Raw genomic sequence first — 57,671 nt, 5'->3', positions numbered from 1 at the left:
CGACGAACTGGTATCGCTGTTCGCCCGAACCGAGCAACTCCAGGAGCTCGCTGCGGAATGGTTCGAGCGCGGCGAGTGGGAGAAGGTCGCACCCCTGTGGGTCAGCGGCATCGATGTCGCCTGGAACTCGTACTACGGCGCGCAGGTGCCGGGACGGGTGAGCCTGCCGACGTACCCGTTCGACACGAAGCCGTTCTGGCCGACCGCGGCAGCGGAACCGGTGGGGCAGCCCGCGCAAGCGGTGAAGTCGGCCGCGTCCCACGGGAGCGTGCCGGTCGACGCTGATGCTTTGCTCGGGGCCGGAGACGGTGGAGTCGAACGGTTCCTGGCGCGGCACCAGCAGAGCACGGCCGAGATGAACGGGATCCTGCGGCAGCTGATGCTCGCGCAGCTGTCGACGATCGGGCTCTTCCGCGAGCCCGCGCGGTACGAGCGGGCCGGGGCGGGCGTGATCGCGCCCGGCTTCGCGAAATGGCTCGACCACAGCGTGAACGTGCTGGTGGACGGCGGCGAGCTCGTCCGGGAGGGCGACTTCCTGCGGACGCGGGACGGCGCGCCGGACACCGATCAGGCGTGGCGAACCTGGCGTGCGTGGAAGGAGGGGCGCGGCAGCGATCCGGAGCTGGCAGCCAAGACCGCGCTGGTCGAGCGCATGATCGAGGCCATGCCGGCGATCCTGACGGGAGAGCTGCCGGCCACGAGCGTCATGTTCCCCGGTGGGACGCTGGAACTCGTCGAGGCGGTCTACCGGCGGAATGCGACCGCCGACTACTTCAACGCGATCACGGCCGGCGCGGTGCGTTCCGAGGTGGCGGAGCTCCTTCGCGGAGCGCGATCCGAGATCCGGGTGCTGGAGATCGGCGCCGGTACCGGGAGCGCCAGTGATTGCGTGTTCGAGCAGTTGGAGGGCTTCGAGCGCGATATCGCGGAGTACTGCTACACCGACATTTCCAAGGCGTTCCTGATCGAAGCGGAAAAGCGGTTCTCGCCGCGCGTTCCGTACCTGACGTGCAAGACGTTCAACGTGGAATTGCCTCCCGGCGAGCAGGGGTTCGCGACGGGGCACTACGACATCGTCATCGCCAACAACGTGCTGCACGCGACCAAGGACGTCGTGGAATCCGTCGAGCACGCCCGGGCGCTGCTTCGCCCCGGCGGTGTCCTCCTGCTCAACGAGCTCGCCGAGAACGAGCTGTGGTCGCACCTGACCTTCGGGTTCCTCGATGGCTGGTGGCGCTTCACGGACAGCTGGCGCATCGATGGCGGCCCAGCGCTGTCGTCGGCCTCGTGGCGAGACGTGCTCCGCGACAAGGGATTCGACGCGGTGCACTTCCCGGCCGAGCGTGCCCGGTCGTTGGGGCTGCAGACCGTGGTGGCGCGGGTTGGTGCGCCGGCGTCGCTTTCCGCCCCGAGGAATGCCGATCGGGAAGTCTCGCTCGAAACGCACGTCGAAGAGGCCCTCACCCGGAGTCTGATGGCTTCGTTGAAGCTCCGCAGGGAAGAACTGGAAGACGACAAGCCGTTCGCCGACTACGGGCTGGACTCGCTCACGGGCGTCAACCTGGTGCAGCAGCTCAACGAATCGCTGGGCACCGATCTGGATCCCAGCGTCCTGTTCGACAACCCCTCCATCCGGCGGCTGGTGAGATTCGTTCTGGCGGAGCACGGCGACGCGATCACAGCCGACGAGGAACCGGAGACGAGCCCGCTCCCCGCTCCGGCCGAACCTGCGCGCGTCGAGGCGCCACGGACCGTCGAGGCGCCACGCGTCATCGAAGCGCCACGGACCGTCGAGGCGCCACGCACCACCGAGGCGCCAAGGACCACCGAAGCGCCTCGGGGCAGCGACCCCATTGCCATCATCGGCATGAGCGGCCGGTTCCCGGGTGCGCGGAACGTCGATGAGTTCTGGCGCCAGCTGGTCGAGGGCCGCGATCCGGTGACCGCGGCATCCCGCTGGGACCTGTCGTCGCTCCGAAGCCGGTGCGCGGACGGCGGATTCATGGACGGCATCTACGAGTTCGATCCGCTGTTCTTCGGGATTTCCGGGGTGGAAGCCTCCTACATGGAGCCGCAGCAGCGGTTGTTCCTCCAGGAGGCGTGGAAGGCGCTCGAGGACGCGGGCCATGCGGGCGAGTCGCTCGACCGCGAGCGGTGCGGGATCTACGTCGGTTGCGGCGCCGGTGACTACTTCGACCTGACGACGTCGTCCGAGTACCCGGCGCAGGCGTTCTGGGGAAACATGAGCTCGCTGGTGCCGTCCAGGATGGCGTACTACCTGGACCTGCACGGACCGGCGATGGCCGTCGACACCGCGTGCTCCAGTTCGCTGGTGTCCATGTACCTGGCGTGCCAGGGATTGTGGGCGGGGGAGGCAGATCTGGCGATCGCCGGCGGTGTCTTCGTCCAGTGCTCGCCCCGGCTCTACATCGCGGGATCGCGCGCCGGGATGCTGTCCCCGACCGGAAGGTGCCACACGTTCGACCAGGCCGCCGACGGATTCGTCCCGGCCGAAGGCGTCGGAGCGCTGGTCCTGAAGCGGCTTTCGGATGCCGAGGCCGACGGGGACCACATCTACGGCGTGGTCCGCGGGATCGGCATCAACCAGGACGGCACGACCAACGGGATCACCGCGCCGAACGGTAATTCCCAGGAGAAGTTGATCGGGCAGATCTACCGGGACTTCGAGATCGACCCCGAGGGGATACAACTGGTCGAGGCGCACGGCACCGGGACGAAGCTCGGCGACCCGGTGGAGTTCAACGCGCTCGTCCGGGCGTTCCGGGCCCACACGAGCGAGGAGCACTTCTGCTCGCTGGGGTCGAGCAAGGCCAACATCGGCCACGCCCAAGCCGCCGCCGGCGTGATCGGGATCATCAAGACGCTCCTGGCCATGAAGCACGAGACGATGCCCGGTCTCCTGCACTACCGGACGACCAACCCCGGCATCGCGCTGGAGGGCAGCCCGTTCTACGTGCACGCGGAGCCGAGGGAGTGGGTCGTCCCGCAGGGCGGCAAGCGGCGCGCTGCGATCACGTCGCTCGGTGCTAGCGGGACGAACGCCCACGTCGTCATCGAGGAGGCACCGGCATCGCCCCGGCGGAGCAGGTCGGGAGGCGCCCGGCTGATCGCGCTGTCGGCGCGAACGGGGGAGGCCCTGCGCCAGCAGGTGGCCGATCTCGCGCGTGCATGCCGGGAGCGCCAGGATCTGGATCTCGCTGATGTGAGCTACACGCTCCTGCTCGGGCGGACGCACTTCCAGCACCGGTGGGCCCGCGTGGTCGACGATGTGGCCGAGCTGGAACGTGCGCTCACCGCTTGGCTTTCCGGCGATTCCGCGGAGACCGCGGTCGGGACGGCCGGACGGCCGCACGTCCTCGCCGCGGAGTACCTCGACGGGCGGACACCCGATTTCGGCGAGTTGTTCCGGGACGGGCGCTACGGGCGCGTGTCGTTGCCGGTCTATCCCTTCGACCGGAACCAGTACGAATTGCCGGGCGATGTATCGCCCAATGGCGTGCTGCTGAGCGGCATATCGCCGAGCCGCGACCGCCAGCCGGACAGCACGACGCTCACCGGTGACGAGTTCTACCTGCGCGAGCACCGGGTGCAGGGAACCGCCATCGTGCCGGGAGCGATGTACTTGCAATGGGCCTACGCGGCTGCCCGGCAAAACGCCGGTGCCTCGGACGGGGACGCCGTTTGCTTGCACGACATCGCCTTCCTGCGCCCCCTCGGCGTGGCGGAGGGGCCACGCGCGCTGCAGGTGGAGCTTCGCCCGGAGGGCGGCGGGACCCGCTTCGAGGTGCATTCCGCGGCAGCGGGTGCCGCGAACGCCGGCGGTGAGTCGGTGATCCATTGCCAGGGCGGGATTTCGCACCCCGATCAGTCGGCGCAGCCGGTGATCGACCTGTCCGCGATGCTCCGGGACTTCCGGCGCACCGCGACTGGACCCGAACGCTTCTACGCGGAGTACCGGGAGCTCGGGATCGAGTACGGTCCGGCGTTCCAGGGCCGCGGCGCGGTGTACGAGGCCGAAGGGGCGGTGCTCGCGGAGCTGAACCTGCCGGACGTGGTGATGGACACCGCGCGCAGCTTCGCGCTGCACCCGGCGCTGGTGGATTCGGCGATGCAGTGCATGAGGCTGCTCGTCGGATCCGGCGACGAGGACCGCGACGTCGGGTTGGTCTTCTCCATCAAGAAGGCGGAGATCTTCGCGCCGTGCTCCGAGAAGATGTGGGCCTGGGTTCGCTGGAGCGACGACGCCCGGGACGCCGGACGAATCGACATCGACCTGGCCGACGATCGCGGCAAGGTGTGCCTCGCCCTCCGGGGGATCACGGGCCGCCGCACCGCGCGCACGGCCGCCCCTGACGAGGGGGGCAAGTCGGAGGCTGTCGCACTGCTCCCCACGTGGTCCCCGGCCCGCGAGGTCGAGACCGAGGCCTGGCCGCGGACTGCCGAATCGGTCGGCATCATCGCGGCGACGCAGGACGCGCGCGACGTCCTGGCCGCGAGGTACCCGTCGGCGCACGTGCTGGCAGTCCCACCGCACGGTTCGCAGCACGACATCGAAACCGCCATTCGGTCCGCTCCCGCGCTCGACCACCTGATCTGGGCGGCACCCGAGTACTCGGAGGCGGCATCCGGTGAGGGCATCGTCGACGGCCAAACCGCCGGCACGCTGCAAGTCTTCCGCACGGTGAAAGCGCTGCTCGGGGCCGGCTACGGCAACCGCTCCCTGGGGTGGACCGTGATCACGAACCGCGCGCACCAGGTGCACGAGGCCGAGCCGATCGATCCGACCAACGCCGGCGTTGCGGGCCTGGCCGGCTCGGTGGCGAAGGAGTACCCGAACTGGAAGATGCGGGTGGTGGACGTGGACGCGTACGACACCGCGTCGTTGTCCGCCGTGCTGAGCCTGCCCGCCGATCCGGACGGCAACATGCGGATTCGTCGGAGCGGCACGTGGTTCCGGCAGCACCTGACGACCGTTCGCCCCAGTTCGCCGACGTCATCTCGGCTGCGGGAAGGCGGGACCTACGTCATCGTCGGCGGAGCTGGTGGATTGGGAACGGCCATCAGCGAGCACTTGATCCGCCAGTACGGCGCGCAGGTGGTGTGGCTCGGGCGAAGCCCGCGGGACGCGCGCATCGACGCCGCCATCGCCGCAGCAGCGGGCTCCGGCGGACCCGCACCGCTCTACCTGCAGGCCGACGCCACCAGCACCGAGTCCCTCCGGCGGGCGCGGGACGAGATCGAACGGCGTTTCGGGAGCGTGCACGGCGTCATCCACTCCGGACTGGTCTTCTCGGGTGCGAGCCTGGCCAAGATGACCGAGGCGGAATTCCACGACGTGCTTCGGGGCAAGGTCGACGCGAGCGTGCGGCTGCTGGAGGTGTTCGGCGGCGACTCGCTGGAGATCGCGCTCTTCCTCTCGTCCATCAACTCGTACCTCAAGGCCATCAAGCAGGCGAACTACGCCGCCGCCTGCACGTTCGTGGATTCCTTCGCGCACGCGGTGGAACGCCGCTACGGATGCGCCGCCAAGGTGATCAACCTCGGTTACTGCTTCAACAACGCGGTGGCGGAGAACGACCGCGCGGCGGTGGTGGGCGCCGGCGTTCCGCTCATCCAGGCGAGCGAGCTCATGGCGGCGATCGAGCTGCTGTGCGCGGGACCGGTGGACCAGCTGACCCTGATGAAGTTCGGCCCCGCCTTGAACACCCGGGGGATCACCGTGGGAGATGACGAAGTCGTCCTCCGCTGGGACGAGCCTTCGTCGTCGTTGGCCGCGGTCCACTCCGACCACCGGGAGCTGCGAGATGCGTTCGCCGATCTCGAGCGGCTGCGTGCACGAACCAAGGAACTGAACGCGCTCGTGATCTGATCGCGCAATTTCGGAGGGACCGATCATGAAACGGCTGCTGTGCGACTTCCTGTGGTCTCACCTGCGTGTTCTCGGGGCGTTCAGCCGATCCGAGCAGACGTTGGGTGCGGCGCGGGAAGCGGCCGGTCTGCTGCCGGTGTACGACTTGTGGTTCGCCGAGTGCGTTCGCGTCCTCGAGATCGAGGGCTACCTCGAGCGCCGGGACGACAGCATCCTGGTCGGCGAAGCCCGGGGGCACCGGCCGCTCGATGAGCTGTGGCGCGAGTGGGAGGCGGAAAAGCCGCACTGGCAGGGGAATCCCGACCTGGCCGCCACCCATCTGCTGGTGGAGACGACGCTCCGGGTCCTGCCCGACGTCCTCACCGGGAAGCGGCGCGCCACGGAGGTCATGTTCCCGGGTGGGTCGGTGGAGCTGGTCGAGAACGCGTACAAGTCCAACCCGGCATCGATCTACTTCAGCACGGCACTGGCCGCCAAGCTGGTCGCCCACCTGCGGCGCCGGGCCGATGCCGAGCCCGGTTTCGAGCCGCGGATCCTGGAGATCGGCGCAGGAACCGGAGCGACGAGCGCCATCGTCCTGGACGCCATCCGTGCCGAGGGCCTGGCGGTGCGGGAGTACCGCTACACGGATCTCTCCCGGGCGTTCCTGGAACACGCCGAGCGGTCCTACGGGCCGACCAGCCCGTTCCTGGCCTACGGCATTCTGGACATCGAGAACGCGGTGGCCGAGCAGGGAATCCCCGTCGGCGAGTACGACGTGGTCATCGCCGCCAACGTGCTGCACGCCACCCGGAACATCCGGAACACGCTGCGCAACGCCAAGGCGCCCCTGAAGAGGGGCGGGATCCTGCTGCTCAACGAAGTGACGGCGAACAACTTCCTCAACGCGTTCACCTTCGGCCTGCTTGAAGGGTGGTGGCTCTACGACGACGCGGAGTCGCGCATTCCGGGCAGCCCCCTCCTGTCGGTCGAAGGCTGGCAGCGCGTCCTCGCCGAGGAGGGGTACGGGCCGGTCACATTCCCGCTGCGGGAAGCCACGGATCTCGGTCAGCAGATCATCGTGGCCGAGAGCGACGGAGTCGTGCGGCAGGCGAGCACAGCTCCGCGCGAATCCGTGCCGGAGAACGCGCCGGAGCCGGTTGAGAGGGCGCCGGTACGCGAAAGCCCGGCCGCGGTCAGCGAGTCCGCGCCCGCGGATCGCCTGCTCGACCACGTGGCGGGAACAGTGCTCGACGTGCTGGCGGAATCGCTGCGCATCGATCGTTCCCGCATCGCGCGTGACGAGCCGTTCTCGAACTACGGTCTCGATTCCATCTTCGCGGTGAACGTGGCCCGTGCCGTCGGTGAGCAGCTCGACATCGACCTGGACATCACGGTGCTCTTCGAGCACGGGACCGTAGCGGATCTCAGCGAGTTCATCGTCACCGAGTACGCCTCCGAGATCCAAGCCCCGCTCGCGCCCGAAGCCCCCGGCCCCGTCGGAGGCGCTCCTCCGGAAGTGAGCGCACCTGCTGCCGCGGTGCCGATCGGGGAGGAGGCCGAGCCCGAGGGAATGGCCATCGTGGGGATGTCCGCGCGCTTCCCCCAGGCCGACGACATCGAGGAGTTCTGGCGAGTCGTCGAGCAGGGCGAACGCTGCATCACCAGCCCGCCGATGCGGCGTGCTGACTGGGCGCTCCAGGGCGACGGCGTGGACGCGGCCGCGATCCGGGGCGGGTTCATGGACGAGATCCACGAATTCGACCCGCTCTTCTTCGGCATGTCGATGACCGAGGCGCGGCAGGTGACTCCCGAGCTCCGCTTGATGTTGATGGCGGCGTGGAACGCCATCGAGGACGCGGGTTATCAGCCCGCGGAGCTGCGGACGCGGCCCACGGGGGTCTTCGTCGCCGCCACCGCCAGCGAGTACGAGCCCGCAGCGCCGGACGCCGACGGCGGGCCGAGCCTGATGAGCTCACCGGCGCCCGCGCTGATCCCCAATCGCATTTCCTACCTGTTCGACCTGCACGGTCCGAGCGAGCAGTGCGACACGACGTGCTCGTCGTCGCTCGTGGCCCTGCACCGCGCCATCCGGTCCATCCGCGACGGGGAGTGCGACCAGGCCCTCGTCGGCGGCGTGAACCTGATCATGTCACCGACCCGCTTCGCCGGAATGCGGGCGGCGGGGATGCTCAGCCCCAGCGGGGACGTGCGCCCGTTCCAGCAGGACGCCGACGGCACCGTGCGCAGCGAGGGTGCCGGCGCCGTGCTGATCAAGCCGCTCGGCAGGGCGATCGACGACGGGGACACCATCTACGGCGTTGTGCGCGGCACCGGCGTCGCCCACGGCGGCAAGGGTGTGTCGTTCACGGCGCCGAACGTCCGCGGCATGAAGTCCGCCATCGCACGCGCCTACGCCGACGCGGGTGTCGACCCCGGCACCGTCTCCTACGTCGAAGCCCACGGCATGAGCTCGATGCTGGCGGACAGCGCGGAGATCGCGGCGCTCCGCGCGAGCCTGGGAGGCGACACCGCGGCGCCGGACGACGAAGACTCCGCCATCTACCTCGGCAGCGTGAAGCCGTCCATCGGGCACACCGAGGTGTTCTCGGGTCTGGCAGCGCTGGTGAAAACGGTCCAGGCCGTGCGACGCGGCGTGGTCCCGGCGATTCCCGGCTTCGGGCGTCTGCACGAGAACATCTCCCTGGCGGGAACCCGGCTCCGGGTGGCCGCGGAGACCATCCCATGGCCCGTCCGCACCGGCGACGACGGCCGTGCGCTCCCGCGTCGTGCGAGCATCAACAGCTTCGGAATCGGGGGCGTGAACGCGCACGCGGTGCTCGAACAGCACCTGCCCGTCCACGGCGAGGACGCGCAGGAGAGCGCGCTTTCGCCGCAGATCCTCGTGCTCTCGGCCAAGACCGGGACGGCCCTCCGCGAACGGGCGAGGCAGTTCGTCGACTGGTCTATGAAGGCGGGCCCGGAGAATTGGGCGGACGTCGCATACACCCTGCAGGTCGGGCGCGAGGCGATGGACTGCAGGCTGGCGCTGATCGCGGCCACCGCTGACGAGGCGGCCGAGGTGCTCCGCGGATGGCTCGACGACGACCCGGAGATGCGCGCGCGGGTGGCCGTCGCCGACGGTGCGCAGCGCGACCGCGGCATCGTCGACTCGTCCGCCGACACCGACGAGTTCCTCCGTTCCCTGGTGGCGCAGCGGCGCATGGATCTCCTGGCCGACCGCTGGGTGGCGGGCGCGTCCGTGGATTGGATCCTGCTGCACCAGGGGGCGCGGCGCCGGAGGATTCCGCTGCCGGGCTACCCGTTCGAACGGCGGATGTGCTTCGACATGCAGTCCCCGGGCCGGTCGGTCCCCGCACCGGCGGCCGTCGGTGAACGCGTCGGCACCGTGGGACCGGAGGACTTCGTCACCGGTCTCGTGGCCTCGGTGCTGGGCCTCGAAAAGCACGAGGTCGACGGCTCGAAGGCGCTGGCCGACTACGGTCTCAACTCGCTGCTCCTGGTGGCGGTGCTGAGCCGCCTCCGCGGCGCGTTCCCGGCGTTCCAGCCGGATTGGCTGCAGCCGAACGACACCCTGGACGACGTGGTCGCGCGGCTGTCGACCGTGGCCGCGGACGGCAGCCTGCCCGAGGGCCCGCAGTTCCCGGAGCTCGTGCACTTGAACGGCGTGACCGGGGGCAGGCCGGTGTTCTGGATCCACGGCGCGTTGGCCAGCGTCGAGACGTACCGCACGATCGCCGCGAAGATCGACCGACCGTTCTACGGAATTCAGGCCCGTGGCTTCATGACGGAACACGCGCCCGTCGAAGGCATCCCGAAGATGGCCGAGTACTACACCGAGATCATCCGCGCGGTGCAGCCCGAGGGGCCCTACGACGTCGGCGGGTTCTGCCTGGGCGGAATCGTCTCCTACGAGATCACCCGCCTGCTCCAGCAGCAGGGGCAGGCGGTGAACTCGCTGATCATGGTGGACTCGCCGGACGGCACCGGCCTGGCGAAGTCGAACGCCAGCGGGTCCGCGACGGCCCGGAGCGCGGCCATCCAGGTGGTGAACTCGTTGCTCTGGCCGGCCGGGGAGAAGGACCTCGCCGAGGTGACGCGACTGCTGATCCACCAGGACGAGGTCGACGCCGCGGTGGACGAGGCCGAACTCGTGCGGCGGCTCGCCGACCTCGCCGTCGAGCGGGGCCTGTCCATGAGCCGCGAGCAGATCGTGGACTTCACCCTCCGGAACATCGGGGTGCAGCTCGCCTACGGGCTCGCCGAGTACGAGGTCCGGCCGCTGGTGGACCCGACGGCCGTGGACTGCACGTACTTCCGGAACCGCCGGGGGCTCTTCCTCGGCGATCTCGAACCGTACTTCCAAGTGGGCGGCGAGACCTTCTCCCTGGACCACGTCAACTACCGGCAGGACTGGGAGCGCGAGCTCCCGGCGTTGCGAGTGGTGGACATCGACGCGGCCAACCACATGACCATCCTGCACGACGCCGGGCCGCTCGCCGCGATCGAGCAGGCGTGCGTGGAGACCTACGTCGAAGGCGGTGCCGCCTGATGAGCCGTTTTCATCCTGCTGCGACCGCAGCCGCGACGCTTGAGCGCCCAGCCAGTGCGAGTTGTCGCAAGCGCGAAGCGCTTAGCCCACTTTCGCAACCGGTACCGCCGCGGGTTCACGGTGCCCACCCCTCCGGGGTTCCCTCGGCGAGGACGGCCCCTCCGCCGAGTATTGGACATACTTCAGGAGGGGCACCCACAGACCAGGGGAGCTCTGAGGTTCCGCTACCCGCACCGCTATGCAAAACGAGGTTGGAAAACCCTCATTTTCGATGCGAGGTCAGCTGATGCGATCCTACGTCTTCCCGGGTCAGGGAGTGCAGAAGAAGGGAATGGGCAAGGGCCTGTTCGAGCACTTCCCGGAGCTGTGCCGGCAAGCCGACGAAGTGCTCGGGTATTCGATCGAGGCGCTGTGCTTGGAAAACCCCGACCGGCAGCTGAGCAGAACCACGTACGCGCAGCCCGCGATCTACGTCGTGAACGCACTGCACTACCTGACGGCGCGCCGGCAGGGCGCGGCGCCCGCGGATTACCTGGCAGGCCACAGCCTCGGCGAGTACAACGCGCTTTTCGCGGCAGGCGCCTTCGACTTCGAAACCGGTTTGCGGCTGGTGAAGCGTCGCGCGGAGCTGATGGGCCAGGCCGACGGCGGCGGGATGGCGGCGGTGGTCGGCGTGTCCGGGGAAACCATCGCGGAGACGCTGGAAGCGCATGGCGTCGCGGACGTCGTCATCGCCAACTACAACGCTCCCGAGCAACACGTGCTGTCCGGGAGCAAAGAAGAACTGGAGCGGATCAAGCCGGTATTCGAAAAGCTCGAAGGCGTCCGGGGATTCGTTCCGCTCCGGGTCAGCGGGGCCTTCCACTCGCCGTGGATGGCGACGGCCGCCGAGGAGTTCCGGGCGTTCCTGGACACGGTCGACTTCGGTGAACTCCGGACGCCGGTCGTCTCCAACGTGACCGGCCTGCCCTTCGGATCGGGCGCGCAAGCCGTCCGGGAAGCGCTGGCAGATCAGATAACCCACGCGGTCCGATGGGTGGAGTGCGTGCGGTACATGCGAAAAGCCGGCGTGGCGACCTTCGAGGAACTGGGCGGGAGCAAGGTCCTGACGTCCCTCATCGACCAGATCCCGGCGGAGGAGCCGCAAGACGCCGCGCCCTGGCGCGAATATCGCGACGAGCGCGTACTGGCACTGCTTCGCGATTGCGCGGGCGGAAACCTCGGCGTCGACGAAGTCATTGCAACGATCCGCGCCGGCGGAACGTCTCATCGGTGAGCGACCGAGCCTGCCCGGCTCGACACCGTCGCTCAGCGCACATCTCGCAGCAATGGAGTTCTTCCAGTCATGATGTTCATCGATTACCTCGACCGAGGTTCCAGCATCAACCTCCAGGCGCCGTGCATGGTCGATCCCGACGGCACCGTGTTGATGACGCACGAGGAGTTCACCTCGGTCAGCCACCGGGTGGCGGCCGGGCTGTTGAACGAGGGCTTAGAGCAGGGCGAACGCGTGTCGATACTGAGCCCGCCCGACGCGTACGCGTTCGCCTGCGCGGTCGGCGTGATCCGCGCCGGCGGCATCTGGATGGCGGGGCACGCGGCCAGCGCGGCGGACGACCTCGTCGACTTCCTCAACCTCGCGAAGTGCACCCGGCTGATCTACCACGGTTCTCAGGCCGAGCTCGCCGCAACGCTCATCGAGCGCGTCCCCACCCTGCGGACGACGGTTTCGATCGGTCCCGGCCGCGAGGGCGACCCGGAACTGACCACCTGGATGGCACCGGAAGGTACGACGGCGCCGCTGCTCCCGGTGGACACCAGCCAGAACATGCTGTTCATCAGAACCGGTGGCACCACCGGCAAACCGAAGATCGTGCCGATCAACAACCGGCAGGCGCACCTGATGTACGTCGCGGTGAGCGCGCACGCCGCCGAACCCGAGCCGCCCCGCTACATCTGCGCGACGCCGCTGGCCCACGCCGGCGGTTCGTTCGCCTTCCCGGCGATCGGCGCGGGGGGATCGGTCATCATCCACCGGGAAGCGGTGCCCGAGGAGATCCTGACCTCGATCGAGCGCAACCGGGTGACCCGCCTCTTCCTGCCGCCCTCGAACCTGTACGAGCTGCTGGCACATCCGTCGGTCCGCGACCACGACTACTCCTCGCTGCGCCACTTCTTCCTGACGGCATCGCCCGTCGCCCCCGAGCGAATGGCCGAGGCCGTGGACGTGTTCGGGCCGGTCATGACCCAGTTCTACTCGCAGTCCGAGGCGCCGCTGGCCCTCACGGTGCTCACCGCCGAGGACGCCGCACGGGCCGTGGCCCCGGGCGGTGACCGCAGGCTGCTGGCCTCCTGCGGCAAGCCGACGGTCGTCGCCCGCGTCGAGATCATCGACGACGACGGCAACGTCCTGCCGCCCGAGCGGACCGGCGAGATCGCCGTCCGCTCCGACCTGGTGTTCCCCGGCTACTGGGAGAACCCGGAGGCGACCGCCGAAACCCGGCGCCCGGGCGGCTGGCACGGCACCGGCGACATCGGCCTGCGCGACGCGGACGGCTACATCTACATCGTCGACCGCAAGAAGGACCTGATCGTCACCCGCGGCGGGCTCAACGTGTTCTCCTCGGAGGTGGAGGCGGTGATCCACACCTTCCCCGAGGTCCACGACTGCGCGGTGATCGGCCTGCCGGACGAGGAGTGGGGCGAGGCCGTCACGGCGGTCGTCGAGCCGAAGCCGGGGCGGGAGATCGATGCCGAGGCGATCATCCGGACCTGCGAGGAGCGGCTCGGCCCGGTGAAGGCGCCCAAGTCGATCCTGGTCCGGGGCCTGCCCCGGTCGCCCGCCGGCAAGGTGCTCAAGCGCGAGCTGCGCGACGAGTACTGGGACGCCCAGGCTCGGAAGGTGTGATGGCGGCAGTGCTCAGGACCCGCCGGCGGCGGACTTCCGCCCGGCCTGGCGGTGGAAGTCGAAGTACGTCGCCAGGAGGAATCAATGAGTGAAATAGCGGGGGGCAGGCTCGGCCGCGATCAGGTGGCCGGGCCCGGTGCCGAGATCCTGCGCGGCTGGCGGCCGTTGACCGCCGCCACGGTCGGCATCGGTCTCGGGATCGCGTCGCTGCCGTTCTACACCTTCGGGTTGTTCATCCCGGAGCTCGAGGCGGAGTTCGGCTGGAGCCGCAGCCAGATCTCGTCGGTGCTGTTCATCGGCTCCATCATCAACATCATCCTGTCGCCTCTGATCGGCTTGGTCGTCGACCGCTACGGCGTGCGGATCCCGTCGGCGCTGTCCCTCGCCGCGCTCGGCGGGATCTTCATGGCGCTCTCGGCAGTCGGGCAGCCCTTCACGAGCTTCCTGCTGCTGTCGGCCCTGATGTACGTGCTGGCGGCGGCATCTTCGCCGGTCTCGTTCACCCGCGCGGTCAACGAGCGGTTCGACCGGGCTCGCGGGATCGCGCTCGGCATCGCCTTGGCAGGTGCGGGGCTCGTCGCCTTCCTCGCACCACAGATCCTCGGCGCGCAGATCGCGGAGGACTGGCGCGGTGTCTACCGCATCCTGGGGATCGTGGTGCTGGTGGGCGCGGTGGTCGTCGGCGTGCTGATGCCACGGTCGCGCGGGCTCGCTCGCGCGGCAGCCCGCAAGGAGGTGTCCGCCGCCCCGCGGCTCGCGCCGCTGCTGCGCACCGCGCTTTTCGGCCGCCTCGCGGTGACTTTCCTCCTCCTCGCGCTCGCCCTCGGCGGCATGTCGGTGCACTTGGTCCCGCTGTTGCGCGACGCCGGTGTGTCGCCCGCCTCCGCGGCGGGAACGGCCAGCCTCGTCGGCGTGGCGCTGATCGTCGGGCGGCTGGTGGTGGGTCTGCTCGTCGACCGCTTCTTCGCGCCGAAGGTCGCCGCCATCGTGCTCGCCGTCGCCGCGGCCGGGTTCCTCGCCCTGCTGCTCGGCGGTCCCGACCTCGCCGTCGTGGCCGCGATCGGCCTCGGCCTGTCGCTGGGCGGCGAGGTGGACGTCATGGGGTACCTCACCGCCCGCTACTACGACCTGACCTGCTACGGCCGCCTGTTCGGCGTGCTGTACGCGATCTTCGTCGTCGGGATCGGCGCAAGCCCGTTGCTGATCTCGTGGCTGCGCAGCGCGACCGGTGGTTACGACATCGCCCTCATCGCGTCCGTGGGGCTTCTCGCCGTCGCGAGCGTTCTGCTGCTGACCGCACCGCGGTTCCCGGACAGGACCACAGCAGAGCGGGAGGAAGTGAGCGCGTGAAGCAGCCTCCTGAGGTCTGCTCATCGCGATCTCGTCGATGACGCCTTCTGCGGCGCCGTCCCGTTGGGCAGGGTGAGCCCGGCGGTGACGGCGCCGCAGTCCTCGTCCGGAGCGTCGATCGCTTCGGGGCACCCCGAAGTGGGCGATCGTGTCCGTGCGTTGGTGCCGGATGACGAGGTCTAGCAACGAGTACGAGTCGCGGGAGGGCCGCTACGGCGAGTTCGGTGATCCCGCGCAAAGCAATCGGGCCTCTGCTGATCGCGACCAGCAGAGGCCCTCCTGCTATCCGCCACCGGGATCAGGACGGGAACCCGGCGTTCATGACGTCAGGTATTCGTACTGGCTCGGCAGGGAATCGACGAGCCGCGCGCTCTCCTTCCGCACCCGGGCCATTTCCGCACGCGCCGCGGTGTCGTCGAGGAAGTCGAGCGCGGGCAGCGACCGCTTGGGCAGATGACCGCCGAGGCCGAGCAGCATGACGTTGTAGGAGTACGGCTCGAAACCGTGGTAGTACGGGTAGACCGACGTGTGGTCGGGTAGCCGGACGGACCACGCCTCCAGCCGCTCGTCCAGTCCGGGCGGCAACGGCCGCTCCTTGGTGGCCTTCCAGTACGGCGTGTCGGCCCGTGCGGCGCACCGGTAGTGCACCACCAGGAAGTCGCGGACGCCGTCCAGGCAGCGCGCGACCGCCCGGTTGTAGCTGGCGATCAGCTCCGGCTCCCAGTTGGCGTCCGGGAAGTGCTTCACCAGCTGCTCGACGCCGTGCTGGATGAAGAAGATCCCGGTGGACTCCAGCGGCTCGACGAACCCGCTGGAAAGCCCGATCGCCACGCAGTTGCGCACCCAGGAGTTCCGGTTGCGGCCGATGCGCATCCGGATGTGGTTGGCTTCGGCGTCGGCGGCCTCCGGGCCGACGAACTCGCGCAGGGTCTTCTCGGCCTCCTCCGGCGAGCAGAACTCGTCGGCGTAGACGTAACCGGTGCCGATGCGGTTGGACAGCGGAATCGTCCAGATCCAGCCGGAATCCTGCGCGGTGGCCGTCGTGCACGGGCGCATTCCGGTCTGCTCCACGTCGGCCGGGACGCGCAGCGCCACGGCGCGGTTGTTCGGCAGGTACTCCTGGTACGACTCGAACGGCTCCTCCAGCACCTGGTTGATCAGCAGGCCGCGGAATCCGGTGCAGTCGATGAACAGGTCACCGGTGATGTCGCCGTGTTCGCGGGTGACCAGGTGGCTGATCCAGCCCCGCTCGTCCTGGCGCACCTCCAGCACGTCGTCGCGCACCCGGCGGATTCCCTTGCGGGTGCCGAAGTCGGCGAGGAACTCGGCCAGCAGCGATGCGTCGAAGTGGTAGGCGTACGGGAACTGGGTGTCCTGATCGGACATCGTGCTCTGGCGCTTCCGGTCACCGCCGTCGTGCAGGGACCGCTCGAACAGTTCACCGTCCGAGTACTTGGGCGCCCGCTTGGCGTCGACCAGCTCGGGGATCACCATGCAGTCCTTGTCGAACCGCTCGCCGCCGAGCTTGAGCCACCAGTCGGCCATGGTGAACCCGTGCACCTTGGCCATCCGTTCGAACGGGTGGTAGAAGACGTGGCCCGGTTCGCGCCAGTTCTCGAACCTGATGGCCAGCTTGTAGGACGCGTGGCAGGCCGGCATCCAGTCCCGTTCGGCCAACCCCAGGTAGTCGAAGAAGTGCCGAACGGTGCTGAAGGTCGCCTCTCCCACGCCGATGGTGGGCACGCGGGCGGACTCGACCAGGGTCACCGAAATCCGGTCGCCCAGTGCTTCCTTCAGGTAAGTCGCGGTCATCCAACCGGCAGTACCTCCACCGACTATGACGACGTTGCGGAGCATGTCCCACCTCTTCGCGGATCTTCACCGGTTTTCCAGCCGCAGTGCAGCACGGCCGGACGTCCGTCCGCGACTGCTCGTTCGGGCACTGGTCGTGGACCATTGGTGGGGCTCGTTGGGGCGTCCGTTTGGGCACTGGCCACCGAACGGCCCCGTTCCTAACCTTGGCTTCGTGACCGCCCAGAGCAGTCCCTCCGCCGAACCGGCGCGCGAACGACGGGCGCGGCCGCGTTCGAGGAGCCGATGAGCGGTTTCCCGGTGGAGTCGCCGTGGTGAGGTCCATCGGACGCGACGCCGTACCGCGGGGACTGCCCCGCATTTCGTCGTGGCCGAGTCGGTGTCCGGCGACACTCCGCTGCGGTGCGGCAGGCACGGTTCACGACCGCGCCCCCGCCGGCAGTGCCGAGCCGAACGGTTTCCGAGATGTTGTCGACCGAGGAGGTTTCCGTGGTCCAGCCGGACCAGCGAAACTGCGCTGAGCACGCTGTGGGGTCCCGCTACCGCGAAGTACTGCGGCTCGACCAACTCCTGAGCTGCCAACCGGAAAAGGGCACGCACGACGAATTGATGTTCGTCATCGTGCACCAGGTGCACGAGCTGTGGTTCAAGCTGATGCTGTTCGAGCTGGAGGAGGCGCGCGACCTCCTGCTGGCCGACCGGCTCGACGCGGCCGAACACCTGCTGCGCCGGCTCGTCGCGATCCAGAACGTGCTGATCTCGCAGTGGGCCGTGCTCGACACCATGCTGCCGATGGATTTCCTCGCCTTCCGGGACACCCTCCGGGGCGGCAGCGGCTTCGAGTCCGTGCAGCATCGCGAGATCGAGTTCCTGGCCGGGCGGAAGGACGCCGGCTACCTGGACCAGGTGCAGCTCACCGACGCCGAGCGCGAACGCCTGGTCCGCAGGCTGGAAGAACCCAGTTTGCGGGAGGCGTTCATCGCCCTGGTCGAGAAGCGGGGGGTCGATTCGCTCGCCAAGGTCTGGCAGCAGGGCTACCAAGACCTGCCCGCCGCGCACTGGGAACTGCTGCGCGTGGCCGAGGCCCTGCTCGACGTCGATCAGGCGTACGGCCGGTGGCGAACGCACCACGCACTGAGCGTCGAGCGCCAGATCGGGTACAAGCCGGGCACCGGTGGATCATCCGGTGTGGACTACCTGCGCTCTCGCATAACTTCCCGTCTCTTCCCGGAACTCTGGGAGGTCCGGTCCCAGCTGTGACGGTCTTCCGCGCTCGTCGCGGCCGGGGTTTGTCGGGTGGGCGTGTGCTCCGTTGCAGCGCCCACCCAGACCCCTTCAGGTCAACTGGTCAACAAGCCATCGCGGATGGCGTAGGCGACCGCGAGAGTCCGATTGGGACAGTTCAGCTTGGCCAGCAGGTTGGCGACGTGCCGCTTGGCCCCGTGCGCGGAGATGCCGAGTCGGCGGCCGACCTGCTTGTTGCTCATCCCCTCGGCGAGCAAGCCGAGGACCTGCCGTTCGCGCGGCGTGAGGCGGACGCTGCTCGTTCGCGGTTGGCCTCGGCGGCGAAGCTCCGTGATCAGCTTCCTGGCGAGCGAGGACGGCAGCGCCATGTCACCGCGCTGCAGTCGTAGCAGGGCATCCTCGAGGTTCTGCGGATCGACCGCGGACTCCAGGAGGAATCCATCCGCCGACAGCGTCGCAGCCTGGGCGACCACGTCATCGCTGGCGTCGCGCAGCAGCGCCACCGTCTTCACGCCGCGCTTCGCCGCGACCGAGGAGATCTGCTCGAATTCCGCCAATTCGTCGGCGGAAATGAGGGCAACGTCGAAAGGGCGGTTTTCCAGGAGGGTCACGGCCTCTCGGAAATCGGCACAGCCGTGCACGAAGTTCACCAGGGAAAGACTGCGCAGCATGTACGTGAGGCCCCATCTCGAGACCTCGTTGGGAAGGGACACCAGGACGGCCAGTTCCGCGTTGCGGAATCGGGCGGTGCCATCCGCATCATGTCGACCTGTGGCGGGTTCCCATTTGTTTCCTAATGGAATTATATCCCCGTTGATGACGCAACTTCCTTTCGTGCGGGGCGGACTGCTCGTGTCGTTGGAATTGCTCCGTACTTCTTCGATGCGGACACCTTTGTCGGCGTGGCGTCGTGCTATCGCTGGCCGTGGTCGTGCTGCATCCCCAGATTTCCCGGTTCGTACGTCCCAACCGCGCCGTACCGGCTCTGCCGGTCCCAGCGGCCTTATCGGGGCGGGCGCCGCCGTTCGTTACTCATCGCACCGTGCCCTGCCCCTCCGTCTGCTCCCGTTGGGAAACCGAACGCCGGGTGCCGCCGGCGTCAGGTGACGAGTCGAAAATATCGAGTGCATCACGAGTATGTCACTGTGATCCCGGAAGATACGCTCAATGCAGTAGCTGGGCACTAGGCGGAAATCGTCAAATGGTGCAGTCAGGGCCGCCGGAAGACGCAGCGGCGTGCGGCGGTGTCCGATATCGGTCGTAACCCCACCCGCCAAGTGGTCGGTTTCGCATGCCGACCGCACGCCGGGCCGGTGTGCCCGGATTCGGAAGTAAGTGAGGTGCGGGACAACGCGCTGGTCAGCGCGTGGGATGGAGCCTCGGGGTCGGCCGGCACCGCGTTGCGGGCGTGGAGTGCGTTCGCCGATCGTGGTGGCGGTCACGCCGACCGCCCGGGAACAGGATTGCGGCGCCTGGCGCGTCAGTTTCCCTGCGGGGCGTACTTGCCGCCGGCCATGACCTGATCGACGATGCCGTAGGGGGCCGCATCGGTGGTCGAGAGGCGGAGGTGGTTGCGAAGATCGCGGGCGATGGTGTCCGAATCCTGCCCGGTCTTCGCGACGAGGAGCCGCACCATTTCATCGGACCATTTCCGATGGTCCGCCGTCGTCGGCGTCACGGGCTCCCCGTCGAGGCCCTCGTCGTGGTCGGGTTGCCGTAGGACCACGTACGATCCCGGAAGCATGTACCTCTTGCCGATCGATCCGGAGCACAGCACGAGAGTCGCCGCTGATCCCACCGCGCCGATCGCCCAGGTCGAAACCTCCGGCTTGATGCAGTTGATCGCATCGCAAATCGCGAATCCGGCCGGTAAAGATCCGGTGGCGCTGTCTATGTAAAGCTTGATTTCCGCATCCGGATCCGTGGCGTTCAACAGCAGCAACTGCGATATCGCGGCGGTCGAGGTATTTCTGCTCAGCTCGCCGCTGATGATGATCGTCCGATCGTCGAACATATCGTTCATCAACTTGTTCATCGCCCAACTGTGTATGGGCATCTCGCGCTGCTCGCTTCCCTCGTCGCGGTCTCGCGTGCGAAGATCACTGTAGTCACGATCGCCGGAACACGTGCTTTCGACACGAGCGGTTCGCTGAGAGCGTACGTCCGCGGCACTGATCCACGGGGCGTTCCAGACCTTTCCGGTCGAGGCGCCTATTCGGGAGGAAATTGAGGGTGTCCCCGCACCGACTGCGCTGGATCGATCGCGCGGACCGCGGGTCTGCGGAAACTCGCAGGCGAAACGTGGAGAGAGCGATCTTCGCGCCGCTGACATCGTCTGTCGGCGGGCATCTCGGTGACACGGGAGGCTACGGCTGCCTGGCGGCGGGCTGCCGCCCCACTCCGTTCCCGGACCAGGTGTGATCAGGAAGAAGCGCCGATGAGCGGCGGTGGACTGACCCCGGAGTGTCGGAGTCCCGCATTTCGTCTACTTCAGGTCTGCTCGCGGAGCGGCCTTGGCTGGTGTCGGGTGCGCAGTTCATCTCGTCCCGCTTTGCCGGAACGGGAATTCCCGAGGCCGTCGACCAGCGCGCACTGACTCGCTGAGCTCGCGCTTGTCGAAGAGTGTTGGAGCTACCACCAACGGCGGTGCGGACAACCTGGCGTCCCCGCGCTGCCGCAGGCGGAACAGCTCCAGTTCCGCCTGCTCGTCGTCCTTGACGACGATGTAATGCACGTTGCTGAGGGAGATCGGCGCGGGTACGAGGACTTCTGCTTGATCGTCCGTCGGCCACCAGTCCGGATGGGCCGGGCCGCGGGTATAACGCTCTCTGCCGAGCACCTCGGCCTCGAAGAGCGATATGAATGCGTCCAGCCCTGCGTTGATACCGGCGCCGCGATCTCGTGACGCGTTGTGCTGGCTGAGCTTGACGCCGGGACTGCCGAGCAGTTCAACGTCGAGAGCGAGCACGACCCAGTCTTGGAAGTTCGGGTCTCGTCTCCGCGCGCGGTCGAGGTACCAGCTGTTGGGATACTCGATGCTGCAGCTCACGTGCGAACGATGTCCGTCCAGTCTGTGGTCGTCGGTGGGGCGGTAGCCCTCCGCTGACTGCTCCAACTGGTCCGTCGCGCGAATCTCGCGCGTAGCGAGGATGTGCGCGAGATTGACGGATCTGGTGAAGTGGCAGAGCCGGGTGATGCCGCGCCTGCGGGCTTCCGCAACGATGTCGGTCACGGGGTGAGCCTCTCGTACAAGCCGGACGCCTCGGACGGAAGCAGCTCGGTCATGCGGCCTGAGTAGATCAGCGTCAGGTTCTTCCGGGCACGTGTCACTGCGACGTAGAGCTGCCGCGCCTGCCGCGCATGTGCTTCATCCAGCCCGAAGGCGTACACCTCCTCGGCGCTCGGGAGCACGTCCGCATCGCAGAACGGGAGGATCACCGTGTCGAACTCCAGCCCTCTCGCGTCCCGGTACGTGCCGTAGAAAATTCCTCTGCCCGTGCGCCAACGGTCCAGGTTTCTGTCGAGACGCGTGATCGTCCGCCTGGACTCCCCGAGCTCGGTCTGGAGCCGCCATGTGAGTGTCTCGTTCGGAGCGAGGATCACCACCTGTCCGTGGTCGTCCTTGTCCTGGCGCTCGTCGGATGACAAGTTGGTCGCGTACTTGACCGCAAGCGTCGCTTGCTCGTCCTTGGACGAGGCTTCGACGAGAGCTGGTTTCAGGCCGTCATCCTTTGGATCCTTCGGTTCGACGAGTTCGACTTCGTCCCGGAAGTGAGGTAGGTGGGTGATCGCCCGAGCCAGGTGCGCGACCTGCAGGCTGTTCCGGTAGTTCTGCGCGAACTCCACGGTCCTGCTGACGTCCAGACCGAGCGAGCGCCAGGACATCCGACTCCCGTAGAGCTGCTGGGCGTAGTCCGCGAAGAACGTCAGCGACCCTTCTTCCGGTATGGCCACGGCCAGGGAACGGATCATTTCGGGCGTGAAGTCCTGTCCCTCGTCGACGACCACGTGGCGATACCGGCGGGGATTGTTGTCGTTCTGGAGGAGGCGCAGGAAGATACTCGCCAGGTCATCCCAGTCGCAGCGCCGGTTCGCTTGCTCGCGAAGTTCTACGTACCGCTGGTACACGCGATACGCGATCGCGCGGTCTTGTGCTTCGAGCTTGGTACCCCGGCCGATCCGTCTGAGCTCGCCGCTGGTGTAGCTGTCGGGGGTGGAGATTCCATGGGCGGCCAACCAATGCAGTTCATCCAGGAAGAAACCGACGGGGCGGTTGAGAACGGATCGGACTGGGCCACCAGCTGCGCGGACGTCATCGAGTGCCCTGGCTACCAGCCGTTCCTTCAGCTGCCGACCGCAGACGAACTCACGCCATTTCATGCGATTCGACACGTATCCTCTGGCGAGTGCGTGATACGTCTGGACCGTCACATCGGGATGGTCCGCGAGTTTTCGCAGGTACGGAACAAGCGCCTGGTTAAAGGTGACCAGGAGCGTCGGCCCGCCGACCCCAGGTGCCTCCGCCAAGTGCCGGGCGCGGTGGACGGCCATCACGGTCTTGCCGCTGCCCGCCGCGCCGAGGACAACGCAGTGTCCCTTCTCCCGCAAGTAGACCACTTCTCGTTGCTGGCCATGCGGCACAGGAAGAACCCCCATGATCGCAGTATGGCGTGATCGTCAAGGTCTGCGTTTGTGCGAGCTGGTGGGCATTTGCATTATTTCCACTGCTGTACAAGAGAACCCTGCGAGCCTCGTGCGATTGAAGATTCGGAACGTTACGGAGTCCGGCAGGAGTTGGGCACGGCAGGCCGCGTGAGCCGACTTGTCGGGAAATCAGCAGTTCGCGGCGGATGTGATTCTGGGCGGACGCTGTACGAGACGGACCGGCTCGCCGCTGCGGTTCGGCGGAATGTGGAGTGAGTTCGCCAGGTTCCTCCCGGCCGGGAGTTCAGGCGGGGATGGGGTGCCGGGCGGAGCCGTCGAAGGGCGGGTAGTTCTCGCCGGCCACTCTTTCGGCCGCGTCGATGTAGTCGACGAGCGCGTCCCGGGATCGGGCGAGCTTCTCCATCTGGTCGTTCAGCCGTTGCAGCCGCGTTCGCATCGCGGCCAGCAGCTCGGGGCACCCGAGCAGTTCCGGGGCCTCGCCGACCGCGCAGGGCAGCAGGTACGCGATGTCCTCTGAGGACAGACCGGCGCCGAGCAGGTGCCGGATCTGCTTCACCCGCAGCACGGCGTTCTCGTCGTACTCGCGGTATCCGTTCGCGCTGCGGTCCGCCTCCAGCAGGCCCTGGGCCTCGTAGTAGCGCAGCTGGTGGGTGTTGACGCCCGTCCGGCGACTCAGTTCCCCGATCCGCATCGACAACCTCGCTTGACATTCACACCGGTATCAACGTTGACGATGCTGCCATGAACGACGAAAACGATGCACCGGTCGCAGTCATCGGACTCGGGCTCATGGGCCAGGCCCTCGCCGGCGCGTTCCTGAAGGCCGGGCACCCCACGACCGTGTGGAACCGCACGACTGCCAAGGCCGACCGGCTGGTGGCAGCAGGGGCACGGCTGGCGCCGACGGTCGGCGACGCGCTCAGGGCGGACTCCGTGACGATCATCTGCCTCACCGACTACCAGGCCGTGCGCGAACTGCTCGCCGCTGCCGATGCCGAGCTGGACGGCACGACGTTGATCAACCTGACCTCGGGCGACTCGACCCAGGCCCGGGAAGCCGCCAGGTGGGCCGAGCAGCGCGGCGCGCGCTACCTGGACGGCGCCATCATGGCCATCCCGTCGGTGATCGGAACCGCCGAGGCGGTGATCCTGCACAGCGGTCCGCAGCCGGACTTCGCGGCGCACGAGTCGACGCTCGACGCGCTCGGCACCGTCACCTACCTCGGCGCCGACCACGGGCTGGCGGCCCTGTACGACGTGGCCGGGCTGGCGATGATGTGGAGCGTCCTGAACGCCTGGCTCCAGGGCACCGCCCTGCTCCGGACGGCCGGTGTCGACGCCGCGACGTACGCGCCGTTCGCGCAGCAGATCGCGGCCGGCGTGGCCGGGTGGCTTCCCGGGTACGCCGAGCAGATCGACAGCGGCTCCTACCCGGCGGAGGTGTCGGCCCTGGAGACCGATGCGCGGGCGATGGCGCACCTGATCGAGGAGAGCGAGGCGGTGGGCGTCAACGCCGAACTGCCGAGGCTGATCAAGGCGATGGCCGACCGCTCGATCGCCGCCGGGCACGGTGGCGAGCAGTACCCCGTGCTGATCGAAGAGTTCGCCAGGCCCCGCAACGGCTGATCGATCCGGCATCGCGGTCGGTAGCCCGCTGCTCGGGCTGCCGACCGCTCAGAACTGGACGCGCAATGTCCAACGGGGACAGCGAATCCGAGGTCAGCAGGCGTTCGACGCCGAAGCTGGGATCGGTCGCGGCCGCCGGTCTCGCACCTCTTCGAAGTCCGCGCTTGACACCACTTCGAATGGAGTACTACGTTTTGAGTACGACAGACGAAGTACTAAAACCGAGGTGGTCAACCGATGCGAAAGCCCGTCACCGCTCAGTTCTCGTTCCCGTCGGCCAAGGGCGGCAAGCGGGTTCAGCCGCATACGCGCATGCCCCGGTCGGTTCCGGCTCGGCGCCCGCTGCCCAAGCCCGGCACCCGTCGCTGATCGACCACTTCGAAGAGGAGGAACCCCATGCGAAAGCTCACCTACTTCGTCGGCTGCAGCGTCGACGGCTACATCGCCGGCACCGATGGCTCGCTCGACGCGTTCTTCCCGCTGCCCGACGGGCTCGTCGAGCACCTCGTCGCGGAGTACCCGCAGACGCTGCCGACGCACCTGCACGGCATGCTGGGCGTCACCGACCTGGGCAACCGCTTCGACGCGGTGGTGATGGGGCGCGGCACGTACGAGCCGGGCGTGCGGGAGGGCATCACCAGCCCGTACTCCCACCTGGACCAGTACGTGGTGTCGGGCAGCCTCACCAGCCCGGACCCCGCGGTCACCGTCCTCTCCGGCGACCCCGTCGAGGCCGTGCGGGCGCTCAAGCGCGAGCCGGGCGGCGGGATCTGGCTGGCCGGCGGCGGTAGCCTCGCCGCCTCGCTGCTGCCGGAGATCGACGAACTGGTCCTGAAGATCTACCCGTTCGTCCTCGGCAAGGGCATCGGCGTGTTCGACGGCGACATCGCGCCCACGCACCTCGCTCTCGCCGACGCGCACGTCCTCGACAGCGGCGCGGCGATCCACACCTACGCCCGGAAGTGAGGCCGCCTTGTGAAGTTCACTCGCCCACGTAGCGGAGGCCGGTCCGGCGCAGCACGACCCACTGCTCGCCGGGCCGGTCCACGACGACCGGGTACCAGCGCGGCTGCAGCGCCGCGTGCAACTCCTCGCCCCGGCTGATCGGCGAGCTCACCGCGGGTTCGCCCACGACGATCAGGGCCGACCAGTCGACGTGCGCCATGAGGTAGTCCTCGGTGACGCCGAACTGGGCTTCCAGGAGCGTGACCACGTCGTGGCCGGTGTCCGGGCTCGACCTGACATCGCTGATGTCGGGCACCTCGACGGCTTCGTCGATGGCGTCCTCGTCGTCTTCCTCGGTTTCGTCGTCGGTGGCGTCCTCGTCGTCCTCGTCTTCGTCGCGCTGCTCGTCCCACACGTACTTGTCGAGCTTGTAGATGCGCGTGCACATGTCGAACGCCTGGTCATCGGAGAGGATCAGCGTCACCGTGCGACCGTTGACCAGGGTGAACGTCAGCTCCGCTTCCGGGGTTCCGTTGGTGCCGGGTTCGGCCTCGACGTTCCCGGCGACCTCCTCGAAAAGCTCGGAATCGGCGGGGCTTTCGTTGCCCGCGCCCAGCGAGGGGAGGTTCGAGGCCATCTCCACCACGCAGCGCGCAGCGGTCCAGAACGCCTCCTTGTCCCGGAATTCCTTGCGGCTGCTGGTCAGCGTCCGGCCGAATCCCAGCGTCTCGACGCGCGCATCCACCGTGCCGGTGCCGGTCGCGTTCTCCCAGATCGCGGTGACCGTGACGTTGTTGGCCAGTCGTTTCCGGTAGTTCTCGATGTGGCCGTGCCGGGCGAGCTCCCAGCCGCGCACCTGCTGGGGCCAATCGTCTTCCACAGCGGGATTCCTTTCGGGCGAACGACATGTCGTTCCCTCCGACGTGCCGTTGACCGTGATCGTTCCCGCAGTGGTTGGCCGGATGGCGAACCGCGGTCCGCCATCGTCCACATTGGTCAGATCTCGGTCCGGTCCACCGAGGCCGGGTCGGACGGGACCGGGATCTCCTGGGCGATCTCCACCAGGCGGTAGACGCTCTCGCGCAAGCACTCCGGGCGGACCACGATCCGCAGCGGGGCGGCCTCGACCGCCGGTTCGAGCCGGCGGTAGGTGGCGCCTTCCAGCTTCAGGGCCGTGGCGCGTTCCGGCAGGATGGCGACACCGAGGCCGGACGCGACGAGCGCCACGAGGTTGTACCCGGCCACCGCTTCCCCGAGGACCTTCGGCGTGAAGCCGTTGGCGACGCACGCGCCGACGACCGAATCGAACTCCAGCGGCGCCTTCGCCCGCCCGGCCATGACGAACCGCTCGTCCGCCAGGTCCTGCCAGCGAACCATCGGGGTTCGCGCGAGCGGATGGCCTTCCGGCAGCGCCACGGCGAACCGGTCTGGCGGCAGGTCGAACGTCGCTCAGCCGTCGAGCGGTTCGCGGCTCCGGAAGATCCCGATGTCGAGGTCGGCGGTGCGGAGCAGTTCGAGCTGCTCTTCGACGCTCAGCTCGTGCGCCCGGATCGAGACGGCCGGCTCCGCTTCGGCGAACAGCGACAGCAGTCTCGGGGCCAGGCCGATCACTGCTCGTGATCAGGGCGTGGCGCTCAGTGATTGGCGAAAGGCCTTGTGGGGCTTGGGGATTTTGGGGGTGGCGAAGTATTGGAAACTTACTTCGGATGCCGTATAAAGTTACGCATGTCCGAGGTCAACGAGCGTTCGGCGCCCACCGGGAACGAGGCCCTGCGTCGCATCCGCACCGATGCGGTGCTGGCCGCGCTTCGCGAGCACGGCCCCGTTTCCCGCACCGAGCTCGCCGGGCTGACCGGGTACCGGCCCTCTTCGCTGACCGAGATCGTGCGCGAGCTGATGGCCTCCGGACACGTCGTCGAGGCCGGTGCCGGCGACTCCTCCGGCGGCCGTCGGCCGCGGATGCTGGAGTTCAACCCGGCCGCCGAATCGCTGATCGCCGTTTCCCTGGAGGGGGAGCAGGCGCGCGTTTCCGTGGTCGACCTGGCCGGCGAGCTGCTCGGCGCGCACAGCCGCGCCGTTGATCCGCACGAGCCGCTGGACGGGTTGGTCGCCATCATCGACCAGGCGCTGAAGGAACATCCGCGGCCTCGCCCCGGGCGCGTGGTGTTCTCGCTCCCCGGCGTCGCCACCGCGGAGGGCGCCGTGACGCTCTCGCCCGTGCTGGAGGCGCTCGGCGGGCGGTCGCTCACCGACGCGCTGACCGAGCGGGTCGGGCTGCCCGTGCAGGTTTCCAACGACGTCAACCTCATCGCGCTGGGGGAGCGCGAGCGGGGTGCCGCCGCCGACGTCGACGACCTGGTGCTGATCTACGTCGGTTACGGCATCGGCGCCGCCGTGGTCTCCGGCGGCACGCTCTGCCGGGGCGCCGCCGGGTTCGCCGGTGAGATCGGCTTCCTGCCCGCCGGGCTGCCGCCCACGCCGCACACCGGCGGGCGCGGCGAGTTCGAGCGGCGCTGGAGCGTACCGGGAATCCGGCAGGCGCTGTCCGAAATGGACGGTGGCTCGGCCGGTGCGCCGGTCGCCGAGCTGGCCGACCGAGCCGGTGAGCCCGCCGTCGCCGCGCTGCGCAGGCAGGTCATCGAGGCCTGGGCCTACGCCGCCATCGTCTGCGCGTGCGTGGTCAACCCGGCGCGCGTGGTCTTCGCCGGTGCCGCGACCGAACTCGGTCCGGACGGACTCGCCGAACTCGCCGAACTGGTCGGTTCGGCGGCGCCGTCCGCGCCCGAGGTCGTGTTCGCCGAACTGGGCGCGCAGGCGCTGCACATCGGCGCCGTTTCCCCGTCCCTGATGTCCCCCGCTGCGAACACCACGCAGCTCTCGCGCGAAGGGTAGCCATGCGCAGAATCCTCTCCATCGTCGCCGGCGTGCTGATGCTCGCCGGTGTGACCGCCGGCTGCGGCCTGACCCCCGCCGGCGGCGACTCCGGCCTGACCATCTACACCGCCCGCGACAAGGCGCTCGCCGAGAGCGTGGTCAAGGACTTCGAGACCGCCTACCCCGAATACCAGGGCAAGGTCCGGATCCTGACGCTCGGCGCGCAGGAGGCGTCCGAGCGGGTGTCCGCCGAGAAGGGCCGCCCGCAGGCCGACATCTGGTGGGGCGGCTCGCAGCAGCAGTTCACCCAGGCCGCGAACGCCGACCTGCTCGCCCCCGTGCCGGACCAGGTGCGCGACCGGGTTCCGGAGCGCTACCGCGACGCGCAGGGCCGCTGGGTCGGCGAGATGGTGCTCGCCGAGGTCGTCTTCTACAACGACCAGATGCTCACCCCCGAGCAGGCCCCGAAGGACTGGGACGACCTGATCAAGCCGGAGTACCGGGACAAGATCGTCGTCCGCGACGTGGCCGCGTCCGGCACGATGCGCAGCATCTACTCGGCGATGATCACCCGCAACGGTGGCGCGAACCCCGAGCCGGGCTACGAGTGGCTGCGCAAGCTCGACGCCAACACGAAGGTCTACGCGGCCAACCCGACCGACCTGTACCTGCGCATCCAGCGGCAGGAAGCGCCGATCAGCGTGTGGAACCTGCAGGACGTCATGCTGCAGCAGAAGAAGACCGGCGCGCCGTTCAAGCCGGTGGCGACCACCTCCGGCGTCCCGCAGCTGATCGACGGCATCGCCAAGGTCAAGGGCGGCCCCAACGGCGCCGCCGCGGACAAGTTCCTCGACTTCCTGCTCGGCGTCGAGAAGCAGAAGCAGCTGGCCGAGGAGTACTTCCAGATCCCGACCGTCGAGCAGGCCGGTCAGCCGAGCTGGCTGGCACCGCTGAACCTGCACGAGATGCCGGTCGACTGGAGCCTGGCCGCCGAGAAGGAGACCGAGTGGATCTCCTACTGGAGCGAGCACATCAAGAACAAGAACTAGCGAAATACCTTTTCCAGGCACGTTTTGCGTGGCGGTGCAAGTAGCGGAACCTCAGACGCCGCCTGGACTCCGGGATCCCCGACTTGCGTATGACCCGCGGCATCGGGGCTGTCCTCGCCAGGCGACGTCTGAGAACCCGCGGCGGTGCGAGTTGCGTAGGTGGGCTAAGCGGCTGGCGCCGCTTCAAAGAACAAAGCCCGCTGTGCCACTTCCCAAACAGCCGCTATAGCACCCCGAAGCACTCACGGGCCGCCTCGGCCGCCGCTTTGCACGGAAAGCCCTTCCTCGCCCAGCACGGAGAGTTCAGCATGATCCCCGTTCGCCTCGACCGCGTCTGCAAGAGCTACGGCTCTGCCTCGCCGGTCGTGCACGACATCGACGTGACGATCGAATCCGGCGAGTTCTTCACGCTCCTCGGCCCTTCCGGGTGCGGCAAGTCGACCACGCTGCGCATGATCGCCGGGTTCGTCACGCCCACCAGCGGCCGAATCCTGTTCGGCGACCGCGACATCACCGCCACGCCGCCGAACAAGCGGGGTACCGGCATGGTGTTCCAGAACTACGCCCTGTTCCCGCACTACGACGTCGCGCAGAACGTCGCCTACGGGCTGGTCACGCGCAAGGTGGCCAAGGGCGAGCGCAACGAGCGGGTCGCCGCCGCGCTCGCCTCGGTGGGGCTCGACGGCTACGCCGACCGGCGGATCGACCAGCTCTCCGGCGGCCAGCAGCAGCGCGTCGCGCTGGCCCGGGCGCTGGTCATCTCGCCCTCGGTGCTGCTCCTCGACGAGCCGCTGTCCAATTTGGACGCCAAGCTGCGCGAGGAGACCCGCGTCGAGATCCGCCGGGCGCAGCGGGAAGCCGGGATCACCAGCGTCTACGTCACGCACGACCAGGCCGAGGCGATGGCGATGAGCGACCGGATCGCCGTGCTCGAATCCGGCAAGCTGCACCAGGTCGGCACCCCGCGCGAGGTCTACCACCAGCCCGCCACCGCGTTCGTGGCCAAGTTCATCGGCGGCAGCAACGTCCTCGACGCCGAGGTCGTCGAGAGCTCCGGCGAGCAGGCCGTGGTGGAGCTGGCGGGCTCCGGGGCGAAGTTCGCCGCCGGTCGTTCGGCGGAGTTCGCGGCCGCTGTGGGCGACCGGGTCGCGGTGTCGGTCCGGCCGGAGCACCTGACGATCACCGAGGCCGGCGAGGGCAGCTTCGACGCCGTCGTGCGCTCGGTGGAGTTCACCGGCGCCACCTGCGAGTACGAGGTCACCGCGGGCGAGCTGGAGCTGTCGGTCGCGGTGCCGGACCGGCCCGGCCTGCCGAAGCCCGGTGACGTCGTCGGGCTCCGCCCCGAGGCCCAGCACGCCTGGCTGGTGCGGCCATGAGCGCCCCGGCGGTGGCGCCGCGGCGCCGCAGGTTGCCCGCCTCCGACGGCGATCGCTTCGTCTACGTGCTGGCCATCCCGGTCGTGCTGGTCCTGCTGTTCCTCGTCGTCATCCCGATGGCGACGACCGCGCTGACCTCGGCGGGCGGGAACGGCCTCGCGGACAACTACGGCAGCCTGTTCGGCGGTTCTTCGGGCCGGGCGCTGCTGCTGTCGCTGGTGAGTTCGCTCGTCTCAGTGTTCTTCTGCGGTGTGCTCGGCACGCTGCTGGCCGTGCTGCTGCACCGCTTCGACTTCCCCGGCCGCCGGGCGCTTTCGGTGTTCGCCGTGCTGCCGATGGCCTTGCCGCCGCTGATCGGCGCCGTGTCGTTCGTGCTCCTCTACAGCGAGACCGGAATCGTGCCCCGGACGCTGAACGCCCTGCTCGGCATTTCGCCCGCGAGCACGTCGGTGAGCGGGCTGGCCGGTGTCGTCCTGGTCCACGCGTTCACCATGTACCCGTACTTCTACCTGTCGGTTTCGGCCGCGCTGGCGGGGCTGGACGGCTCGCTGGAGGAGGCCGCCACCAACCTCGGTGCCGGTCGCGCGCGGGTGTGGCGGACGGTGCTGCTGCCGATGCTCACCCCGGCACTGGTCTCCGGCGCGCTGCTGACGTTCATGATGTCGATGGCGTCGTTCACCGCGCCGCAGCTCTACAACGTGCAGACGCTGACCATGGAGATCGTCTCGGCACGCACCTCGGGCAACGCCGCGCTCGCGGCCACCCAGTCGACGGCGCTCTCGGTGGTGTCCATCGCCTTCCTGATGAGCATGCGCTGGTACCAGGGCCGCCGCGTGCACCGCAGCCTGTCGAAGGGCACGCCGAGCGCGCGCCGCGCGCCTGGCTCCGCCGCCGCGAAGCTCGCCGCCGCGCTGGGCAGCCTGCTGCTCACGGTGGTGCTGCTGGCGCCGGTGCTGGTGATCGTGCTCGTGTCGTTCTCGGTGGACGGCGCCTGGACGACGCAGGTGCTGCCGCCCGAGTACACGTTGGACAACTACCTGCGGATCTTCGCCGAGCCGCAGAGCCTGCTGCCGATCTCGGTGAGCGTGCAGACCGCGCTGCTGGCCACCCTGGCCGCGATCGTCATCGGCGCGGCGGCCTCGTGGGTCGTCGCCCGCTGGAAGGGCCCGGGCCGCGGCGCGCTGGACGTGATCATCATGCTGCCGTGGGCGCTGCCCGGCACGGTCATCGGCGTGAACCTGGTGACGGCGTTCAACGAACCCGGCGTCGGCAACCTGGGCCTGACGCTGGTCGGGACGCTGTGGATCCTGCCGGTCGCCTACTTCGTCCGGTTCGTGCCACTGGTGTTCCGCTCGACCAGTGCCTCCCTGGAGCAGCTCGACCCGTCGCTGGAGGAGGCGGCGCGCAACCTCGGCGCCGGTCCGCTGCGGGTCCTGCGCACGGTCACGCTGCCGCTGGTGCTGCGCGGCGTGCTCGCCGGCGCGCTGCTGGCCTTCGTGGACGGCGTCGGCGAGTACGTCGCCTCGGTGGTGATCTACCCGCCCGGCCTGCCGCCGATGTCGGTGGAGATCTACAACCGCATCTACTCCTCGGAGTTCGGCACCGCGGCCGCCTACGGCGCGCTGCAGATCGTGCTGATCCTGGTCGTCCTCGCGGTGTCGAACCGCCTCGGCCAGGGCCCGCGCCAGAAGCGCTCGCCGACGGTGATCCCCGCCGCGTAGCGCGCCCACGTCCACGACAATCCACAGTGGAAAGAGCTGTTCACATGACCAAGCCTCCGGAACTGTCCAACTACTGGCAGAACCACCTCCGGGTGGCCTTCGAGAAGTCCGCGCCGCAGCTGTACCGGCCGATGCTGCACGCCAGCCTCGCGCACGTGGTGATGCTCGCCGAGCAGGGCCTGCTGCCCGCCGCCCGGGCTCGGCAGCTGCTCGGCGGGCTGCGCGAGCTGCTCGCGGCCGGCGACGACCGGTTCGCCTTCGACGGCAGCGTCGAGGACGTCTACTACCTCGTCGAGCAGCGGCTCGCCGCGGCCGCCGGCATCCGGCCGTCCGAGCTGGACGTGCAGCTGGCCCGCTCCCGCAACGACCTCGACGCCGGCGTGTTCCGCATGGTGCTGCGGGAGAACGTGCTCGACCAGGCCCGCCAGGCCTGCGCCGCCGCCGAGGCCGCCGCGGCCCAGGCGGACCGCCATGCCGACGTCCTGATCACCGGGTTCACCCACCGCCGGCCCGCCCAGCCGACCACGCTCGGGCACGTGCTGGCCGGCTACGCCGAGGCGCTGCTCAGCCAGGCCGAGGAGCTGCTGTCGGTCTACGACGAGCTCGACGTCAACCCGCTCGGTTCGTGCGCGTTCGCCGGCACCGACCTGCCCATCGCCCCGCCGCGGCTCGCCGAACTGCTCGGCTTCCGGGAGACCTTCACCTCCAGCTACGAGGCGGTGGCCGGGGCCGAGCACCTGATGCGCACCGCCGCGGTGCAGGCCCGCATCCTGGCCACCGGCGCCCGGATGGCCCGCACGATGCTGGACTGGATGACGTACGGCTGGATCGCCACCCCGGACTCGTACTGCCAGGGCTCCAGCATCATGCCGCAGAAGAAGAACCCGGTGGTGCTGGAGCACATGTGCTCGATGGCCGGAGCGGCGGCGGCCGACCTGGCCGCGACGATGAACAACGTCGGCGCCGCCTGGTACGAGGACTCCAACAACGCCACCACGGACGTCCAGGAGCACCTCTGGCGGGCCGGTGACCGTTCTGTGCGGTTCCTGACGCTGATGCGCGGCCTGCTGGAAGAGCTGACTCCGCAGAACCCGCCTTCGCCGGAGGAGGTCGTGGCCACCGGCGCGACCACCACGGCGATCGCCGAAGCGCTGGCGGGTGCGGGAATCCCCTGGCGGGGCGCGCATTCCGTGGTCGGCGCGCTCGTCCGGCAGGCGCCGCCGGCGGAGTGGACCGCCGCCGTGGTCGCCGCCGCGATCGCCGAGGCCGGACTGGGCACTGTGGACGATTCGGTGGTGGAGGCGGCGCTGGCCGCGGGGCTTCGCCCGCAGCAGGTGCTCGACCGTCCCCAGGACGGCGGCCCCGGCGCCGCGGCGGTGCGCCGCACGGCGGAGCTCGCCCTGGCCCGCGCCCGGGTGCTGGCCAGCGCGTTCGCCGACCGCAGGGCCGCCCTGGGCGAGGCCGAGAGCAAGCTCGACGCGGCCGTGGACGCCGTGCTGGCCGGAGGCCGCGGGTGAGCCATCCAGCTCCCGACAACCGAATCACCGTTGTTGGCAACGTGAACCTCGACGTCCTGGTCGCCGGGGCGGCGGAGCTCCCGCCGCCGGGCACCGAGCAGATCGTGCCGTCGATCGTGCTGCGGCCCGGCGGTTCGGCCGCGAACACCGCGATCGTGCTGGCCCGGCTCGGCAGGCCGACGGTGCTGGCCGGGCGGGTCGGCGACGACGGGACCGCGCGGCTGCTCGCCGACCAGCTGGACATCCCCGGCCTGCGGTTGGAGCTGGCCCAGGTGCCCGGCGAGCACACCGGCGTGACCGTCGCCGCCGAGGCACCGGGCCGGGATCGCGCGTTCCTCTCGGCGCTCGGGGCGATGGCCGACCTGGACGCGACCGCCGTGCCCGAGGCGGCGCTGGCGGCCCGGTTCGTGTTGCTGTCGGGCTATTTCCTGCTGCCCGCGCTGCAGGGCGAGCCCGCTCGTGACCTGCTGGCGCAGGCGCGGCAGGCCGGGGCGCGCACCGCGCTGGACACCGGCTGGGATCCGGCCGGCTGGGACGCCGGAACGCGCGCGGAGGTGCTGCGGCTGCTGCGCGAGGTCGACGTGTTCCTGCCCAACGACGACGAGCTGCACGCCCTGCACGGCGATCGGTGCGACGACGAGGTCGCGGCCCGCAGCATCGCCGACGAGACCGGGGCGACCGTCGTGGTCAAGCGCGGCGCACGCGGCGCCCTCGTCGCTCAGCCCGGTCTTCCGCACAGCACCCATCCGGCGCCGGAGGTGCAGGTCCGGGACTCCACCGGCGCCGGCGACGCGTTCAACGCCGGACTGCTGCACCGGCTCGCCGACGGCGCGTCCACCGGCGACGCCGCCGACTACGCCGTCCGCGTTGCGGCGACCGTGATCAGTCGGCCCTCGCACGATCGGGCCTTCGCGCCGGAGGACGTGATGACATGAGCGGCCCTGTGTCAGCCCCAGTTCTGCTCAACGGCACCTCAGGGGACCGTGACGTAACCCAGCCACAAGAAACCGCGAAACGCGAGATCACTCCCCGACGGGACCACCACTGTGATTCGCGGAGAGGCGGAACAGTGCGCGGGATCCCGATCGTCGACTTCCACCTGCACTTCCGGATCGAGCAGGACGAGGCGACCAGGGATCTCTCCGGCGGCCAGTTCAGCTGCGCCGACCACGACGAGGCGGCCCAGCGCCGCCGCGCCGAGCAGGTGGCGGAGCAGTCCCGGCGCTGGCGGCGGGCTTGGGACTTCCCCGATCCGCAGCCGGATCCCGAGCGGACCTGGCAGGCCGAAGCCGACATGTGGCTGGCCGAGCTCGACCGCTACGAGATCGCCCACGCGGCGTTCGTCACCGGCTGCGGAGACGAGCGGGTGGCCGAGCTCGTCGCCCGCGCACCGGAGCGGTTCTCCGGGATGGCGAACCTGCGCGACCTCACCGCCCCGGACGCCGCCGAGCGCCTGGCGCGGGCGATCGACGAGTTCGGCCTGCGCGGGCTCAAGCTGTTCGCCCCGCTGCTGCCGCACCGCATCGACGACCCGGCCGCCGACCCGGTGTGGCGGGTGGCCGCCGACCGCGGCATCCCCGTGCTGATCCACTTCGGACACTGCGGCTCCAGCGGGGGAGTGGCGCACAACGCGCACATCGAACCCGCGTGGCTGGAGCCGGTCGCCAAGCGGTTCCCGGGAATCCCGTTCGTGGTCCCGCACTTCGGCGTGCAGCACGTGCAGCAGGTCCTGTTCCTGTGCTGGGCCTGCCCGAACGTGCTGGTGGACACCTCGGGCTCGAACCAGTGGGTGCGCTGGATGCCCTACAAGCTGACGCTGGAGGACCTGTTCCGGCGCTGCTACGAAACGATCGGCCCGGAGCGCATCGTCTTCGGCAGCGACTCCTCCTGGTTCCCGCGCGGCTACTGCCACCGGTACCTGGCCGACCAACTGCGGGTGTGCCACGAGATGGGCATGCCGGAGGCGGACCTGCGCGCGATCTTCGGCGGCAACGCCGCACGACTGCTGGGGATTCCCGGCCTCGGGAAGGGAACGGAATGACGACGGAAGCGGGCACCTGGATGGCCGCGGAGATCGCCGAACAACCGCGGGTGCTGGCCGACCTGGCCGGGCGCGCGGGGGAGTTCCGGGAGGTCGCGGAGCAGCTCGCCCGCAGCCGCCCGCGGTTCGTGCTGTTCGCCGCGCGCGGGTCCAGCGACAACGCGGCGCTGTACGGGAAGTACCTGGTCGAGGTGCTGCTCGGGCTGCCCGCTGGATTGGTGTCGCCCTCGACGACCACGCTGTACGGGGCCGAGCCGGACCTGAAGGACGTCGCGCTCGTCGCGGTCAGCCAGAGCGGCGGCTCACCGGACCTCGTGGAGGTGACGGAGCAGGCGGGAAAGCGCGGGGCGTTCACGGTGGCGGTGACCAACACGCCGGACTCGCCCCTCGGCGCGGCGGCGCAGCACACCCTGGACATCGGGGCGGGGGTGGAGCGTGCGGTCGCGGCGACCAAGACCTATTCCGCGACGCTCCTCGCGCTGCACCTGCTGCTGGCAGGTGGCGGTCCGGACGTCGACCGCATCGGCGAGCTCGCGCAGTCCTGCTTGGACGAGAACGCGGACCGGATCGGCGCGGTGGCGCAGCGGCTGCGCTTCGCCGACCAGGTCGTCACCACGGCACGCGGGTACTCGCTGGCCACCGCGCACGAAGCGGCGCTGAAGCTCGCGGAGACCAGCTACCTGGTCACCCGCGCCTACAGCGGCGCGGACCTGCTGCACGGCCCGATCGCGGCGGTGGGCCAGGAGACGGCGGTGCTGGCGGTGACCGGCACGGGACCGGGCGGCGCGGCGATGGCGGAGCCGCTGGCCCGCCTCGCGGAGCAGGGCGCGGAGGTCCTGCGGGTCGGCCCGGGCGACGACGCCCAGCTGCGGATCCCGGACCTGCCGGAAGACCTGTCGCCGGTCCTGGAGGCACTGCCGCTCCAGCGCCTCGCCTGGGCGCTCGCCACGGCGCGCGGCTACGACCCGGACCGCCCGGCGGGCCTCCGCAAGGTCACCGAAACCCGCTGAACACCGCCGGGTTCAGTCCAGGCGTTGTACGCGCCCGGAGGACGCTCAGAGTCCGTGGGCGGCGGTGTACTGCTCGTCGGTGACTGGTTCGAGCCAGGTCGTGCCGTCTCCGTCGTCGGTTCCCTCGACCATCGCGATGTGGCTCATGCAGGTGCTGTTGGTGCCGCCGTGCCAGTGCTCCTCGCCGGGCGGGGTCCACACGGTGTCGCCCGCCCGCACGCGGATGACCTTGCCGTCGCGGTTGACGACGAAGCCGACGCCCTCGGTGACGTGCAGGGTCTGGCCGACGGCGTGGGAGTGCCAGTTGGTGCGTGCGCCGGGGGTGAACCGGACCAGGGCGGCGACCAGCCGCGACGGCGGCTCCGCCTTCTTGAACGGCGTCACGTGGACGTCGCCGGTGAACGCGGCCGCCGGGGCCTTGACCGTGTCGTTGACGGGGATGAGTTCCACGGGATCTCTCCTTCTCGTGTCGTGCCGGATTGTCAGCGGCCCGGTGCGGGCCCGCCATCGGCGGCGGGGATCAGGCCGCGAAGACGTTCTTGGCGACCGCCATCGCCGCCATCGCGCGCGGCCAGCCCGCGTAGAAGGCCAGGTGGGTCAGCGCCTCGATCAGCTCGGCTTCGGTGTTGCCGTTCTCCCTGGCCAGGCCGAGGTGGAAGACGAGCTGGTCGGTGTTGCCCGCGGTCGCCAGGGCGGCGACCGTGACCAGGCTGCGTTCCTTCGGGGTGAGCTCGGTGCGCTGCCAGACCTCGCCGAAGAGCACGTCGTCGGTGAAGTGCACGAGCGCGGGCGCGAAGTCGCCGAACATCTTCTCCGCGGCGGACGGCTCCCGCCGCGCGTTCTGGTCGGTCATGCGTGTCCTATCTGGGCCGTTGTCCTTGGTGACCGGCGCGACTCCGGTGGCGCGGCGTGGCGGCCGCTTCGGCTGCTGGCCGCGTCGTCCCGGAGGCGGTCACATCACGAGAAAACCCCGGTCGGCGCACGTGCGGGAGGGCGCATCTTTCCGGGTCACGGCAGAACCCCCCTCGCCGCCGAGGGCCGTCGTACCGTGGACGGCGTGAGCGCCAAGAGCACCGAGGTCCGCGACTTCCTGGTCACCCGCCGGGCCAAGATCACCCCGGACCAGGCCGGGCTCAGCCACTTCGGCGGCAACCGCCGGGTCCCCGGCCTGCGCCGCGAGGAGGTCGCGCTGCTCGCCGGCGTCTCCGTCGACTACTACACGCGGCTGGAGAAGGGCAACCTCGCCGGCGTCTCCGACAGCGTCCTGGACGCCGTGGCCGGCGCCCTCCGGCTCGACGAGGCCGAACGCGTCTACCTGTTCGACCTCGCCCGCGCAGCGAACGCCGCCGACCGCCCCCACGCAGGCCAGCGCCGGCGCCCGGCGCAGCGGGTGCGCCCGGTCGTGCAGCAGATCATCGACGGCATGACGAACACCGTCGCGTTCGTCCGCAACGGCCGGCTGGACATCCTCGGTGCCAACGCGCTCGGGCGGGCGCTGTACTCGCCGGTCTTCGACAGCCCCACCCGCACCAGCGAGGTCACGCCGCCCAACATCGCCCGCTTCGGCTTCCTCGACCCCGCCGCCCGCGACTTCTTCCCCGCCTACGACGAGTCCTGCCACACCTCGGTCGCCATCCTGCGCACCGAAGCGGGCCACAACCCGCACGACCGCGGCCTCACCGACCTCATCGGCGAGCTGTGCACCCGCAGCGAGGACTTCCGCACCCGCTGGGCCGCGCACGACGTCCGCCTCCACCGGACCGGCACCAAGCACTTCCACCACCCCGTCGTCGGCGACCTCACCCTCAATTTCGAAGCCATGCAGTTCACCGCCGACGCGGGCCTCACCCTCAGCGCCTACACCGCCGAACCCGGCTCGCCTTCGGCGGAGGCGCTCCAACTGCTCGCCAGCTGGGCGGCCACCGGCACACCGCTGAAATCGTCCTGAGTGGACGTGGTGGGGACGCAGGCGATCGCGTCGAAGGCCCTGGAGATCGGGGCCGTCATGAAGCCGCCCTCCGCCCGGATCCTCCGGTAGGCGCCCTCCTCGGGGCGGAGTGCCGAGATCGTCAGCGGTGCGTCACCGGTGAAAGCCGTTTCGATGCAGTCCGGTTCCAGCGGCGGCAACGGAACTTCCCGGGTTTCCAGGCCGTCCGGGGTCAGCGCGCCGTCCACGGCTCGGCCGCCGATGCTCGTCGCGGCGATCGCCACGTAGTCGTCGCCCAGCGCCTCGGCCAGGTGGTAGCCCGCCGGGAACAGCCCTAACGCGCCTTCGTGCTCGACCGGGGTCCGCCGGAGGTGCGTGTTGTGCATGGCGAAGACGATCCGGGGTTCCGCGGCCAGCACGTCCAGGACCGTTTCGGCCGCGTAGCGGTCGAGTTCGGCCGTCCCGACAGCGAGGCCCGTACCGCTGAGATCCCGGTGGAAGTGGTCCAGGTGCCAGGCGCCGCGCAGGTGCCGCACCGCCGCGGCGTGCTCGCGACCGCGGCCCTCGGAGCGGTGGTGGGCGGCCATGCACTCCATGCGCGCCAGCAACCGGCTCAGCGCCGCAGTCGCGGCGTCGCGGTCCGCGGTGTCGAGCTCGGCGTAGCGCTGGAAGGCCCGCAGGGCGTCGGCGTCGAACCGCTCCGCCACCTCGACGGCCTGCGTGAGCAGCGGCAACGCGTCCGGGTCGGCTCGGCGCAGGAAGCGTTCGACCTCGGTGAGCGCCGGGAGCGGCGAACCGGTGGAGACCGGCAGGGCGCCGACGAAGCGCAGCGGCCGCTCGGCGCGCTCGTTGTGCCGGCGCATCCAGGCCAGGTGGGCGTGCATCTCCGGGTGATCGCCCAGGCCGAGCGCGGTGCCCGCACTGCTGACCGCCGCGACGTCGCCCGGCCCGCCCCGCACCCAGTCGTCGATGACGTGCGCCTCGGTGAACGGGGCTTCGAAGACGTAGGCGGTGAATCCGCAGCGCTCGACGAGGAAGCGCAGCAGCCGGTGCCGCATGCGGTAGAACTCCGCGGCGTGGTGAGTGCTTTCGCCGATCCCCACGACGCGGGCGTCGCCGATCACGTCGCGCAGCGGTTCCAGGTCGTCCAGCGGTGCATCCGGGTCCAGCGAGGCCGTCACCGCCTGCGCCCGCGTCACCGGCGGGCTCCCGCCAGGTCCGCCGCGATGATCACCAGGACGAATGCGGTGAGAGCCGTGGTCACCCGGATGTCGTTGAACGTGCCCCAGACCGCGAGCCGGTCCAGGTGGTCGGGGGCGAGCTCGCCGGCGGCCCAGCGCTTCATCTCCTGGTTGATCGGCACGTTCCCGAACCTGGTCACCAGGAATGAGGCCACCGCGAGGGCGGTGGCGGCGATCGCCAGCGTGCGCGCCCGGCCGCGGGTGCTGAAGGCCAGCCAGCCGGTGGTCGCGACCGCCGCCGCCATCAGGAGCTGCATGACGACGCCGTTGACCTTCATCAACTCGGTGCGGAACGCGAGGTGCACGTCCAGCGGCACGGCCGAGAACGTCGGCGTCACGTTGGCCCAGCCGTAGAAGAACGCCCCGGAGAGGACTCCGGTCGCCAGCAGCGCGAAGCCCGTGGCGAGCCGCGCGTTGATCGATTTCGCAGACATGGGGTGAGGGTGCGGTGCGGCGTTCGCAAACCGCACACAGCCCGCTCGCAGCAGGCGGGTTGTCCGCTTCCTCCCGATCCGCGATCGGGACGCGAATATCCGGACGCGCCGGAATGGTGCGGGGTTGCTTTTTCCGCTTGTTCTGTGGGGAATTTCCCGGCCGCGCCGTTCCGCAGATGCCGTTGATCCGCCGCGCGTAGCGTGATCGGCGTCCGTTGAAAATTCTTCGCCCAGCCCGGTTCGCCGCGCTGTTTCCGGTAGACCGGGCAAGGGGAATCGTTGTGCAGGTGGTAGTTCCATGAAGCGCTTAGCCCTGTCGATGATCGGCGCCGCCGCGTTGGCCCTGACCCTCGTCGGCGTTCCCGCGCAGGCCGCGCCCGCCGGTCCGGAGGCGGCCGCGTCCTGCAAGTTCACCGGCCACTCGAAGAGCCTCGGCGAAACCGGGTTCGGCCTGCGCGCCAGCGCCACGACCAACCAGTCGGGCTGCAAGGTCACCGGAAAGCTGGAGCGCAAGAGCGGTTCGGGCTGGACCAGTGTGAAGACGACGACCAAGACCTCCGACGGCTCGAAGAACGCCCTCTTCAACTTCGAGTGCGGCAATCGCGCCGAATACCGGCTGATCGTCACCACCGGCGGCGACAACGCCACCATCGGATCCACCGGAAAGGTCTGCTGACCGGAATTCGCGCGGAGCGGCGGAATTCGCCGCTCCGCGCTTTCCTGGCAGGGTGGGCGCATGCGGATAGGAGTCCTCGGGCCGCTGGACATCAGTGCCGGCGGCGAGAAGGTCGTCGTGGGCGGCGTTCGACTGCGCACGCTGCTCGGTCGGCTCGCGCTGGACTCCGGTCGCATCGTTTCGGTGGAGGCCCTGACCGAGGCCCTGTGGCCAGGCGCCGACGGGCCCGCCGACCGCGTGCACGCGCTGCACTCGCTGGTGTCGAGACTGCGGCGGCTCCTGCCGGACGCCGTGCTGCGCGAGTCCAACGGATACCGGCTGAACGCGGAATCGGTGGACTGCAGGCAATTCGAGGAACTCGCCCGCGACGGCCGCAGGGCCCTGCACGACGGGCACATCGAGCAGGCGGGCCGGTTGCTGCGCGAAGCGCTGGCGCTGTGGCGCGGAGCCGCGTTCGAGGACGTCCCGGACGCGCCGTTCGCCGTGGCGGCGCGGGCGCGGTTGGCCGAGCTGCGGCTCGCCGCGATCGAGGACCGGGCGCAGGTCGATCTGCAGACCGGAGCCGAATCCCCGCAGCTGGTGACCGAATTGCAGGCCCTGACCGCAGCGCATCCCGACCGCGAGCGGGCACGGGCACTGCTGCTGCGCGCGCTCCAGTCGACCGGGCGAACCGCCGAAGCGCTGAGCAGCTACGAGGATTTCCGCGTGGCGCTGGCGGAAAAGCTCGGCGCCGACCCGTCGCCGGAGCTGCGCGAGGCGCATCTGGCCGTGCTCCGCGAGGAAACGACCACCCGGCCGCGCGGCAGCAACCTGCGCGCCGCGCTGACGAGCTTCGTCGGGCGCGATGCCGAACTGGCCCTGGTCGACCGGAGGCTGGCCGAGCACCGCTTGGTCACGCTGACCGGTCCGGGAGGCGTGGGCAAGACGCGGCTGGCGACGACCGCGGCCGCCGCCCTGGCCGGTGAGCAGGCGGTCTGGTTCGCGGAACTGGCACCGGTGTCCGACCCGGCGGACGTTCCGCAGGCGGTTCTCGACGCTCTCGGGCCCAGGACGGCGCCGCACGGCCGGGACGCGCTGGATCGGCTGGCCGACGCGCTGTCACCGGCCCCGGCCGTGCTGGTGCTGGACAACTGCGAGCACCAGCTGGACGCGGTCGCGTCCCTCGCGGACGGGTTGCTCGGCAGCTGCCCGGACCTGCGGTTGCTCGCCACCAGCCGGGAGCCCCTGGGTCTGCTCGGCGAGGCGCTGGTGCCGGTGCCGCCGCTGGGCCTGGCGCCGTCGGGCGCGGACGTCGCCGGTGTGCTGACCAGCCCCGCAGGACGGCTGTTCGTGGACCGGGCGAGGGCGGCGAACCCGGATTTCGCGGTGACGGCCGGGAACGCGGGCGTGGTCGCCGAGATCTGCCGGCGCTTGGACGGCCTGCCGCTGGCCATCGAACTCGCCAGCGCGCGGGTCCGGTCGTTGCCGGCGGATCGCGTCCTCGCGCTGCTCGACGACCGGTTCCAGCTGCTCACCCAGGGAAACCGGGCCGCGCTGCCTCGGCACCGCACGTTGCGCGCGGTGGTCGACTGGAGCTGGGACCTGCTCGACGAGGCGGAACGATCGGTCGTCGCAGCGCTGGCGGTGTTCGGCGGTTCGATGACCGCGGAAGCCGCCGAACACGTCTGCCCCGCCGACCTGCCCGCCGCAGTGGTCCTGGCCGCGCTGGTGGACAAGTCGCTGCTGGTCGTCGATCCGGTCCACGATGGACGGTCGATCCGGTATCGGATGCCGGACACGATCCGCGAGTACGGCTTGGAGAAGCTGGCCGACGCCGACCGCGTCCGGGCCGCCCACGCGCGGTACTTCCGCGAGATCGCCGAGCAGGCCGCGCCGCACCTGCGCGGACCGGAACAGCTGGAATGGGCGCCCCGGCTCGCCGCGGACCGCGACAACTTCCGCGTCGCGCTGCGCTTCGCCTGCGGTGCCGGCGACGCGGACACGGCGATCCGGCTCGCGACGGCGCTCGCCTACTACCTGACCATGCACGGCGATCACGCCGAGGCGGCCCGGCTCCTGCGGACGGCGCTGGAACTGCCCGCCGGCGCCACCGCGGCGAACCGCGTCCCGGCCACGGCCGCCTACCTGCTGAACGCGGTGCTCTCCGGCGAAGTCGCCCCCGAGGCGATCGGCAGATGCCGCGAATCCGCCGGCAGCGAGCACCCTTCCGGAGCCGTGATCGAGCCGCTCATCGCGCTGCTCACCGGGGATTTCGACGCGGCCCTGGCGGCGATCGACCGGCGGCAGCCGCATCCGGCGCCGCTGGCGCGGGCGATGCTGTCGTTCGTGCGGGCGCTGGTGAACGGCAACCGCGGTGCCCTGCCGAAGACCTGCGACGACCTCGCCACGGCCGCCGAGCGGTTCCGGGCGCTGGGCGAGCGGTGGGGTCTGGTCAGCTCGCTGACCTACCTCGGCATCACGCGGACGATGCTCGGCGATCCCGACGCGGCGATCGCGGCCCTGCGGCGCTCGATGGCCCCGGCCCGCGAGCTCGGCAACGACCACCACCAGCGGATCTGGCTGGCGACCGCGTACGCGCACGCCGGGGACGCCGAACGCGCGGAAGCCGAACTGCGCGGCGTGGTCGAGTCCGAACCTGCATCCCAGCACCTCGCCCTCGCCCGGCTGAAGCTCGGCGACCTGGCGCGCGGTGGCGGCGACCTGCGGGCCGCGGACGAGCAGTACGACCTCGCGTGGTGGGCGGCCGGGCCGCGCCGAGACGTCGACCCGGTCTTCCGCTCGATGCACGGAGTGGCCCGGGCGCGGCTCGCCCTGGCCCGCGGCGCGTGCGAGGAGGCCCGGCGCGACCTGCGATCGGCGTTCGCGGCGGCGTCGAAGACGTCGGACCTGGTCCTGGTGGCGGCGATCGGCAGCGCGATCGCCGAACTACCGGCCCGAACCGGGGAACTCGCGGCGGCAGCGGAACTCCTCGGAGCGGCCGCAGCGCTGCGAGGAGCGCCGGACGCGCTGAACCCGGACACCGCGCGCCTGACCGGCGAACTGCGTGCGGCGCTGGGCGAGCGGGCAGCCGCCGAAGCAACGACCCGCGGGGACGGCCTGAACCAGAACGAGATCCTCCACCTCTTCGAACACCACCTCGCGGGCCCCGAAGGCATGGGTCGGTGAGCCTCCGAGACAGCTGCTGAGGCTCACCTGGAACTGGTGATGCCTTTCGGCCGTGGAACAAGCCCCCAACATCCCCGGAGGACACCTCGGAAAGTGCAGCGGTGATCCCCAGGCTGGGGCGGAGCGTTCGTCCCGATAGACGAGGCGAACGGTCCGTTCGAGCCAACCTGGGGTGTTTCCGGTGGGTGTTGTGGTGCGTCTCATCGGCCGCGCGCGGCGAGGGGGGTTTCGTACCGGGGCGATCAACCGGGACAATGCGCGGCCATGGCCTATGAGCGCGCAGATCCCCGAGCCGGTGATCCAGGGCGGCCGGGACCCGGACAGCCCCCCGAGCGGCCGGGGCCGCCACCCGGACCGCCGCCGGGACGGCCTCCGCAGCCGCCGGGCCAGCCGCCGCAAGGCCAGGTGCCACCCGGCCAGATGCCGCCGGGCCAACCCGGGCCGCCCCGGCAGGGGCCGGGTCAGCCGATGCCACCCCAGCCGGGCCCGCCGCCAGGCCAGCCGGGACCGCATCAGGGCCAGCCGGGACCGCCCGGTCAGCCGGGTGGCTTGCAAGGCCCGCCAGGAGGTCAGCTCGGCCCGCCGCCCGGCCAGCCACCAGCAGGCCAGCCGACGCAGGTAGTGCCGCAGGGCCCGCCACCAGGAGGCCCGCCGCCAGGAGGCCAGCCGACGCAGGTGGTGCCGCAGGGCCCGCCCCCGGGAGGCCCGCCGATGCCGCCGCCCGGCGCTCCGCAGGGCGCTGCGCCGTCCGGAACGGTGCCGATGGGCCAGTCGGCGCCGGTCGGGCAGCACCCGGTCCAGCAGCCGCCCGCCAACCAGCACCCGGCGACGCGCATCCAGCAGCGCATGGAGCCCCCGGAACCCGAGCCGTTCCGGGACCAGGGCACGCTCCGCGACCCGGAGCCGTACCAGGACCGCTATCGCGACGACCAGTACGACGACCGCTACCGGGACCAGTACCAGGACCGCTACCGGGACGACCAGTACGACGATCGCTATCGCGACGACCCGTACCGGGATCACTACCGCGATGACCCGTACCGGGAGCCGGAGCGCGATCGCTACCGGGAGTCCCGCGCGGACCGCCACCGGGACCGGGACTACGACGACCGCCGCGACCGCGGGCCGCGCTTCCAGGGGCCCAGCGCCGACACGATCGGCCGCGTGATCCAGGTGTTCACGGCGCTGATCGCGCTGGTCTTCGTGCTGCACATCATCTTCTCGGTCGCCGGCGCCAACCAGGACAACGACTTCGTCGCGTTCACCTACGGCGTGGCGAAGTTCTTCGTGTTCGGCCTCGGCGACGTGTTCACCCCGGACGACGCGACGATCGGCTTGATCCTGAACTACGGCCTCGCGGCGCTGATCTACCTGTTCGCGGGCCGGATCATCGCCCGCGCCCTGAAGCGCTGAGCGTTTTCCGGTCGTGAGTGTTTGGAGTGCCATAGCGCTCCAAAACACTCACGACCGCGCGAAGGTCAGAGCGGGTGGCCGTAGCGGGCGAGGACCCGGGCGCGCAGCTCCGGGTCCTCGCGCGGCACCGGTTCGAGGAACACCTCGTCCAGTTCCGCGAATTCGGCGCGCAGCATCGAGTCGATGCGCACCACGGCGCGTTCCAGCTCGGTGGAGTCCAACGTCGCGGCGAAGTCCAGGCGGGCGCAGAACAGCACCCGGTCGGTCCCGGTGTTCATGGACAGCACGTCCACGACGAAGTCCACCTCGGGCTGCTCCGCGAGCCTGTTCCGCACGGCCGCCAGCAGCCGCCGGTCGGCCTGCTGGCCGATCAGCAGCCCCAGGTTGGTGCGGGCCATGGTGTAGGCGACCGCGGCCAGCAGCGCGCCGATCGCGAGCGAGGCGAGCCCGTCCCAGGCGCTCGACCCGGTGAGCTGGTGCAGCCCGAGCCCGGCGAACGCGAGCAGCAGCCCGGCCAGCGCGGCGCTGTCCTCCAAGAGCACCGTCTTGACCGTCGGATCGTCGGAAATCCGCAGGTGGTGGAGGATCTTGTCGCCGCTCTCGGCGGCCTCGGCCCGCACCTGCCGCATCGCGCGCAGCCAGGACACGCCCTCCAGGACGAACGCGATCGCGAGCACGACGTACCCGACCAGCGGCTGGGTCTGCTCCTCCGGCGGGCCGAGCAGGGTGCGGAAGCCCTCGATGAAGGCGAAGACGGCGCCGGAGACGAAGATGCTCATCGCGGCGATCAGCGACCAGAAGTACCGCTCCTTGCCGTAGCCGAACGGATGGCGGGCGTCGGCGGGCTTGCCGGAGCGCCGCAGCGCGGTCAGCAGGAACACCTCGGTGCACGTGTCGGCCACCGAGTGCGCGGCCTCGGAGAGCATCGCCGCCGATCCGGTGATCACCCCGGCGAACGCCTTCATGGCTGCGATGGCCAGGTTGATGCCCAGCGCCACCAGCACCGTGAGCGTGCTCTCGCCGCCCTTGTCCGCGTCAGCCATCGTCGACTCCCGGTCCTCGTCGCTCCGGCGAACACGCTAGGCGCGCCGGGGTGGCCAGGCCCGTCAGGGCCGGTCACGCCGCGAGTCGGGCCTCCCGCAGCGCCGCGCGGATCTCCTCCAGCGCATCCGGGTCGGTGATCGGCAGCTTCGGCGCGCGGGGCAGCCCGGCCGGCTGGCCGAGCAGGTTCATGGCGGCCTTGAGGGACGCCTGCATGCCGCCGTGGCGCCAGTTGTAGCCGTCGGTGTCCGCGCCGCGCAGCCGGGACATCAGCCGGGCGTTGGTGTCGGCGATCTCGGCTGCCTCGTCGAGCCGCCCCTGCCACGCCAGCTCGAAGAACCGGGGCATCCGCTCGCCGAGCAGCATCCCGGAACCGAAGTGCCCGTCGCCGCCGAAACCGCCTGCGATGGCGGAAAGTCCCAGCCGGGAAAGCAGGTTCCCGAACACCAGGACCCGGTCCGAGACCGCCTCGATGGTGGCGTAGAACGTCCGGTCGTCGGGAGTGCTCTGCTTGATCGCCACGACGTTCGGGATCGCCACGAGCTCGTCGAGCTGCCCGATCGAGATGTCCGCCGCGGCGTCCTGCGGGAAGTTGTACAGCCAGGCGGGAAGGCTCGTGGCGCCGAAGACGTCCACGTAGTACTGGTGCAGCTCGCGCGCGGTGGGCCGAACGCCCGCGGGCGGCGCCGCCATCACCGCATCGGCGCCGATCTGCTCGGCGTGCCGGGCGAGCTCGACGGCCTCTGCGGTGCGCGGGTGCATCACGCCGACGATCACCGGCACCCGCCCGGCCGCCGCTTCGACGGCCGCCGCCGCCAGCCGCCGGCGTTCGTCGAGGGTTTGCAGCGGCCATTCGCCGGTGCTGCCGTTGACCAGCAGCCCGTGCACGCCCTGGCGCACGAACAGCTCCACCGTCGCCCGGAAGGCCGGCAGGTCCAGCTCGCCGGAGCCGGCGAAGGGCGTGGGCAGGGCGCTGAAGTAGCCGCGCCAGGCGACGTCGGTGCGGTCCATGGTGATCCCTTCGTGACGGCGTGCCGATCACGACGCTAGGACCGCGCCGATGCCTCGCCGTTGCGATTTGCGCTGCGATCGATGCCCGAATCGGCATGGTCGTGCCCGAAGTTCTTCAGCAGGTGCCGCAGGTTCAGCAGCACCGGGCTGGATTCGCCGCGCCGCCAGGTCAGCATCACCGTCGACTTCGCCGGATTTCCCCGCAGCCGGGCGAACTTCACCCCGGGCCGCGGAATCCGGGAGAGCTGGCCGGAAACCAGCGCGACGCCCTCGCCCGCGGCCACCAGCGTCAGCAGCATCGGGGTGCTCTGGGCCTGGTGCCGCACGGTCGGCGTGAACCCGGCGGCCGCGCAGCCGGTGAGCGTCGCGGTGATCATGCCCTGGCCGAGATCCCGCCGGTAGATGACGAATTCCTCGTCGGCGAGCTCGGCGAGGTCGATCTCGGGGGAGTCCAGCCGGTGCGCGATCGGCAGCGCCGCGACGAGGTCGTCGTTGCCCACCGGGTCGAAGTCCAGCTCCGGGTCGACGTTCGCCGGGGCACGCAGCAGGCCGCAGTCGATGGTGCCGGTGCGCAGCGCCTCGACCTGCTCGTCCGTGTGCAGCTCGTGGAGCTGCAGGTCGAGGTCGGCGTGCAGCTGCCGCAGGCCGCGCAGCACGCGCGGCAGGAGGTCGATCGCCAGCGGCTCGACGTATCCGATCGCCAGCCGGCCGATCTGCCCCTGCTCCGCCCGGCGGGCGATGTCGCGCGCCCGGTCCAGCCGGGCGAGCACGCCGGTCAGCTCGGCGGCGAACGCCGCGCCCGCCGCCGTCAGCTCCACCCGCCGGGAACTGCGGTCCAGCAGCCGGACCCCGATCGTCTGCTCCAACGCCTGGAGGTGCCGGGTCAGCGGGGGCTGGGTCAGGTGCAACCGCTGCGCCGCCCGGCCGAAGTGCAGTTCCTCGGCGAGCACCTGGAAGACCCGGAGCTGCTGGACCGTCGGATCGTTAGCCATATCGGCATTGATGCAGGACGAACGGGCAATGGTCAACAGCCGGGCCCGGACTAGCGTCGCCGTATTCACCGCGACGGGATCGGGTGCCCGGCAGCCGTCCGCACCCGCCCGCTTCCAGCGAGGGGGCCTCCATGGCTGAGCAAGCACGAACGGCTCCGGTGCGGCTGCGCCGGGTGATCGCCGCCGCCGGCATCGGCAACTTCGTCGAATGGTTCGACTTCAGCCTCTATGGATTCCTCGCCCCGGTGCTGGCCGCCCAGTTCTTCCCGAACTCGGATCCGGCGGCATCGCTGCTGGCCACCTTCGCGGTCTTCGGGCTCGCGTTCTTCGTGCGGCCGCTGGGCGCGCTGTACTTCGGGCGGATGGGCGACCGGGTGGGCCGCCGGACCACGTTGTCGGTCATCGTGCTGCTGATGTCCGGGTCGACGGCGGTGATCGGCCTGCTGCCGACCTACGCCGCGATCGGCGTGGGCGCCCCGCTGCTGCTGCTCCTGATGCGCTTGCTGCAAGGCTTTTCCGCCGGCGGCGAGTTCACCGGGGCCTCGGTGCTGATCGTCGAGTACGCGCCGCCGCACCGCCGCGGGCTGTACATGAGCGCGCTGTCCATCTCGACGTTCGCCGCGTCCGCCCTCGGCGTCATGATCACCGCCGCGCTGACCAGCGGGGTCGGCGTCGAGGCGATGCAGGCGTGGGGCTGGCGGGCGCTGTTCCTGCTCTCGTTGCCCCTCGGCCTGGTCGGTCTCTACCTGCGGTTGAAGGTCGAGGAGACGCCCGAGTTCAAGCGGCTGGAGCACGCCGCCGACGTCGAGCAGGCTCCGCTGGCCGAGGCGTTGCGCACGCAGCGCAAGCCGATCGCAACCCTGTTCGTGCTGATCATGATCAACTCGGTGGCGTTCTACGTGCTGGGCACCTACTGGCCCACGTTCCTCTCCCAGCACGCCGGGATGGCCCGCACCGAGGCGTTGTGGTCCTCGGCCGCGGCCTACGGCGTGCTGATCGCGACCGCGCCGCTGCACGGGTACCTGGCCGACCGCTTCGGCCGGAAGCCGATGATGGTGTACGCGACGGTCGGGTTCGCGGTGGTCGCGATCCCAGGCTTCCTGCTCTCCGCGCAGGGCGGTTTCTGGACCGCCTTCCTCGGTCAGGCGCTGTTCGCGCTGATGGCAGGCGCGATGAGCCCGGTGAACAGCCTGATCACCGCCGAGCTCTTCCCGCCGCACGTCCGCTACAGCTCCGGCGCCATCGGGCAGAACCTGGCGTACCTGGTCTTCGGCGGCACCGCGCCGTACGTCTGCACGTTCCTGATCGCCGCCACCGGTTCGGGGCTGTCGCCGGCCATCTACATCGCCGCGATCGCGGTGGTCTCCGCGCTGGGGGCCATCTTCATGCTCCGGGAGACCAAACCGGCCGAGGCGCCGTCCGGGGACCGGGTCGTGGAAGGTGCGTCGTGACGGGGCTCGCGGAGTTGCGGTCGATCGTCGGCGCGGCCGGCCTGCTGCCGCCGGACGCCGACCTGCGGCGCTACGAGATCGCGCCGAACCTGCTCACCGGTGCGGCCGCGTTCCTGGTCCGTCCGTCCACAGTGGATGAGGTCCGGGCCGTCCTGGCCTGGGCCAGGGAGAACGCCACCAGGCTGGTGGTGCAGGGCGCGAACTCGGGCCTGGTCGGCGCGGGGCTGCCGGACGCCTCCGGCGGCTGGGGAGTGCTTTCCACCGAACGGCTGCGGGAGCCGTTCTCGGTCGATCCGCGGGCGCGGACGCTGACCGCGGGCGCCGGGTGGCGGCTGGACGAGATCAACGAGCGGCTGGCGGAGCATTCGCTGCAGCTGCCCGTCGAGGTCGGGTCGAGCCCGTCGGTCGGCGGCATGGTCGCCACCAACACGGCCGGCTCGCACGTCATCCGCTACGGCGACGTCCGCCGGCGGCTCCTCGGCGTGCAGGCCGTGGTGCCGGACGACCGGGGCACCGTCTTCGACCGGCTCAAACCGCTGCGGAAGTGCAACGAGGGCCTCGACGTCAGCCAGCTGTTCGTCGGCACCGGCGGCGAGTACGGCGTGGTGACCGCGGCGAGCGTCGAACTGGCGCCGCTGCCGCGCAGCCGGGCGGCCGCGTGGCTGGCGGTGGAGGAGGACCGGATGCCGGACGTGCTGAACGTCTTCGAGCATTCCTGCGCGGAGTGGCTCTCCGCCTGCGAGGTCGCCTCGCCGTCGGCGCTCGCCCTGCTCGCCGACCGGCACGGCGCGCTGCTCCGCCGGGTCCCGTCGCCGCAGCACCACGCGATGCTGGTGGAGGTCGGGGCGCCGGACGGCTCGGCGGAGGAGCGGCTGCTCGCGGTGCTCGCCGACTTGGACGAGCGCGGCTGGTTGATCGGCGCGCAGGTGGGCGGCCCGGCCGAGATGTGGCAGGTGCGGCACACCATCCCGGAGATCACCGAGCGGATGAGCCCCGTGTGGAGCTTCGACGTGTCCACGCCGCGCAGCGAGATCGCCGCGTTCCGGCGCGACGTGCTCGCGCGCCTCGCCGCCAGGCACCCGGAGATCACGCCGATCGAGCTCGGCCACTACGGCGACGGCGGGCTGCACCTGATCCTGCCGCTGCCCGTGCAGGTCGCCGCCGACCCCGACGCGGTCGATGGCGTGCGCCGGCTCGTCTACGACACGGCGGTGCGGGATCACGGCGGCACCTTCAGCGCCGAGCACGGCATCGGGCCGAAGAACGCGGATATGTACCGCCGCTACGTGTCGGAGGACGTGCGCGAACTCTCGGCGGCGCTGAAGCGGCGCTTCGACCCGGATGGGATCCTCGGCTGGTCGCTTTCGTCACCTGACCGGGTGAGCAGGTGAAATGGGGTCCGTCCCGCGGGCCGGGCGGCTTGGGCCGCGCCACATTTCCAGGGGGTGGCGGCCGTGTTATGCCCGGGCATGGCACCCTTGGGTTGGCTGTTCCTGCATTTCGCACGGGTGCGGCTGCGCACGTACGCCCCGGTAGCGCCGGATAGCCGGGCCATGACCAGGAGTGGCTGAGTGGAAAGTTTTTTCTCCTTCATCCTCTACCCGGTGTCGGCGATCTTGTGGTTCTGGCACAAGATCTTCGGCGCCGTGCTCGGGCCGGACAACGGGTTCGCCTGGGCTCTTTCGGTGTTCTTCCTGGTGTTCTCGCTGCGCGTGGTGCTGCTGAAGCCGGCGATCAGCCAGCTGCGCGCCGGCCGGAAGATGGCGAAGTTCGCGCCGCAGATCCAGAAGCTGCGTGAGAAGTACAAGAACGACCGCCAGCGCATGGCGCAGGAGATGCAGAAGCTGCAGTCCGAGCACGGGGTCAACCCGCTCGGCGGCTGCCTGCCCGCGCTGCTGCAGATCCCGGTCTTCCTGAGCCTGTTCCACGTCCTGCGGAACTTCACGCCGGGCGCGCAGAGCAACTTCATCTTCGACCGGGCGGGCGTCGAGTCGTTCATCAACGCCGACATCTTCGGCGCCAAGCTGTCGAACTGGATCACCCAGTCCGACGCCGAGCTCGCGCTGTTCGGCACCGACCGGACGTCCATGATGGTCGTCGGCATCCCGCTGATGCTCATCGCGTCGGTGGCCACGTTCTTCACCATGCGGCTGTCGGTCAAGAAGCAGACCGACGCGGCGATGGCCAACCCGCAGTCGGCCATGATGGCCAAGTTCATGATGTACATCGCGCCGGTCGGCGCGATCATCTCCGGTTGGTTCCTGCCGATCGCGGTGCTGCTGTACTGGCTGGCGAACAACGTCTGGACGCTGGGCCAGCAGCACTTCCTGACCAAGAAGATCGACCGCGAGCAGGAGCGCGAGAAGGCCAAGGAGATCGAGGCCAAGAAGGCGGCGCCGCGGCCGAAGCCGGGCCAGAAGCCGGTGCGCGCCGAGGCCAAGAACGGCGAAGAGGACGCGGAGCCGGCCGCCGCGACGACGGGCGGCGCGACCTCTGGAGGCGCGAAGCCGGCCGGCGGCAATCAGGCCGGCGGGGCCAACGGCCAGCGGTCGGGCAACCGGCCGGGCGGCAAGAAGAACCAGCCGAAGAACCGGCCGGGGAAGCAGGCCGCGTCGGCCAAGAAGGGCAAGAAGAGGCGTTAGGTCCGCAATTTCAATGGAAATCAGAGCCCTGATTTCCATTGAAATTGCGGCGAACGGAACGAAGGTTCCGTGGTTCGGAAGTGGCGAAAGGGCCGGTGGAGGAAGATCCACCGGCCCTTTCGCTTGTTCCGGGATGTCCGCCGGGCCGCCCGGAGGCGGTCGGGCCGGTTACTCCGGGGTGGCCACGACGATGCGGTTCTCGTCGTAGCCGAGGTCACCGCCGACGTAGCGACCGCCGCAGGTCACCAGCACCAGGCGATGCGCCCCGCCCTGGCCGAACAGCTCGCGGGCCCGGCCGGGCAGCTCGTCCTTGTCCACCGTGACGACCTCCGACACCCGGTACCGGTACTCCCGGCCGGCGTCGTCGACGACGGTGACCGGCTGGCCGGTCCGCGATTCCCACAGCTCGGCGAACGGCCCGACGGTGCCCTTCCAGTTGACGTGCCCGGCGAGCACCGTCGCGCCCTTCGGCGCGTCCAGCCCGGCGCCCCACCAGGTCGCCTCGCCGACGCCGTCCGGCACCGGCAGGGTTCCCGAGCGGTCGATCTCCTTGCGCACGAGCTCCGCCGTGCCGCCCTGCGGCAGCCGGATCGTGCCCGGCGGCTGCCCGGCCGGCACGTGCACCGGCTGGGCGGGCAGCGCCTGCGGGGCGACCGCCGCGGCGTGCGGTGTCGGTTCGGCCGGTGCGACCGGGACGGTCAGGGCGGCCGGCTGATCGCCGCCGAACAGGCCGCCGGCGATCAGGACGACCGCCGCGACCAGTCCGATGACGCCGGCCGCCACCAGCGCGAACAGGGAACGTCGAGACTTGCTCACTGCTGCCGCCCCGCCCCGATCCGGCGGCGCACCGCCACCGCGCCGAAGGCCGCGACCAGGGTCAGGCCCGCCAGGCCGCCGATCAGCCCGGCGGGGGTCCCGCCGTCCGCCGGGGTCGGGTCACCGGCCGGGATGTGGATCGGCACGGTCGGGGTGTTCGGCGTGTTGGCCAGGCTCAGCTCCAGCGTCTCGCCGGGCTGGACCGTGCCGGACACCGACGGCGGGTTCGCCTCGTCGAACGCCTCCTCGTAGCCCTTGGCGGGCGCGACCTCGATGAGCTTGATCTCCTGCGGGGTGCGCAGGTCGGGCACGGTGACGGTGCCGTCCTCGCCGGTGACGACCACGAGGGGCTGCCCGTCCTCGCCGAGCAGCGGGGTGCCGTCCTGGCGCAGCGCGGGCGAGCCGTCCGCGGCGGTCACGCGCAGCGAAACGCCGGCGATGCCCGCCTGGCTCTCCGCGTCGACCTTGCCGACGTGCACCACGCCGGGCGCGGTCACCGCGGTGGCGGTGGCCTCGACGGAGAGCTCCTGCTCGCCGCCGGTGGACACGACGCGCTGGGTCGTGTCGGGCTGGTTGACGGCCTGCCGCACGTACGGCCGCTCGGCCGGGGTGGACAGCTTGCCGGTGATCTTCGGGTTCGGGCCGGTCGGCGTGACCTTCAGCGCCAGCGGGCTGCCGTCCTCCGGCGTGGTGACGGTGCCGTCGGCGTCCAGGCCCTCGACCGTCGCGTCGGTCAGCGCGAGCTCGACCGGGACGCCGCCGACGCCCTTGTCGTCCGCGCGCTGCACGACGAGCGTCCAGTCCGCAGCCTGGCCGATGGTCTGCTCACCCTCGGGCGCGGTGAGCTCGGCCGTCCAGGGGCCCCGGTTCGCCGCGGCTTCCGCCTTGAGCTCCTCGACCGCGGTCTGCGCGCCCTGCGGCAGCTTGGCGAAGTGGGCGTCGACGTCGTAGCCGATGCTCTTGAAGTCGTTCTCCGGGTCGAGGTCCGCCTGGCTGCGCGGTGCGGCGGTCCACGAGTGCAGCAGGTGCGCCAGCGCGGCGGCCTCGTCCGGCGACTGCGTGTTGCCGTAGCGCAGCAGCAGGTACGAGATGTTCGCCGCCACGTCGTCCGGCAGCTTCGTGCCCCACTTGGTCTTGAGCTCGTCGCCCGGCTGGTACTCCTCGCCGCTGTCCGGGGCGGTCAGCGCGAACTGCACGCACCAGACCTGCTGTCCGTTGACGAGGTAGGAACCCAGCCAGTCGCGGTCGGGTTCAGGGTTGCCCCGGTACGGTTGCCCGGGCCGGGTTTCGTGGCCGATCGCCTCCTGCGGGTCGGCGCCAGCGGCGCCGGGGGTGGCGAGCAAGCTGCCCCCGGCGAGCACGGCGGTGCCGAGCACCGCCGTGAGCCATTTCCTGAACATGCGCATGCAGCTCCAGTTCCGGTGGTGGAGGTGAGAGGCGCCACGTGCTCGTTCTCCGAACCCCGACCAGGAGCACGGGTCGCCTCACGCGATGATTCCGATCACGGAGTGTGTCCACAAGAGGTCATTAGGTGGACCCATCCGGTTACTGCCCGCCGAAGGTCGCGCACGCACCGTTCGGTTCGGTCACCCGTTGGGCCGCACTGCGGGCGTCCCGGCCTCGTTCGGTGCCTACCGGTCGCAGCGCCGGTGATCGGTTGGCGACGCGATGCGATCGTTACTGTTCGCGAAATCGATACCCAGTAGTGCCCCGCCTCGATGGGGAGCGGTGAGATCGAACGGTAAAGTCGGTTTTACCGAAACGGGAACCGGTCAACGCCCCCGATCGTTGTTCCGAGTGACGGCGCAAGCACGCCCCAGGAGGATGAGTTGCGCACATCGAGCAACCCAGCGTTCCGCAACCTGCCGACGACCGGCGGTTACGCGAACTTCAACTACGGCCAGGGGCAGCCTGCTGCGCCCTTCGGCCAGGCGCCGGCTGCGCCGCCGCAGACCGCGCGACCGATGACCATCGACGACGTGGTCACCAAGACCGCGATCACGCTCGGCCTGGCGGTGATCACCGGCACCCTGACCTACCTGGTCGGTCCGCCGGCCGTCGCGCTGGCCCTGCCGGCCGCGATCATCGGCCTGGTGATCTCGCTGGTCATCATCTTCAAGAAGAAGGTCAGCCCGGCGCTGGTCATCGCCTACTCGGCGGTCGAGGGCGTGTTCCTCGGCGGCATCAGCTACGTGATCGCCCTGGCGGTCGGCAACCCGGGGATCATCATCCAGGCCATCGCGGGCACCGTCGGTGTCTTCGCGGCCATGCTGGTGGTCTACAAGACGGGCGCCATCCGCGTCACCCCGAAGCTGACCAAGTGGATCATCGGCGCCGTCGCCGGTGCCGCGGTGCTGATGCTGGTCAACATGATCGCCAGCTTCTTCACCCCGGGCGGACTGGGCCTGCGCGACGGCGGCGGCCTCGCGATCGCGTTCAGCCTGCTGTGCATCGGCATCGCGGCGTTCAGCTTCCTGCTCGACTTCGACGCCGCGGACCAGGCGATCAAGGGCGGCGTGGACGCCAAGTTCGCCTGGTACATCGCCTTCGGCCTGATGACCACCCTGGTCTGGCTCTACCTGGAGATCCTCCGCCTGCTCTCCTACTTCCAGAGCAGCGACTGACCCCCAGGTCCCTGACCTGAAACGGGGCACCATCGTCCAACGACGGTGGTGCCCCGTTTCGTATCCGGGTGCCTCGATGATGCAGACCGGCGGTGACCTGGCAGGAGGCCTGGCTGGCGTCAGGCAAGCGGCGAAGCCGCTTCCCAAGGTGAACCGCTACTGCGAGGCTCAAGGCGAGGCCCGCCGAAGCTGTCGCAAGCGGCGCAGCCGCTTAGCCCACCTACGCAACTCGCACCGCCGCGGGTTCACGGTGCCCACCCCTGCGGGGTTCTCCCAGCGAGGACAGCCCCGACGCGACGTATTGGTCATACGTGCGTCGGGGATCCCGGAGTCGAGAAGGCCTCTGAGGTTCCGCTACTCGCACCGCTACGGAAAACGAGCCTGGAACCGAAAAGGGATCAGGAAAGGCGCTCAAGGACCATGGCCATGCCTTGGCCGCCGCCGACGCACATGGTCTCCAGGCCGAACTGCTTGTCGTGCCACTGGAGGGAGTTGATCAGCGTCGTCGTGATCCGGGCGCCCGTCATGCCGAACGGGTGGCCCACCGCGATCGCGCCGCCGTTGACGTTCAGCTTCTCCAGCGGGATGCCCAGGTCCTGGTAGGACGGGATCACCTGGGCGGCGAACGCCTCGTTGATCTCCACCAGGTCGATGTCGCCGATGCCCAGCCCGGCGCGCTTGAGCGCCTGCTTGGACGCCTCCACCGGGCCGAGGCCCATGATCTCCGGCGACAGGCCGGAGACGCCGGTCGACACGACTCGCGCCAGCGGGGTCAGGCCGAGCTGCTTGGCCTTCGTGTCGCTCATGATCACCAGCGCGGCGGCGCCGTCGTTGAGCGGGCAGCAGTTGGCCGCGGTGATCCGGCCGTCCGGGCGGAACACCGGCTTGAGCCCGGAGACGCCTTCCTTGGTCACGCCGGCCCGCGGCCCGTCGTCGGCGTCGACGACCTTGCCGTCGGGGGTGGTGACCGGGGTGATCTCGCGGCTCCAGAAGCCGTTGGCGATCGCCTTCTCGGCCAGGTTCTGCGAGCGGACGCCGAAGTCGTCCATCTCGTCGCGGCTGATGCCCTTGAGCCGGGCGAGGTTCTCGGCCGTCTGCCCCATCGGGATGTAGACGTCCGGGATCACGTCGAGGGTGCGCGGGTCGGTCCAGGAGTCCGCGCCCTGCTCGGCGGTCTGCTGGGTGCGCGCCTGGGCCTCGGCGAACAGCGGGTTCTTGGTGTCCTCCAGCGAGTCGGAGTTGCCCTTGGCGAACCGGGACACCATCTCGACGCCGGCGCTGATGAACACGTCGCCTTCGCCAGCCTTGATCGCGTGCAGCGCCATCCGGGTGGTCTGCAGGCTCGACGAGCAGTAGCGGGTGACGGTGGTGCCGGGCAGCTGGTCCTGGCCGAGCAGCACGGCGACCACGCGCGCCATGTTGTAGCCCTGCTCGCCGCCGGGCAGGCCGCAGCCCAGCATCAGGTCGTCGATGTCGGCCGGGTTCAGCTCGGGCACCTTGTCCAGCGCGGCGCGGACGATCTGCGCGGTGAGGTCGTCGGGCCGAAGGTCCTTCAGCGAGCCCTTGCCTGCTCGGCCGATGGGGGAGCGCGCGGTGGCGACGATGACTGCTTCGGGCATGGGAACTCCTTTGTTCGCGGCCGCGGAACGCGGTGCGA

Annotated in this window: 42 protein-coding genes and 1 pseudogene (1 of these 43 cut by a window edge); 25 read left to right on the top strand and 18 right to left on the bottom strand. The window is 70.1% G+C overall.

The window, feature by feature from the left end; genetic code table 11:
• The 5 genes from AB0H93_RS23660 to AB0H93_RS23640 all read left to right on the top strand — a co-directional run.
• Nucleotides 1-5,890 carry the 3' portion of an amino acid adenylation domain-containing protein gene (locus AB0H93_RS23660; RefSeq protein WP_358575235.1) on the top strand. It extends 5,201 nt beyond the left edge of the window, so only the last 5,890 of its 11,091 coding nucleotides appear in the window; the start codon falls outside the window, past its left edge; its stop codon occupies nucleotides 5,888-5,890.
• Between the two features lie 25 nt (nucleotides 5,891-5,915).
• On the top strand, nucleotides 5,916-10,442 hold the full coding sequence (locus tag AB0H93_RS23655; RefSeq protein WP_358575233.1) for a beta-ketoacyl synthase N-terminal-like domain-containing protein: 4,527 nt from the start codon (nucleotides 5,916-5,918) through the stop codon (nucleotides 10,440-10,442).
• Nucleotides 10,443-10,680: 238 nt separating this feature from the next.
• Complete coding sequence (gene fabD, locus AB0H93_RS23650) at nucleotides 10,681-11,718, top strand: ACP S-malonyltransferase (RefSeq protein ID WP_358575232.1); 1,038 nt, start codon at nucleotides 10,681-10,683, stop codon at nucleotides 11,716-11,718.
• A gap of 69 nt (nucleotides 11,719-11,787) precedes the next feature.
• Nucleotides 11,788-13,350 (top strand): AMP-binding protein, encoded by a 1,563-nt coding sequence (locus AB0H93_RS23645; protein WP_358575230.1) that lies wholly within the window; start codon nucleotides 11,788-11,790, stop codon nucleotides 13,348-13,350.
• Between the two features lie 84 nt (nucleotides 13,351-13,434).
• Nucleotides 13,435-14,700, top strand: a complete 1,266-nt coding sequence (locus AB0H93_RS23640; RefSeq protein ID WP_358575229.1) for an MFS transporter — start codon at nucleotides 13,435-13,437, stop codon at nucleotides 14,698-14,700.
• A 318-nt stretch (nucleotides 14,701-15,018) separates the two neighbouring features.
• Here AB0H93_RS23640 and AB0H93_RS23635 read toward each other — a convergent pair whose 3' ends face one another.
• Complete coding sequence (locus tag AB0H93_RS23635; RefSeq protein ID WP_358575228.1) at nucleotides 15,019-16,557, bottom strand: tryptophan halogenase family protein; 1,539 nt, start codon at nucleotides 16,555-16,557, stop codon at nucleotides 15,019-15,021.
• 444 nt (nucleotides 16,558-17,001) lie between these two features.
• On the opposite strand from AB0H93_RS23635, the gene AB0H93_RS23630 reads away from it, so the two are divergent.
• Complete coding sequence (locus AB0H93_RS23630; protein ID WP_358575226.1) at nucleotides 17,002-17,772, top strand: tryptophan 2,3-dioxygenase family protein; 771 nt, start codon at nucleotides 17,002-17,004, stop codon at nucleotides 17,770-17,772.
• Nucleotides 17,773-17,852: 80 nt separating this feature from the next.
• Here AB0H93_RS23630 and AB0H93_RS23625 read toward each other — a convergent pair whose 3' ends face one another.
• The 5 genes from AB0H93_RS23625 to AB0H93_RS23605 all read right to left on the bottom strand — a co-directional run bounded on the left by AB0H93_RS23625 (nucleotide 17,853) and on the right by AB0H93_RS23605 (nucleotide 23,113).
• Nucleotides 17,853-18,407, bottom strand: a complete 555-nt coding sequence (locus AB0H93_RS23625; protein WP_358575225.1) for a response regulator transcription factor — start codon at nucleotides 18,405-18,407, stop codon at nucleotides 17,853-17,855.
• A gap of 830 nt (nucleotides 18,408-19,237) precedes the next feature.
• Entirely contained in the window at nucleotides 19,238-19,792 is a 555-nt protein-coding gene (locus tag AB0H93_RS23620; RefSeq protein ID WP_358575223.1) for an ATP-dependent Clp protease proteolytic subunit, read from the bottom strand.
• Nucleotides 19,793-20,293: 501 nt separating this feature from the next.
• Nucleotides 20,294-20,989, bottom strand: coding sequence for a DarT ssDNA thymidine ADP-ribosyltransferase family protein (locus tag AB0H93_RS23615; RefSeq protein ID WP_358575221.1), 696 nt, complete (start codon nucleotides 20,987-20,989; stop codon nucleotides 20,294-20,296).
• A complete protein-coding gene (locus tag AB0H93_RS23610; RefSeq protein ID WP_358575220.1) occupies nucleotides 20,986-22,413 on the bottom strand; it encodes a UvrD-helicase domain-containing protein in 1,428 nt (475 codons plus the stop codon). The genes AB0H93_RS23615 and AB0H93_RS23610 overlap by 4 nt, the downstream gene beginning before the upstream one ends.
• A 292-nt stretch (nucleotides 22,414-22,705) precedes the next feature.
• The gene (locus AB0H93_RS23605) at nucleotides 22,706-23,113 is read right to left on the bottom strand and encodes a MerR family transcriptional regulator (RefSeq protein WP_358575219.1); all 408 of its coding nucleotides are present in this window, start codon (nucleotides 23,111-23,113) and stop codon (nucleotides 22,706-22,708) included.
• Between the two features lie 50 nt (nucleotides 23,114-23,163).
• Here AB0H93_RS23605 and AB0H93_RS23600 point away from each other — a divergent pair, with 50 nt between their 5' ends.
• Both AB0H93_RS23600 and AB0H93_RS23595 read left to right on the top strand, forming a co-directional pair.
• Nucleotides 23,164-24,048, top strand: coding sequence for an NAD(P)-binding domain-containing protein (locus AB0H93_RS23600; RefSeq protein WP_358575218.1), 885 nt, complete (start codon nucleotides 23,164-23,166; stop codon nucleotides 24,046-24,048).
• Nucleotides 24,049-24,444: 396 nt separating this feature from the next.
• Nucleotides 24,445-25,014, top strand: coding sequence for a dihydrofolate reductase family protein (locus AB0H93_RS23595; RefSeq protein ID WP_358575217.1), 570 nt, complete (start codon nucleotides 24,445-24,447; stop codon nucleotides 25,012-25,014).
• Between the two features lie 16 nt (nucleotides 25,015-25,030).
• Here AB0H93_RS23595 and AB0H93_RS23590 read toward each other — a convergent pair whose 3' ends face one another.
• Together AB0H93_RS23590 and AB0H93_RS23585 are read right to left on the bottom strand one after the other, a co-directional pair.
• On the bottom strand, nucleotides 25,031-25,873 hold the full coding sequence (locus AB0H93_RS23590) for a hypothetical protein (protein ID WP_358575215.1): 843 nt from the start codon (nucleotides 25,871-25,873) through the stop codon (nucleotides 25,031-25,033).
• A gap of 116 nt (nucleotides 25,874-25,989) precedes the next feature.
• Nucleotides 25,990-26,604: pseudogene (locus AB0H93_RS23585) on the bottom strand (LysR family substrate-binding domain-containing protein).
• A gap of 114 nt (nucleotides 26,605-26,718) precedes the next feature.
• Between AB0H93_RS23585 and AB0H93_RS23580 the strand changes: the two are divergent.
• The 8 genes from AB0H93_RS23580 (at nucleotide 26,719) to AB0H93_RS23545 (ending at nucleotide 36,581) form a co-directional block, all read left to right on the top strand.
• Nucleotides 26,719-27,885 carry an ROK family transcriptional regulator gene (locus AB0H93_RS23580; protein ID WP_358575214.1) on the top strand — a complete coding sequence of 389 codons (1,167 nt, stop codon included), beginning with the start codon at nucleotides 26,719-26,721 and terminating at the stop codon, nucleotides 27,883-27,885.
• A gap of 2 nt (nucleotides 27,886-27,887) precedes the next feature.
• Nucleotides 27,888-28,916: an extracellular solute-binding protein gene (locus tag AB0H93_RS23575; protein WP_358575212.1), complete on the top strand. Its 1,029-nt coding sequence runs from the start codon at nucleotides 27,888-27,890 to the stop codon at nucleotides 28,914-28,916.
• A 308-nt stretch (nucleotides 28,917-29,224) separates the two neighbouring features.
• Nucleotides 29,225-30,292: an ABC transporter ATP-binding protein gene (locus AB0H93_RS23570; protein ID WP_358575210.1), complete on the top strand. Its 1,068-nt coding sequence runs from the start codon at nucleotides 29,225-29,227 to the stop codon at nucleotides 30,290-30,292.
• Nucleotides 30,289-32,013 (top strand): iron ABC transporter permease, encoded by a 1,725-nt coding sequence (locus AB0H93_RS23565; protein WP_358575209.1) that lies wholly within the window; start codon nucleotides 30,289-30,291, stop codon nucleotides 32,011-32,013. The genes AB0H93_RS23570 and AB0H93_RS23565 overlap by 4 nt, the downstream gene beginning before the upstream one ends.
• A 44-nt stretch (nucleotides 32,014-32,057) precedes the next feature.
• Nucleotides 32,058-33,530 carry a lyase family protein gene (locus tag AB0H93_RS23560; RefSeq protein WP_358575208.1) on the top strand — a complete coding sequence of 491 codons (1,473 nt, stop codon included), beginning with the start codon at nucleotides 32,058-32,060 and terminating at the stop codon, nucleotides 33,528-33,530.
• The gene (locus AB0H93_RS23555) at nucleotides 33,527-34,465 is read left to right on the top strand and encodes a sugar kinase (protein ID WP_358575206.1); all 939 of its coding nucleotides are present in this window, start codon (nucleotides 33,527-33,529) and stop codon (nucleotides 34,463-34,465) included. Before AB0H93_RS23560 ends, AB0H93_RS23555 begins: the two co-directional genes overlap by 4 nt.
• A gap of 134 nt (nucleotides 34,466-34,599) precedes the next feature.
• Complete coding sequence (locus AB0H93_RS23550) at nucleotides 34,600-35,571, top strand: amidohydrolase family protein (RefSeq protein WP_358575204.1); 972 nt, start codon at nucleotides 34,600-34,602, stop codon at nucleotides 35,569-35,571.
• Nucleotides 35,568-36,581 carry an SIS domain-containing protein gene (locus AB0H93_RS23545; protein ID WP_358575203.1) on the top strand — a complete coding sequence of 338 codons (1,014 nt, stop codon included), beginning with the start codon at nucleotides 35,568-35,570 and terminating at the stop codon, nucleotides 36,579-36,581. Before AB0H93_RS23550 ends, AB0H93_RS23545 begins: the two co-directional genes overlap by 4 nt.
• A 45-nt stretch (nucleotides 36,582-36,626) precedes the next feature.
• Here AB0H93_RS23545 and AB0H93_RS23540 read toward each other — a convergent pair whose 3' ends face one another.
• Together AB0H93_RS23540 and AB0H93_RS23535 are read right to left on the bottom strand one after the other, a co-directional pair.
• A complete protein-coding gene (locus AB0H93_RS23540) occupies nucleotides 36,627-37,031 on the bottom strand; it encodes a cupin domain-containing protein (RefSeq protein ID WP_358575202.1) in 405 nt (134 codons plus the stop codon).
• 70 nt (nucleotides 37,032-37,101) lie between these two features.
• Nucleotides 37,102-37,434, bottom strand: coding sequence for a carboxymuconolactone decarboxylase family protein (locus AB0H93_RS23535; protein WP_358575201.1), 333 nt, complete (start codon nucleotides 37,432-37,434; stop codon nucleotides 37,102-37,104).
• A 204-nt stretch (nucleotides 37,435-37,638) separates the two neighbouring features.
• Here AB0H93_RS23535 and AB0H93_RS23530 point away from each other — a divergent pair, with 204 nt between their 5' ends.
• Nucleotides 37,639-38,529 carry a helix-turn-helix transcriptional regulator gene (locus tag AB0H93_RS23530; protein ID WP_358575199.1) on the top strand — a complete coding sequence of 297 codons (891 nt, stop codon included), beginning with the start codon at nucleotides 37,639-37,641 and terminating at the stop codon, nucleotides 38,527-38,529.
• Here AB0H93_RS23530 and AB0H93_RS23525 read toward each other — a convergent pair.
• Entirely contained in the window at nucleotides 38,439-39,707 is a 1,269-nt protein-coding gene (locus AB0H93_RS23525) for an erythromycin esterase family protein (protein WP_358575198.1), read from the bottom strand. The genes AB0H93_RS23530 and AB0H93_RS23525 overlap by 91 nt on opposite strands.
• The gene (locus AB0H93_RS23520; protein WP_358575196.1) at nucleotides 39,704-40,183 is read right to left on the bottom strand and encodes a DUF1772 domain-containing protein; all 480 of its coding nucleotides are present in this window, start codon (nucleotides 40,181-40,183) and stop codon (nucleotides 39,704-39,706) included. The genes AB0H93_RS23525 and AB0H93_RS23520 overlap by 4 nt, the downstream gene beginning before the upstream one ends.
• 298 nt (nucleotides 40,184-40,481) lie before the next feature.
• On the opposite strand from AB0H93_RS23520, the gene AB0H93_RS23515 reads away from it, so the two are divergent.
• From AB0H93_RS23515 to AB0H93_RS23500, 4 genes are all read left to right on the top strand, one after another.
• Complete coding sequence (locus AB0H93_RS23515) at nucleotides 40,482-40,859, top strand: hypothetical protein (RefSeq protein ID WP_358575195.1); 378 nt, start codon at nucleotides 40,482-40,484, stop codon at nucleotides 40,857-40,859.
• A 60-nt stretch (nucleotides 40,860-40,919) separates the two neighbouring features.
• The gene (locus AB0H93_RS23510) at nucleotides 40,920-44,024 is read left to right on the top strand and encodes a BTAD domain-containing putative transcriptional regulator (protein ID WP_358575193.1); all 3,105 of its coding nucleotides are present in this window, start codon (nucleotides 40,920-40,922) and stop codon (nucleotides 44,022-44,024) included.
• 271 nt (nucleotides 44,025-44,295) lie between these two features.
• Nucleotides 44,296-44,646: a hypothetical protein gene (locus AB0H93_RS23505; RefSeq protein ID WP_358575192.1), complete on the top strand. Its 351-nt coding sequence runs from the start codon at nucleotides 44,296-44,298 to the stop codon at nucleotides 44,644-44,646.
• A gap of 89 nt (nucleotides 44,647-44,735) precedes the next feature.
• Nucleotides 44,736-45,437, top strand: coding sequence for a hypothetical protein (locus AB0H93_RS23500; protein WP_358575191.1), 702 nt, complete (start codon nucleotides 44,736-44,738; stop codon nucleotides 45,435-45,437).
• 65 nt (nucleotides 45,438-45,502) lie between these two features.
• Here AB0H93_RS23500 and AB0H93_RS23495 read toward each other — a convergent pair whose 3' ends face one another.
• The 3 genes from AB0H93_RS23495 to AB0H93_RS23485 all read right to left on the bottom strand — a co-directional run bounded on the left by AB0H93_RS23495 (nucleotide 45,503) and on the right by AB0H93_RS23485 (nucleotide 48,481).
• Nucleotides 45,503-46,480, bottom strand: coding sequence for a cation diffusion facilitator family transporter (locus AB0H93_RS23495; protein WP_358575190.1), 978 nt, complete (start codon nucleotides 46,478-46,480; stop codon nucleotides 45,503-45,505).
• A gap of 73 nt (nucleotides 46,481-46,553) precedes the next feature.
• A complete protein-coding gene (locus tag AB0H93_RS23490; protein ID WP_358575189.1) occupies nucleotides 46,554-47,489 on the bottom strand; it encodes a dihydrodipicolinate synthase family protein in 936 nt (311 codons plus the stop codon).
• Between the two features lie 35 nt (nucleotides 47,490-47,524).
• A complete protein-coding gene (locus AB0H93_RS23485) occupies nucleotides 47,525-48,481 on the bottom strand; it encodes a LysR family transcriptional regulator (RefSeq protein ID WP_358575187.1) in 957 nt (318 codons plus the stop codon).
• A 131-nt stretch (nucleotides 48,482-48,612) separates the two neighbouring features.
• On the opposite strand from AB0H93_RS23485, the gene AB0H93_RS23480 reads away from it, so the two are divergent.
• From AB0H93_RS23480 to yidC, 3 genes are all read left to right on the top strand, one after another.
• The gene (locus tag AB0H93_RS23480; protein ID WP_358575186.1) at nucleotides 48,613-49,932 is read left to right on the top strand and encodes an MFS transporter; all 1,320 of its coding nucleotides are present in this window, start codon (nucleotides 48,613-48,615) and stop codon (nucleotides 49,930-49,932) included.
• Nucleotides 49,929-51,323: an FAD-binding oxidoreductase gene (locus tag AB0H93_RS23475; protein WP_358575185.1), complete on the top strand. Its 1,395-nt coding sequence runs from the start codon at nucleotides 49,929-49,931 to the stop codon at nucleotides 51,321-51,323. Before AB0H93_RS23480 ends, AB0H93_RS23475 begins: the two co-directional genes overlap by 4 nt.
• 180 nt (nucleotides 51,324-51,503) lie before the next feature.
• Entirely contained in the window at nucleotides 51,504-52,574 is a 1,071-nt protein-coding gene (gene yidC, locus AB0H93_RS23470; RefSeq protein WP_358575183.1) for a membrane protein insertase YidC, read from the top strand.
• A 168-nt stretch (nucleotides 52,575-52,742) separates the two neighbouring features.
• Here yidC and AB0H93_RS23465 read toward each other — a convergent pair whose 3' ends face one another.
• Together AB0H93_RS23465 and AB0H93_RS23460 are read right to left on the bottom strand one after the other, a co-directional pair.
• On the bottom strand, nucleotides 52,743-53,390 hold the full coding sequence (locus AB0H93_RS23465; RefSeq protein WP_358575182.1) for a class F sortase: 648 nt from the start codon (nucleotides 53,388-53,390) through the stop codon (nucleotides 52,743-52,745).
• The gene (locus tag AB0H93_RS23460; RefSeq protein ID WP_358575180.1) at nucleotides 53,387-54,790 is read right to left on the bottom strand and encodes a hypothetical protein; all 1,404 of its coding nucleotides are present in this window, start codon (nucleotides 54,788-54,790) and stop codon (nucleotides 53,387-53,389) included. The genes AB0H93_RS23465 and AB0H93_RS23460 overlap by 4 nt, the downstream gene beginning before the upstream one ends.
• Nucleotides 54,791-55,219: 429 nt before the next feature.
• Here AB0H93_RS23460 and AB0H93_RS23455 point away from each other — a divergent pair, with 429 nt between their 5' ends.
• Nucleotides 55,220-56,014 carry a Bax inhibitor-1/YccA family protein gene (locus tag AB0H93_RS23455; RefSeq protein ID WP_358575178.1) on the top strand — a complete coding sequence of 265 codons (795 nt, stop codon included), beginning with the start codon at nucleotides 55,220-55,222 and terminating at the stop codon, nucleotides 56,012-56,014.
• A gap of 398 nt (nucleotides 56,015-56,412) precedes the next feature.
• Here the strand turns inward: AB0H93_RS23455 and AB0H93_RS23450 are convergent, their stop codons facing one another.
• The gene (locus AB0H93_RS23450) at nucleotides 56,413-57,633 is read right to left on the bottom strand and encodes an acetyl-CoA C-acetyltransferase (protein WP_358575177.1); all 1,221 of its coding nucleotides are present in this window, start codon (nucleotides 57,631-57,633) and stop codon (nucleotides 56,413-56,415) included.
• Between the last annotated feature and the right edge of the window lie 38 nt (nucleotides 57,634-57,671).

Source organism: Saccharopolyspora sp. NPDC050642 (genome assembly GCF_040654735.1).
Lineage (GTDB): Bacteria > Actinomycetota > Actinomycetes > Mycobacteriales > Pseudonocardiaceae > Saccharopolyspora > Saccharopolyspora elongata.
Note: the sequence above shows the minus strand (reverse complement) of the source record. Positions and strands in the feature narration are given on the sequence as shown.

Bases quoted from the DNA above. Each gene is read 5' to 3' on its own strand.
- AB0H93_RS23610 (WP_358575220.1), bottom strand. From the start codon at position 22,413: ATGGGGGTTCTTCCTGTGCCGCATGGCCAGCAACGAGAAGTGGTCTAC.
- AB0H93_RS23505 (WP_358575192.1), top strand. From the start codon at position 44,296: ATGAGCGCGCAGATCCCCGAGCCGGTGATCCAGGGCGGCCGGGACCCG.
- AB0H93_RS23595 (WP_358575217.1), top strand. From the start codon at position 24,445: ATGCGAAAGCTCACCTACTTCGTCGGCTGCAGCGTCGACGGCTACATC.
- AB0H93_RS23645 (WP_358575230.1), top strand. From the start codon at position 11,788: ATGATGTTCATCGATTACCTCGACCGAGGTTCCAGCATCAACCTCCAG.
- AB0H93_RS23495 (WP_358575190.1), bottom strand. From the start codon at position 46,480: ATGGCTGACGCGGACAAGGGCGGCGAGAGCACGCTCACGGTGCTGGTG.
- AB0H93_RS23640 (WP_358575229.1), top strand. From the start codon at position 13,435: ATGAGTGAAATAGCGGGGGGCAGGCTCGGCCGCGATCAGGTGGCCGGG.
- AB0H93_RS23520 (WP_358575196.1), bottom strand. From the start codon at position 40,183: ATGTCTGCGAAATCGATCAACGCGCGGCTCGCCACGGGCTTCGCGCTG.
- AB0H93_RS23580 (WP_358575214.1), top strand. From the start codon at position 26,719: ATGTCCGAGGTCAACGAGCGTTCGGCGCCCACCGGGAACGAGGCCCTG.
- AB0H93_RS23575 (WP_358575212.1), top strand. From the start codon at position 27,888: ATGCGCAGAATCCTCTCCATCGTCGCCGGCGTGCTGATGCTCGCCGGT.
- AB0H93_RS23500 (WP_358575191.1), top strand. From the start codon at position 44,736: ATGCCGCCGCCCGGCGCTCCGCAGGGCGCTGCGCCGTCCGGAACGGTG.
- AB0H93_RS23515 (WP_358575195.1), top strand. From the start codon at position 40,482: ATGAAGCGCTTAGCCCTGTCGATGATCGGCGCCGCCGCGTTGGCCCTG.
- AB0H93_RS23655 (WP_358575233.1), top strand. From the start codon at position 5,916: ATGAAACGGCTGCTGTGCGACTTCCTGTGGTCTCACCTGCGTGTTCTC.
- AB0H93_RS23510 (WP_358575193.1), top strand. From the start codon at position 40,920: ATGCGGATAGGAGTCCTCGGGCCGCTGGACATCAGTGCCGGCGGCGAG.
- AB0H93_RS23620 (WP_358575223.1), bottom strand. From the start codon at position 19,792: ATGAACAAGTTGATGAACGATATGTTCGACGATCGGACGATCATCATC.
- AB0H93_RS23635 (WP_358575228.1), bottom strand. From the start codon at position 16,557: ATGCTCCGCAACGTCGTCATAGTCGGTGGAGGTACTGCCGGTTGGATG.
- AB0H93_RS23565 (WP_358575209.1), top strand. From the start codon at position 30,289: ATGAGCGCCCCGGCGGTGGCGCCGCGGCGCCGCAGGTTGCCCGCCTCC.
- AB0H93_RS23545 (WP_358575203.1), top strand. From the start codon at position 35,568: ATGACGACGGAAGCGGGCACCTGGATGGCCGCGGAGATCGCCGAACAA.
- AB0H93_RS23480 (WP_358575186.1), top strand. From the start codon at position 48,613: ATGGCTGAGCAAGCACGAACGGCTCCGGTGCGGCTGCGCCGGGTGATC.
- AB0H93_RS23450 (WP_358575177.1), bottom strand. From the start codon at position 57,633: ATGCCCGAAGCAGTCATCGTCGCCACCGCGCGCTCCCCCATCGGCCGA.
- AB0H93_RS23605 (WP_358575219.1), bottom strand. From the start codon at position 23,113: ATGCGGATCGGGGAACTGAGTCGCCGGACGGGCGTCAACACCCACCAG.
- AB0H93_RS23560 (WP_358575208.1), top strand. From the start codon at position 32,058: ATGACCAAGCCTCCGGAACTGTCCAACTACTGGCAGAACCACCTCCGG.
- AB0H93_RS23600 (WP_358575218.1), top strand. From the start codon at position 23,164: ATGAACGACGAAAACGATGCACCGGTCGCAGTCATCGGACTCGGGCTC.
- AB0H93_RS23570 (WP_358575210.1), top strand. From the start codon at position 29,225: ATGATCCCCGTTCGCCTCGACCGCGTCTGCAAGAGCTACGGCTCTGCC.
- AB0H93_RS23490 (WP_358575189.1), bottom strand. From the start codon at position 47,489: ATGGACCGCACCGACGTCGCCTGGCGCGGCTACTTCAGCGCCCTGCCC.
- AB0H93_RS23485 (WP_358575187.1), bottom strand. From the start codon at position 48,481: ATGGCTAACGATCCGACGGTCCAGCAGCTCCGGGTCTTCCAGGTGCTC.
- AB0H93_RS23460 (WP_358575180.1), bottom strand. From the start codon at position 54,790: ATGTTCAGGAAATGGCTCACGGCGGTGCTCGGCACCGCCGTGCTCGCC.
- fabD (WP_358575232.1), top strand. From the start codon at position 10,681: ATGCAAAACGAGGTTGGAAAACCCTCATTTTCGATGCGAGGTCAGCTG.
- AB0H93_RS23535 (WP_358575201.1), bottom strand. From the start codon at position 37,434: ATGACCGACCAGAACGCGCGGCGGGAGCCGTCCGCCGCGGAGAAGATG.